General features: G+C 37.5%; 58 protein-coding genes (2 of these 58 cut by a window edge). 10 read left to right on the forward strand and 48 right to left on the reverse strand.

The window, feature by feature from the left end; genetic code table 11:
- Both aroE and BIV20_RS08645 read left to right on the forward strand, forming a co-directional pair.
- Positions 1-387, forward strand: the final stretch of a protein-coding gene (gene aroE / locus BIV20_RS08640) for a shikimate dehydrogenase (protein ID WP_330554279.1). Its footprint begins 483 nt before the window's first position; 387 of the gene's 870 nt are visible here — the last part of the coding sequence; the start codon falls outside the window, past its left edge; the stop codon is at positions 385-387.
- A 12-nt stretch (positions 388-399) separates the two neighbouring features.
- Entirely contained in the window at positions 400-1428 is a 1029-nt protein-coding gene (locus BIV20_RS08645; protein ID WP_330554280.1) for a 3-deoxy-7-phosphoheptulonate synthase, read from the forward strand.
- An 82-nt stretch (positions 1429-1510) separates the two neighbouring features.
- On the opposite strand, the gene xerD is transcribed toward BIV20_RS08645, so the two are convergent.
- The 7 genes from xerD to trxA form a co-directional block, all read right to left on the reverse strand.
- A complete protein-coding gene (gene xerD, locus BIV20_RS08650; RefSeq protein ID WP_075720558.1) occupies positions 1511-2395 on the reverse strand; it encodes a site-specific tyrosine recombinase XerD in 885 nt (294 codons plus the stop codon).
- A gap of 196 nt (positions 2396-2591) precedes the next feature.
- Positions 2592-3209 carry a stage II sporulation protein M gene (locus BIV20_RS08655; RefSeq protein WP_075720096.1) on the reverse strand — a complete coding sequence of 206 codons (618 nt, stop codon included), beginning with the start codon at positions 3207-3209 and terminating at the stop codon, positions 2592-2594.
- Between the two features lie 43 nt (positions 3210-3252).
- The gene (locus BIV20_RS08660; protein WP_330554283.1) at positions 3253-3786 is read right to left on the reverse strand and encodes an NUDIX hydrolase; all 534 of its coding nucleotides are present in this window, start codon (positions 3784-3786) and stop codon (positions 3253-3255) included.
- Between the two features lie 83 nt (positions 3787-3869).
- The gene (gene rny / locus BIV20_RS08665) at positions 3870-5417 is read right to left on the reverse strand and encodes a ribonuclease Y (protein WP_075720100.1); all 1548 of its coding nucleotides are present in this window, start codon (positions 5415-5417) and stop codon (positions 3870-3872) included.
- A 174-nt stretch (positions 5418-5591) separates the two neighbouring features.
- Positions 5592-6188 carry a regulatory protein RecX gene (locus BIV20_RS08670; protein ID WP_075720102.1) on the reverse strand — a complete coding sequence of 199 codons (597 nt, stop codon included), beginning with the start codon at positions 6186-6188 and terminating at the stop codon, positions 5592-5594.
- 3 nt (positions 6189-6191) lie between these two features.
- The gene (gene recA / locus BIV20_RS08675) at positions 6192-7244 is read right to left on the reverse strand and encodes a recombinase RecA (RefSeq protein WP_075720104.1); all 1053 of its coding nucleotides are present in this window, start codon (positions 7242-7244) and stop codon (positions 6192-6194) included.
- A gap of 209 nt (positions 7245-7453) precedes the next feature.
- On the reverse strand, positions 7454-7765 hold the full coding sequence (gene trxA / locus BIV20_RS08680) for a thioredoxin (RefSeq protein WP_075720106.1): 312 nt from the start codon (positions 7763-7765) through the stop codon (positions 7454-7456).
- Positions 7766-7961: 196 nt separating this feature from the next.
- Between trxA and BIV20_RS08685 the strand changes: the two genes are divergently transcribed.
- Both BIV20_RS08685 and BIV20_RS08690 read left to right on the forward strand, forming a co-directional pair.
- A complete protein-coding gene (locus BIV20_RS08685) occupies positions 7962-9035 on the forward strand; it encodes a sensor histidine kinase (protein WP_075720108.1) in 1074 nt (357 codons plus the stop codon).
- Positions 9028-9738 (forward strand): response regulator, encoded by a 711-nt coding sequence (locus BIV20_RS08690; RefSeq protein ID WP_075720110.1) that lies wholly within the window; start codon positions 9028-9030, stop codon positions 9736-9738. Before BIV20_RS08685 ends, BIV20_RS08690 begins: the two co-directional genes overlap by 8 nt.
- A 218-nt stretch (positions 9739-9956) precedes the next feature.
- On the opposite strand, the gene BIV20_RS08695 is transcribed toward BIV20_RS08690, so the two are convergent.
- The 7 genes from BIV20_RS08695 to BIV20_RS08725 all read right to left on the reverse strand — a co-directional run bounded on the left by BIV20_RS08695 (position 9957) and on the right by BIV20_RS08725 (position 19096).
- Positions 9957-10880 (reverse strand): helix-turn-helix domain-containing protein, encoded by a 924-nt coding sequence (locus BIV20_RS08695; RefSeq protein WP_075720112.1) that lies wholly within the window; start codon positions 10878-10880, stop codon positions 9957-9959.
- 121 nt (positions 10881-11001) lie between these two features.
- On the reverse strand, positions 11002-14376 hold the full coding sequence (locus tag BIV20_RS08700) for an ATP-binding protein (protein WP_075720116.1): 3375 nt from the start codon (positions 14374-14376) through the stop codon (positions 11002-11004).
- Positions 14363-15070: a DUF4194 domain-containing protein gene (locus BIV20_RS08705; protein WP_075720118.1), complete on the reverse strand. Its 708-nt coding sequence runs from the start codon at positions 15068-15070 to the stop codon at positions 14363-14365. Before BIV20_RS08705 ends, BIV20_RS08700 begins: the two co-directional genes overlap by 14 nt.
- The gene (locus tag BIV20_RS08710) at positions 15067-16431 is read right to left on the reverse strand and encodes a Wadjet anti-phage system protein JetA family protein (protein WP_075720121.1); all 1365 of its coding nucleotides are present in this window, start codon (positions 16429-16431) and stop codon (positions 15067-15069) included. Before BIV20_RS08710 ends, BIV20_RS08705 begins: the two co-directional genes overlap by 4 nt.
- A gap of 1 nt (position 16432) precedes the next feature.
- A complete protein-coding gene (locus BIV20_RS08715; protein WP_075720123.1) occupies positions 16433-17623 on the reverse strand; it encodes a sensor histidine kinase in 1191 nt (396 codons plus the stop codon).
- Positions 17620-18306 carry a response regulator transcription factor gene (locus BIV20_RS08720; RefSeq protein WP_075720125.1) on the reverse strand — a complete coding sequence of 229 codons (687 nt, stop codon included), beginning with the start codon at positions 18304-18306 and terminating at the stop codon, positions 17620-17622. Before BIV20_RS08720 ends, BIV20_RS08715 begins: the two co-directional genes overlap by 4 nt.
- Before the next feature lie 16 nt (positions 18307-18322).
- Positions 18323-19096 (reverse strand): DUF975 family protein, encoded by a 774-nt coding sequence (locus tag BIV20_RS08725; RefSeq protein ID WP_075720128.1) that lies wholly within the window; start codon positions 19094-19096, stop codon positions 18323-18325.
- Positions 19097-19268: 172 nt separating this feature from the next.
- Here BIV20_RS08725 and BIV20_RS08730 point away from each other — a divergent pair, with 172 nt between their 5' ends.
- Positions 19269-20528: a chloride channel protein gene (locus BIV20_RS08730; RefSeq protein ID WP_075720130.1), complete on the forward strand. Its 1260-nt coding sequence runs from the start codon at positions 19269-19271 to the stop codon at positions 20526-20528.
- Here the strand turns inward: BIV20_RS08730 and BIV20_RS08735 are convergent.
- A complete protein-coding gene (locus tag BIV20_RS08735) occupies positions 20525-21526 on the reverse strand; it encodes an asparaginase (RefSeq protein ID WP_075720132.1) in 1002 nt (333 codons plus the stop codon). The two genes, BIV20_RS08730 and BIV20_RS08735, sit on opposite strands and share 4 nt — an antisense overlap.
- Before the next feature lie 167 nt (positions 21527-21693).
- Between BIV20_RS08735 and BIV20_RS08740 the strand changes: the two genes are divergently transcribed.
- Positions 21694-22878, forward strand: coding sequence for a cation:proton antiporter (locus BIV20_RS08740; RefSeq protein ID WP_075720134.1), 1185 nt, complete (start codon positions 21694-21696; stop codon positions 22876-22878).
- 74 nt (positions 22879-22952) lie between these two features.
- Here the strand turns inward: BIV20_RS08740 and BIV20_RS08745 are convergent, their stop codons facing one another.
- The 8 genes from BIV20_RS08745 to BIV20_RS08780 form a co-directional block, all read right to left on the reverse strand.
- The gene (locus tag BIV20_RS08745; RefSeq protein ID WP_075720136.1) at positions 22953-24104 is read right to left on the reverse strand and encodes a GGDEF domain-containing protein; all 1152 of its coding nucleotides are present in this window, start codon (positions 24102-24104) and stop codon (positions 22953-22955) included.
- Between the two features lie 170 nt (positions 24105-24274).
- Positions 24275-25135, reverse strand: coding sequence for a methylenetetrahydrofolate reductase [NAD(P)H] (gene metF / locus BIV20_RS08750; protein WP_075720560.1), 861 nt, complete (start codon positions 25133-25135; stop codon positions 24275-24277).
- A 111-nt stretch (positions 25136-25246) separates the two neighbouring features.
- Positions 25247-26155, reverse strand: a complete 909-nt coding sequence (locus BIV20_RS08755) for a LysR family transcriptional regulator (protein WP_075720562.1) — start codon at positions 26153-26155, stop codon at positions 25247-25249.
- A gap of 230 nt (positions 26156-26385) precedes the next feature.
- On the reverse strand, positions 26386-27276 hold the full coding sequence (locus tag BIV20_RS08760) for a metallophosphoesterase (protein ID WP_075720138.1): 891 nt from the start codon (positions 27274-27276) through the stop codon (positions 26386-26388).
- On the reverse strand, positions 27273-28169 hold the full coding sequence (locus BIV20_RS08765; protein ID WP_075720140.1) for a DUF4474 domain-containing protein: 897 nt from the start codon (positions 28167-28169) through the stop codon (positions 27273-27275). The genes BIV20_RS08760 and BIV20_RS08765 overlap by 4 nt, the downstream gene beginning before the upstream one ends.
- A gap of 64 nt (positions 28170-28233) precedes the next feature.
- Positions 28234-30726 carry a cation-translocating P-type ATPase gene (locus BIV20_RS08770; RefSeq protein ID WP_075720142.1) on the reverse strand — a complete coding sequence of 831 codons (2493 nt, stop codon included), beginning with the start codon at positions 30724-30726 and terminating at the stop codon, positions 28234-28236.
- A gap of 213 nt (positions 30727-30939) precedes the next feature.
- Positions 30940-33321 (reverse strand): homocysteine S-methyltransferase family protein, encoded by a 2382-nt coding sequence (locus BIV20_RS08775; protein ID WP_075720144.1) that lies wholly within the window; start codon positions 33319-33321, stop codon positions 30940-30942.
- Positions 33322-33330: 9 nt separating this feature from the next.
- Entirely contained in the window at positions 33331-33975 is a 645-nt protein-coding gene (locus tag BIV20_RS08780; protein WP_075720146.1) for a vitamin B12 dependent-methionine synthase activation domain-containing protein, read from the reverse strand.
- A 129-nt stretch (positions 33976-34104) separates the two neighbouring features.
- Here BIV20_RS08780 and BIV20_RS08785 point away from each other — a divergent pair, with 129 nt between their 5' ends.
- Complete coding sequence (locus BIV20_RS08785; RefSeq protein ID WP_075720148.1) at positions 34105-34344, forward strand: hypothetical protein; 240 nt, start codon at positions 34105-34107, stop codon at positions 34342-34344.
- Between the two features lie 55 nt (positions 34345-34399).
- On the opposite strand, the gene BIV20_RS08790 is transcribed toward BIV20_RS08785, so the two are convergent.
- From BIV20_RS08790 to tgt, 3 genes are all read right to left on the reverse strand, one after another.
- Positions 34400-35662 (reverse strand): diguanylate cyclase, encoded by a 1263-nt coding sequence (locus BIV20_RS08790; RefSeq protein ID WP_075720150.1) that lies wholly within the window; start codon positions 35660-35662, stop codon positions 34400-34402.
- A gap of 142 nt (positions 35663-35804) precedes the next feature.
- A complete protein-coding gene (gene yajC / locus BIV20_RS08795) occupies positions 35805-36116 on the reverse strand; it encodes a preprotein translocase subunit YajC (protein ID WP_075720152.1) in 312 nt (103 codons plus the stop codon).
- Positions 36117-36202: 86 nt separating this feature from the next.
- Positions 36203-37342 carry a tRNA guanosine(34) transglycosylase Tgt gene (gene tgt, locus BIV20_RS08800; RefSeq protein ID WP_075720154.1) on the reverse strand — a complete coding sequence of 380 codons (1140 nt, stop codon included), beginning with the start codon at positions 37340-37342 and terminating at the stop codon, positions 36203-36205.
- A 151-nt stretch (positions 37343-37493) separates the two neighbouring features.
- Here tgt and aroC point away from each other — a divergent pair, with 151 nt between their 5' ends.
- Positions 37494-38612, forward strand: coding sequence for a chorismate synthase (aroC, locus tag BIV20_RS08805; protein ID WP_075720156.1), 1119 nt, complete (start codon positions 37494-37496; stop codon positions 38610-38612).
- Positions 38613-38675: 63 nt separating this feature from the next.
- On the opposite strand, the gene BIV20_RS08810 is transcribed toward aroC, so the two are convergent.
- The 18 genes from BIV20_RS08810 to mtaB form a co-directional block, all read right to left on the reverse strand.
- Entirely contained in the window at positions 38676-39764 is a 1089-nt protein-coding gene (locus BIV20_RS08810; RefSeq protein ID WP_075720158.1) for a hypothetical protein, read from the reverse strand.
- Positions 39765-39787: 23 nt separating this feature from the next.
- On the reverse strand, positions 39788-40414 hold the full coding sequence (locus tag BIV20_RS08815; RefSeq protein WP_075720160.1) for a hypothetical protein: 627 nt from the start codon (positions 40412-40414) through the stop codon (positions 39788-39790).
- Positions 40415-40559: 145 nt separating this feature from the next.
- Positions 40560-41159: a hypothetical protein gene (locus BIV20_RS08820; RefSeq protein ID WP_075720162.1), complete on the reverse strand. Its 600-nt coding sequence runs from the start codon at positions 41157-41159 to the stop codon at positions 40560-40562.
- Between the two features lie 22 nt (positions 41160-41181).
- Complete coding sequence (locus BIV20_RS08825) at positions 41182-42723, reverse strand: hypothetical protein (protein WP_075720164.1); 1542 nt, start codon at positions 42721-42723, stop codon at positions 41182-41184.
- A gap of 15 nt (positions 42724-42738) precedes the next feature.
- A complete protein-coding gene (locus BIV20_RS08830) occupies positions 42739-43011 on the reverse strand; it encodes a DUF5344 family protein (protein ID WP_075720166.1) in 273 nt (90 codons plus the stop codon).
- 17 nt (positions 43012-43028) lie between these two features.
- A complete protein-coding gene (locus tag BIV20_RS08835) occupies positions 43029-43316 on the reverse strand; it encodes a hypothetical protein (protein WP_075720168.1) in 288 nt (95 codons plus the stop codon).
- 248 nt (positions 43317-43564) lie between these two features.
- Positions 43565-43843 carry a hypothetical protein gene (locus BIV20_RS08840; protein ID WP_075720172.1) on the reverse strand — a complete coding sequence of 93 codons (279 nt, stop codon included), beginning with the start codon at positions 43841-43843 and terminating at the stop codon, positions 43565-43567.
- A gap of 33 nt (positions 43844-43876) precedes the next feature.
- A complete protein-coding gene (locus tag BIV20_RS08845) occupies positions 43877-44932 on the reverse strand; it encodes a lactonase family protein (RefSeq protein WP_075720174.1) in 1056 nt (351 codons plus the stop codon).
- A gap of 4 nt (positions 44933-44936) precedes the next feature.
- Positions 44937-46169, reverse strand: a complete 1233-nt coding sequence (locus BIV20_RS08850; protein WP_075720176.1) for a peptidase U32 family protein — start codon at positions 46167-46169, stop codon at positions 44937-44939.
- Complete coding sequence (locus tag BIV20_RS08855) at positions 46166-46822, reverse strand: O-methyltransferase (RefSeq protein ID WP_075720178.1); 657 nt, start codon at positions 46820-46822, stop codon at positions 46166-46168. Before BIV20_RS08855 ends, BIV20_RS08850 begins: the two co-directional genes overlap by 4 nt.
- The gene (locus tag BIV20_RS08860; RefSeq protein ID WP_075720180.1) at positions 46819-47202 is read right to left on the reverse strand and encodes an endolytic transglycosylase MltG; all 384 of its coding nucleotides are present in this window, start codon (positions 47200-47202) and stop codon (positions 46819-46821) included. Before BIV20_RS08860 ends, BIV20_RS08855 begins: the two co-directional genes overlap by 4 nt.
- A gap of 31 nt (positions 47203-47233) precedes the next feature.
- Entirely contained in the window at positions 47234-47566 is a 333-nt protein-coding gene (locus BIV20_RS08865; protein WP_083655155.1) for a YlbF family regulator, read from the reverse strand.
- A 2-nt stretch (positions 47567-47568) separates the two neighbouring features.
- Complete coding sequence (locus BIV20_RS08870; RefSeq protein ID WP_075720182.1) at positions 47569-49272, reverse strand: ribonuclease J; 1704 nt, start codon at positions 49270-49272, stop codon at positions 47569-47571.
- Position 49273: 1 nt separating this feature from the next.
- Positions 49274-49732: a Fur family transcriptional regulator gene (locus BIV20_RS08875; RefSeq protein WP_075720184.1), complete on the reverse strand. Its 459-nt coding sequence runs from the start codon at positions 49730-49732 to the stop codon at positions 49274-49276.
- Positions 49733-49760: 28 nt separating this feature from the next.
- On the reverse strand, positions 49761-50021 hold the full coding sequence (locus BIV20_RS08880) for a DUF1292 domain-containing protein (protein WP_075720186.1): 261 nt from the start codon (positions 50019-50021) through the stop codon (positions 49761-49763).
- An 18-nt stretch (positions 50022-50039) separates the two neighbouring features.
- Positions 50040-50471: a Holliday junction resolvase RuvX gene (gene ruvX / locus BIV20_RS08885; RefSeq protein WP_075720188.1), complete on the reverse strand. Its 432-nt coding sequence runs from the start codon at positions 50469-50471 to the stop codon at positions 50040-50042.
- Between the two features lie 10 nt (positions 50472-50481).
- Positions 50482-50745 carry an IreB family regulatory phosphoprotein gene (locus BIV20_RS08890; protein WP_075720190.1) on the reverse strand — a complete coding sequence of 88 codons (264 nt, stop codon included), beginning with the start codon at positions 50743-50745 and terminating at the stop codon, positions 50482-50484.
- A 91-nt stretch (positions 50746-50836) separates the two neighbouring features.
- Positions 50837-52138, reverse strand: a complete 1302-nt coding sequence (mtaB, locus tag BIV20_RS08895; RefSeq protein ID WP_075720192.1) for a tRNA (N(6)-L-threonylcarbamoyladenosine(37)-C(2))-methylthiotransferase MtaB — start codon at positions 52136-52138, stop codon at positions 50837-50839.
- Positions 52139-52308: 170 nt separating this feature from the next.
- Here mtaB and BIV20_RS08900 point away from each other — a divergent pair, with 170 nt between their 5' ends.
- A complete protein-coding gene (locus BIV20_RS08900) occupies positions 52309-52545 on the forward strand; it encodes an HPr family phosphocarrier protein (RefSeq protein ID WP_075720194.1) in 237 nt (78 codons plus the stop codon).
- 67 nt (positions 52546-52612) lie between these two features.
- Here the strand turns inward: BIV20_RS08900 and thiI are convergent, their stop codons facing one another.
- From thiI to prmA, 4 genes are read right to left on the reverse strand one after another with little or no spacing between them, the layout of a single operon-like run.
- On the reverse strand, positions 52613-53797 hold the full coding sequence (thiI, locus tag BIV20_RS08905; protein ID WP_075720197.1) for a tRNA uracil 4-sulfurtransferase ThiI: 1185 nt from the start codon (positions 53795-53797) through the stop codon (positions 52613-52615).
- A gap of 12 nt (positions 53798-53809) precedes the next feature.
- On the reverse strand, positions 53810-54964 hold the full coding sequence (locus BIV20_RS08910) for a cysteine desulfurase family protein (RefSeq protein ID WP_075720199.1): 1155 nt from the start codon (positions 54962-54964) through the stop codon (positions 53810-53812).
- Positions 54965-54978: 14 nt separating this feature from the next.
- Positions 54979-55710, reverse strand: a complete 732-nt coding sequence (locus BIV20_RS08915; RefSeq protein ID WP_075720201.1) for a 16S rRNA (uracil(1498)-N(3))-methyltransferase — start codon at positions 55708-55710, stop codon at positions 54979-54981.
- Positions 55711-55723: 13 nt separating this feature from the next.
- Complete coding sequence (gene prmA / locus BIV20_RS08920) at positions 55724-56677, reverse strand: 50S ribosomal protein L11 methyltransferase (RefSeq protein WP_075720203.1); 954 nt, start codon at positions 56675-56677, stop codon at positions 55724-55726.
- A 192-nt stretch (positions 56678-56869) separates the two neighbouring features.
- On the opposite strand from prmA, the gene BIV20_RS08925 reads away from it, so the two are divergent.
- On the forward strand, positions 56870-57671 hold the 5' portion of the coding sequence (locus BIV20_RS08925) for a methyl-accepting chemotaxis protein (protein WP_075720205.1). It continues 641 nt past the right edge of the window; only the first 802 of its 1443 coding nucleotides appear in the window; its start codon is at positions 56870-56872; its stop codon lies beyond the right edge, outside the window.

Below are 57671 nucleotides of genomic sequence, written 5' to 3' on the forward strand. Positions count from 1 at the left end.
TCTTGGAAAAAAACATTAGAATTTTGCCATAAAATTACAGAAGAAACCGGTTGTCCGATACGTCTTCGTGATATTTCTGACCAGACAGCTTTGGGAGAGAGTCTTTCTGATAGCGCAATCCTCACCAATGCAACCAACGTAGGAATGGCACCTGATACTGATAGTTCTCCGATTCCGGATACTTCTATGCTTCCCAAGGAGCTCATTGTATCAGACATTATATATAACCCGCGGGAAACTTTATTGCTAAAACAGGCGAAAGAAGCCGGATGTCCACATTTTAACGGTTTATACATGCTGCTTTACCAAGGTGCAGCCGCCTTTACCTGTTGGACTGGAAAAGAAATGCCCGTTACACTTATTAAAGAAAAATATTTTAAAAAATAAAGGAGAATTACCATGAGTTTTACATTTTTAAAACAGCTTCCCTCCCCGGGAGCAATCAAAGAACAATATCCACTTTCCGCAAAGGCAGTGGAAACAAAAAAAGAAAGAGACAAAATGATTAGCGACATTATCACCGGCGCTTCTGATAAATTTTTAGTTATCATCGGACCTTGTTCCGCTGACAATGAAGATGCTGTCTGCGATTATATCAACCGATTAAGCCGCGTGCAGGAAAAGGTTGCTGACCGTGTAGTTATTGTTCCACGTATTTATACCAACAAACCACGTACCACAGGTGAGGGCTATAAAGGAATTGCTCATCAGCCAGACCCTGAAAAGAAACCGGATATGGTAGCCGGCTTAATTGCAATGCGTAAAATGCACATTCGTGCTTTAGAAGAAAGTGGACTTTCTTCTGCAGACGAAATGTTGTATCCTGAAAACTTCAGTTACATGGAAGACTTGCTCTCCTACGTTGCCATTGGAGCTCGTTCTGTAGAAGACCAGCATCATCGTCTTACCGTCAGTGGATTCGACGTTCCTGCCGGAATGAAAAACCCAACCAGCGGAGACTTTTCTGTTATGTTAAACTCTGTATATGCAGCACAACATCCACATCACTTTGTATACCGCGGTTACGAAGTTCGCACCAGTGGAAATCCATTAACTCATGTTGTTTTACGTGGTTCTGTTAATAAACGTGGAGTTTCTCTCCCAAATTACCACTATGAAGACCTTGAATGTTTAATTCGTATGTATGATAAAATGGACTTGGTAAATCCTGCTGCTATTATTGATTCCAACCATGCAAATTCTAACAAACAGTATGAACAGCAGGTTCGTATTGTAAAAGAAGTAATGCACAACCGTCAAATTTCACCGGACATCAAAAAAATGGTAAAAGGTGTCATGATTGAAAGCTATATTGAGCCCGGATGCCAAAAAGTCGGTGATCACATTTATGGAAAGTCCATTACAGACCCATGTTTGGGCTGGAAAGAATCCGAAGAATTAATTTATCACATTGCTGAGATGGCATAATTTATATATTGCATTTTAAAAGGCGGCACAGAACTTCCGTGTCGCCCTTTCTATATACTTTTCTTATTATGTACCATCCCATTTATCCTCTAGGATGCGCTTTTGCATATACCTCACGTATTCTGTTTTGATTCATATTGGCATATATCTGCGTAGTAGAAATATCCGAATGTCCTAACATTTCCTGCACAGAATGTAAATCTGCTCCATTACTTACCAAATGCATTGCAAAAGAATGACGCAATGTATGCGGTGTCAACTCCGTTGTAATTCCGGCTTTTTTTCCATAATACTTTACCAGTTTCCAAAATCCCTGCCTGCTCATGGCATGACCTGAACAATTGGTAAAAAGATAATCACTCGACTCATCTGTCACTAGCTCCGCTCTTCCTTCTGAAAGATACATCTGAAGTTTCTCTTTTGCCACTTGTCCAAAAGGCACAATTCGCTCTTTATTTCCGTCGCGACAAGTAATATATTCCATCTTTAGATTGATATCCTCTAATTTCAATGAAATCAATTCTGACACTCTGATTCCGGTAGCATACAACAATTCCAACATAGCTCCGTCACGCAACTCTTTCGGAGATGTTCCGTTTGTTTCATTTAACAATCTTTCCGTCTCCTCTTTTGTCAAAACAGAAGGCATCTTCTTTTCTACCTTTGGTGCCTTCAAATCCTCGGCCACATCCTGTTTCACATAACCTTCCTTTTGCAAGAAATGAAAAAATGCCTTCAAGGATGCTATTCCCCGCGAAATAGTTGCTGGTTTCAGCCCCTGCTTTTCCAGATATAAAACATATGAATTCAATCCTGTTGCTGTAATCTGATTTACGCCTGAGATTCCTTGTTCTATACAATATTTATTAAATTTTTTCAAATCTCTTTCATAAGAAATCACCGTATTTTCAGAAGTTTTTTTCACTTCCTTTAAGTATACGATAAATTTTTGAATCTCGTCGTTCATAAATCCCATTGCCCCACTTGTCATATTTTTGTCTTATTTTTTACATAAATGTAAACTTTTTTCGATACAATCTATATTATAACGACATATTACTGGAAAAGCAAATAGTATTTTTGCCTACTTTTTAGGGATTTTACCATTCATACAACATATCGTTTACACATTTTTTTCAAACTTCTATATCTTGTAAATTTTGTCAAAAAAATTTTAAGATTTTTTTAAGAAATATTGGATTCATATAACTTTCCAGAAAAATTCCTGTAACAAATAACAACACTAATACACCCCCTACAAAAAGTCCCATACCATACATCCGCATCTGTTCCCTGCTAATATTTCCTGTTGGTACCACCTTATGCAATCCCCGTCCCAGAAAAACTGCCAAACCGCAATACCCTACATAAGTGACGAAATAGAAGATATATTGTGGAAACATTCCTCCTATAATCAACAATATCCCTCTTACTCCATATTTTGCTACTGCTGCTGATAACATAAATCCGAAAGAAAGTCCCAACCATCCAAGATTCAATATACCGATTATAATTCCAAAGGAACAGAAACAAAAGATTAACCCTAATATTACCATAGGCATCCTTTCCCCCATAATATAAAAAAATAGATTCTCCCGATTGATTTCTGTATATTTAAATTTTTCAACAAAATAATCGTTTAAGACTCCTGTGCCTGTTACTTTTTCCCTCCCCATAAAATTTGCCAATAATATACCAATGATAAAAGCAAGAAGTATTACTACTTTAGCGGTCTTTTTCCAATTCCATTCCTTTTTTCTAAAACGTAATAGTTCCCCCATTCGCCTTATTCCCGTTTTTTTTCTATTCTATGCACAGCTTTTATTATAAATGATACTTATTCTTGTACGCCATAATAGCAGCTATTGTCTTGCCATCCTGAATCTCTCCCTGATAAATTTTCTGACATAGTTCTTCCAATGTATACGCCTTTAATTCAATTTCCTCTCCTTCATCCAATCTCTGCTTTGATGAAATTAAATTTCTCGCTACATATACATCTATAAGTTCATTGCAAAATGCCACGGTAGTTTTTAGCGAAATTAAAAATTCCAAATTTTCACAACGATATCCCGTTTCCTCTTCTAATTCTCTTGCTGCACATTCTGAAGTCGGTTCTGTAACAGAATCTCTTGCTCCCGCTGGAATTTCCAATGTAAAACGCTCTAATGCATTTCGATACTGTCGTACCACCAGTAATCTTCCATCATCTAAAACTGCAACTACTGCAGCTGCTCCTTTTCTGTGTTCCACATAATCCCATTTTTCTATTTTTCCATCCGGTAATTCCATCGAATCACTATAAATATCTAAAATAGAACCTTGGTATATCAATTCTCTTTTTACACGTTTTATCACTTTTCTTTTCCTCCTATATGATAAAAAACCGTCATATATTCACATATATAACGGTTTTCTTCACTTTTCATTATTGTCCTAAATTATTTTGCATATTCTGTAACACGTGACTCGCGAATTACATTTACCTTAATCTGTCCAGGATATTCCAATTCACTCTCAATCTGTTTAGAAATATCACGCGCTAACAGTACCATATCTGCATCATTAATCTGTTCTGGAACTACCATGATACGAATCTCTCTACCTGCCTGAATTGCAAAGGACTTGTCAACACCCTTAAATCCATTAGCAATATCTTCTAACTGTTTCAATCTGTTAGAGTATGTTTCCAGTGTTTCTCTTCTTGCCCCCGGTCTTGCTGCTGAAATCGCATCAGCTGCCTGTACCAGACATGCAATCAAAGATTCTGGTTCCACATCTCCATGATGTGCTTCTACTGCATTAATTATAATTGGACTTTCTTTGTATTTTCTACACAAATCCACACCTATCTGAATGTGGGAACCTTCCACTTCATGGTCTACAGACTTTCCAATATCATGTAACAAACCAGCTCTCTTTGCTAGTCTTACATCAAGACCAATTTCTGCTGCTAAAAGTCCTGATAACTGTGCCACTTCAATGGAATGCTTTAATGCATTCTGTCCATAGCTTGTCCTAAATTTCATTTTACCAAGTAAACGAACAAGTTCTGGATGTATACCATGTACACCAACTTCTAACGTTGCTGCCTCTCCTTCTTCTCGAATCATGGTTTCTACTTCTTTCTGAGCCTTTTCTACCATTTCTTCGATTCTCGCCGGATGAATACGTCCATCCACAATCAATTTTTCCAAAGCAATACGTGCTACTTCTCTTCTTACCGGATCAAATCCAGAAAGAATCACTGCTTCTGGTGTATCATCAATAATCAAATCTACACCTGTCATAGTCTCAAGGGTACGAATATTTCTTCCTTCTCTACCGATGATTCTTCCTTTCATTTCATCATTAGGAAGTTGCACTACAGAAATTGTAGTTTCAGACACATGATCAGCCGCACATTTCTGAATAGCACTTACGACATACTCTTTTGCCTTCTTTCCAGCTTCTTCCTTTGCTTTGTTTTCCATTTCTTTAATTAATTTTGCAGTATCAAGCTTCACATCATCTTCAATTGTTTTTAAAAGATAATCCTTTGCTTGTTCAGAGGTTAATCCAGAGATTCTCTCTAGTTCCTGCACACGTTTCTCGTGTAGTCTTGCAACTTCTGCTTTTTGCTTGTTGATTTCTTCTTCCTTTGCTGCAAAACCTGCCTCTCGTTTCTCAATTGCTTCCAACTTCTTATCCACATTTTCTTCTTTCTGGATAATACGCCGTTCATTTCGTTGAATTTCATTTCTTCGCTCTTTGATTTCTTTGTCCAATTCATTCTTGTTCTTAATGGACTCTTCTTTAATCTCGAGCATAGCTTCACGCTTCTTCGTTTCAGCATTTTTAACAGCTTCATCTATTATTTCTCTTGCCTTTTCTTCTGCGCTTCCGATTTTAGATTCTACAACATGCTTACGGTAAGCCAGTGTCACAAGGTAAGTAATAGGTACTGCGACAATCAACGTGACCACTACAGCGATAATGATTCCTTGCACAGGAGCACCTCCTTATGAAATTTTCATTGTACATATAGTAAAACATTTTCGTTTTTAATATGTCATATACAATAAATTGCACTTATTCTATACAATCTATAGACATAAATAACAACATATTGATTTTATACTTTTTTCAATATTATGTCAAGTAGCACACACAGGAATTCTACATCATTCTAAAACCCGTAAAACATCCTCTGAACGAAACCCCTTGCGCATTAAAAACTGATACATTTTCTGTTTCTCCTTAATGTCATTACTTCCAATAACATAATGTCTCTTTTCTATCCACTTCATAATCAGTTCTTGTTCTGTTTCCGCTTCGTATTCAGCTTCTATTGCCATCTCAATAACCTCACGGTCAACTCCCTTTTGTATCAAGTCTACTCTTATCTGACGCTTGCTTTTTCGTTCTTTCTGACATCTAACATAAGTTCTTGCATAACGATTATCATCAATATAATGATAATGCTTCACATAAGAAATCGCATCTTCTATGATATCTTCCCCGTAAAAGCCCTGTCGCAGCTTATCTCTAAGCTGCGACTCTGTTCGGTCCATCTTTTCTAACAAAAACATGGCTCGCTTTCTGGCTCTTTTTATTAAAATCTCATTTCGAATTTCTTCATATACTTCGCTTGTAAGTTCCTGCTCTTCTTTCAAACCAAACTTACGAATCTCTCCTTTGTATAAGACAAAAGAAATTCCTTCTTCTGTCCGTATCATCATACGTTTCTTATCTAATTCAGAAATCTGTGTAATCAGCATTTCCTACTCCTTTGTTATATCCTGTTCTGCTTCCTTTTTTGCCTCAGGTTCTTCCTTATTTTCTTCCGGCTTAAAATGTTCTCTTACCTTTGCCTCTACTTCTGCACAAACTAATTCATTTTCCTTTAAATATTGTTTTGCATTTTCACGTCCTTGACCAATCTTCTCACCATTATAAGCATACCACGCACCGGATTTATTAATAATTCCAAGGTCTGCCGCAATATCCAGAATATCACCTTCTCTAGAGATTCCCTGACCAAACATGATATCAAATTCTGCTTCTTTAAATGGCGGTGCAACTTTATTCTTGACCACTTTTACTCTGACACGGTTTCCAATAAACTCTCCACCTTGTTTCAATGTCTCAATTCTTCTTACATCCATACGAACAGAAGAATAAAATTTGAGTGCACGTCCTCCGGTAGTAGTCTCAGGATTACCAAACATAACTCCTACTTTTTCACGAAGCTGATTGATAAAAATAACAATACAGTTAGACTTACTGATTACTGCCGTTAACTTACGCAATGCCTGTGACATTAGCCTTGCCTGAAGCCCCACATGAGAATCACCCATATCACCATCAATTTCCGCCTTTGGAACTAACGCTGCTACCGAGTCAACAATTACAATATCCACAGCTCCGGAACGAACCATAGTTTCTGTAATCTCCAATGCCTGCTCTCCGTTATCCGGCTGTGAAATATAAAGATTATCAATGTCTACCCCTATATTTTTAGCATATACAGGATCCAATGCATGTTCCGCATCAATAAAACCTGCAATTCCTCCCTGCTTCTGTACTGCTGCTACCATATGTAATGCTACTGTAGTCTTACCACTAGATTCCGGTCCATATATCTCAATGATACGTCCCTTCGGTACGCCACCTACTCCTAAAGCTAAATCCAGACTTAAACACCCAGTAGGTACTGTTTCTACATTCATATTCGCTACGGAATCTCCTAATTTCATAATGGAGCCCTTTCCGTAATCCTTTTCAATTTTCGCAATTGCCGCGTCTAATGCACTTAATCTATCATCCTTTGCCATGTCTATTCTCCTTCTTTCACGAACTTATGTTCGTTATCTGTTTATTATATTAGTATACTTTGTTTTTCTTGTCAACTGATTTTTGACGAAATGTCATAGAAATATGCGACCTTTACTCCACTTTAATTTCACTCTTAAGAAGTCCTTCCACGAAAAAGGACAGCTGCCTTTCGCAACTGTCCTCATTATAAATTGTCACCCAATCCACGTCAAGCCATTAATTTTTTAATCTGCTCCAATGTCTGGAATCCAACTGCTCGTCCTGCTTCTTTTCCATCTTTAAATACAATTAAAGTTGGGATACTCATAACACCAAACTGTTGTGCCAATGCTCCCTCTTCGTCTACATTAAGTTTTCCCACCTTAGCAATTCCTGCCATCTCGTCTGCCGCCTGCTCTACTACCGGTCCTTGCATCTGACACGGACCACACCATGTTGCCCAGAAATCTACTAATACCGGTACATCACTCTTTAATACCTCTGTTTCAAAATTGTCCATTGTAAACTTCATTGTTGCCATATGATTGCCTCCATTCCTATGTTACTTATTATTAACCATTTCTAAACTTCTTATATATTTTTATATATTTTACCACATATTTCAGTGACCTTGTCACATTTTGCTAAAATAGTGTTAAATTTTTCTTTCTTTCTTGAATCCCTACGGATGATACATTAAAATTGTATTATACTTAGGAATAAAGGGGTTATTATCTATGAAAAAATGCTTGCATTCACAAAAATTACACGACTTTTTAATTGCATCGTTTCTGCTGCTTTCCAGCACTATATTTTGTTTTATTCTGTTTTTCTGTATTTCAAAAAATTCCGCAAATATTGCACTTTTATATCTCTTAGGAATCATAGCCATTGCTTACTATACCAATGGTTATTTTTATGGTATTCTTGCTTGCTTAGTGGGCGTGGCTCTTATTAACTACTTTTTTACCGCACCATATTTCTCTATAAATTTCACTATTGCCGATTACCCTTTCAGTTTTTTATTCATGCTTGCTGCCTCTGTTATTACAAGTACTACTACCTCTCACTTAAAAAAACAAGCTGAAACACTGGCACTTCATGAAAAACAACTGGCAGAGGCTGACAAAGAAAAAATGCGTGCAAATCTTCTTAGAGCTATTTCACATGATTTACGCACTCCTGTGACCAGTATCCTCGGAGCTCTCTCTGCTTTAGAAGAAAATGACGATTATTCACCACAAGAGAAGAAAAAAATCATTCACAATATTTATGATGATGCCAGCTGGCTTCTAAATATGGGCGACAACCTTCTCTCCATTACACGCATTCAAGGACCCGATTCCAAATTAAAAACTTCGCCCGAACTGGTAGAAGAAATTATATCTGAGGCTGTTATTCGTTTCAAAAAGCGTTTTCCTTCTGCTGAAATTGAAGTCTCTATCCCTGATGAATTTTTGCTAATTCCTATGGATGCCACACTCATCGAACAAGTAATAATAAATCTTTTGGAAAATGCTCTGGTTCATTCCAAAAGTCAAAAACCAATAAAACTTTTAGTTGAAAATCAGCCTGATACGATTTGCTTTCATGTTATTGATTACGGAATTGGAATTGATCCTAAATGCTTAGATAGTATTTTTGACGGAACCTGTGGCTCTAGTCCTTCTGATGTCAGAAAAGGAATGGGAATTGGTCTTTCCATCTGCAAAACCATTATTTCTGCTCATAATGGTTCTCTTACTGCTCGTAACCACCAACATGGCGCAGAATTTTTATTTACATTACCAAAGGAGAATTCAAATGTCTAAATTTAATATATTAGTAATTGAAGACGAAAAAAATATCTGTGATTTTATTACGAAAGCCCTTTCTTCTCACGGATACCATGCCGTTTCCGTAGGAAGTGGTGCCACTGCCCTTTCTCTAATCACTTCTTTGTGTCCGGATGTTATCCTGCTTGATCTTGGCCTCCCGGATATGGATGGTATGGAAATTATCAAACAAGTTCGCACTTGGTCTGATACCCCTATTATTGTCGTCTCTGCCCGTACCCAAGAAGATGATAAAGTTCTGGCTCTAGATGCCGGTGCCGATGATTACCTTACCAAGCCATTTGGTACTTCGGAACTGCTGGCACGTATCCGCACTTCTCTACGCCATAGTAATAAGCTTCAGAATGGAACGGGATTTTCCCAAAAGCCCTACTGCGCGAAAGGGCTCAAAATTGACTTTTACAAACGTACTATTTCCATTAATGGAGAATTTATTCATTTAACTCCGGTGGAATATAAAATAGTTGCCTTTCTAGCTCAAAATTCCGGAAAAGTTATGACCTATTCCGCTGTCATGAGCAATGTTTGGGGACCTTACGCCGAATCGGATAATAAAATTCTCCGGGTAAACATGGCCAACATTCGCCGCAAACTGGAGAAAAACCCGGCAGAACCCATTTACATTTTCACAGAAGTGGGAGTTGGCTATCGTATGACAGATGATGAAGAATCTTGCTAGTCTTGAAACAAACACTAAAAAAGTGGACAGAAATATATCTATATCTCTGTCCACTTTTGCTATGTAGCCAATCTAAAATTCTATCACACACTCTTTTTCGTTTCCATAGCATTTCATGCAAATAAAAATGTTCCGCAAATATCATGGTTTCTTTTTGAATTAGCATTTAAAATATGACGAAAAGGTTTGAAAAATCTTTTTTATTTATCCCCTCTTCACTATAAATTCAATTTATAGTTTTTATTCGCGAACATGCGAATATCTTCCGCCTGCTGGTGCTGATTTATAGCATGAAATATAGCTATACTCTGAAAGAAGCATTCACGGGACTTGTCTACCTGCCCTGTCTCTGCCAACAGTGTTGCTTTTTGATATAATAGCATGGGAAATCCCCTCATTTTTCCATGTGCAATACAACACTCTAACCCCTTTTCACATAGAGGCAGGGCATCCTCATAGCTTCTTTCCCTTAAAAGCCAACTCACCATATTTTGAATAATTGCAGGATATTTATCGGCCCCTTTTTCATCCGGAATATGTTCTTCCATATATTTCTTTAACCCTATAAGAATTTGAAACGCTTCTATTTTCTTTCCCAACTCATAATACAGGCAACCAATATCATTTAAAATTGTTATCTCCTGAAAAGTCAAAAAATGATTCTTCATATGAATTCCATCAAAATCCGGTAACGTTAACCTCACAGCTTCCAGCATCATCTTCAAAATACTCTGTTCCCTAGCACCTTTCCGTTTTTGCAGAACTGCTTTTGCATACAAAATATGCTGTTCCTCCATGCATACGTTTACATTAACCTTTTTTAAAGATTCTACCTGTTGCTCCAGTCGGCGTATTAACTGTTTCGTTCTTTTTTCATCCGCATTTTCAAGGCTTATTGCTAACTTTTTCCCAGTTTCATAAATTATCAGTTCTTCTTTCCCCGCATAAGTAGGACACAGATAATCTGCAATCCCTAATCGCTGCGTTACTGCTTCCAATACTCTTTTACTGGGAATCTGTCTACCATTTTCAATTCTCGAAAGCGTAGAAACTGCACATATTCCATAACATACTTCTTCTTGAGAACACTTCTTTCGCTCTCTTATTTCCTTAAGAATCTCTCCAATTGCATAATTGGACATTAGGGCACTCTTCCTTTCCGCAAACCGCCCCTCAATGCTTGCGTAAAAGAATATATAGAAATACTTTTTCCGATTGCAACAGAAATTCAACTTTTGCGTTGCAGAAATGACATTTGCATATCTATAGAACCGCTTCTACATCCTCCAACTGCTCAAATTCTTTCTTTTCAAATTCCTGAATAGAAATGCTTTTTTTATTAGGGTTTGCAAATACGAAAGTCTTATCTACATTTTCCAGATAATTCTGTATTTTATCATTGGTAGCACTGATAATTACCTGGAATCCCAGACTTCGTATTAAGCTGATACAACTTGCCACCTTTTCTCCATCCATCTTAGAAAATGCCTCATCCAACACTACCAATCGAATGGTTGGTGTTCTCAAATACTTTGTATTCAATGTAATGCGATAGGCCTGTGCAAAACTTGCCAATAACGCCACATACAATGGGTTCTGACCTTCTCCACCGGAATTTTTTCGAAGCATTTTGCTAAGTTTTAATTTCATGTCAGTACCATCTTCTCCACGCACAATCTGTTGCATATCAAAGGACAAATAAGTACGATAATCCGCGTACTTATCCATATTTCTCTTTGCTTCCTCCTGCTCTTCCGGAGTGGCATCCACCGGTGGAATAAAAATAGACATCAATTCATTAATCAAATCACCATACTTGTCCTCATGCTTCATGGTAAACATGTTCATCTGGTTATCCATATTATCGTTTAACTGAGTCGGATTGATTTCCAAATCCTCATCCATAAACATATCATAATATTTTCCGTCTTCTCCTGTATTCTTCTTAAAGACAAACTGATATTTATCCTTACCGAAATCTAATCCGGCAATAATTTTATTCAACTCATCCTTTCTTGTCATGGCATCCTTGATAGCACTACGTATCTTGAACATAAAATCATCTTTAAAATGCTCAACTGCTGACTTTGCCTGTTCTTTTGCAAGCTTCTGGAATCGCTCCAAATCATTAAATTGTAATTCCTCTAACAGATTGTCGTACTGTGTATTCTCTTCGCTTGCTGCGCCAAATCCACGATTCGGGTACTTTCGCAAATACTCACTACGTATTTCTGTAAGTTGGCGGAATAGCTGTTCTTTCTGTTCTGCCCCTGTTTCCTGACGCGCCGCATACCGACGTCTTAACTGTTCCAAAGTAAGACGATGCTCCTGTTCAATTACAGTAGCAATTTCCTGTTCTAACTCTGCTTGCGGTGCAAAATCCTTTTCCAGCAATACCACTTCCTGATTAACCTGAATGTACTCTCGCTCCTCTTCGGCAATCTGGTCAGTCTGACGTACTTCTCCGGCTCTTGCCTCGCGTATATCTGCCTCTTTTTTCTGAAGTTTCTTTTCTACTTCCTCTTTCTGCAACTTCAGTCCTGCCACATCTTTCTGCTGTAATTCCATAATACGGCGTTCTAAGCGCGTCTTTTCCTTCTGTTGCGCAGGAATCCGTTCTATATCAGAAAGCCATTCGCAATAATGTTCCGTATTCTTCTCTAAGGCTTCCATCGCAAGCAAATTATCTAACTTCTGTAATTCCTCTTCTAATGGCAACTGTTTCTTTTCCAATTCATCCCGCTGTTTTTTCAACATAGCCATACGTCGTTTTAAGCTTTCTGCACCAATGTATGCAAACTTCGTATAATTATTAGGATTCATATGCTGCAACTTATACCCCTGATATAGCATACAGTCATCTGTTACCCCAATAGCATGCTCCCTCATTTCATCAATGGAATCACACTTAATCACGTTTCCAAGTAAAAAGTCAATGTAACTTCTTACATAATCTTCCTTTGTCTTTACTGCCTCTGCCAATGCCCCCTGCTTTACACGATGCTCTGTTTCCATTACTTTTTCAGTATCTAATATTGCTACTCTGGAAAACTTCTTCTTATCCATCTGTTGATACAATTCCATTGCCTGCTTGGCATATTTGGGTTCCACAATTAAGAGTAGCTTATTACTGCCCATATAACCTTCTACCGCATTCCGCCAACGCTCCTCTGCAATATCCAATAAATCTGCAAGTACACTTACCTTTACCGCTTTTCCATTCTTTTCGGAAAGGGTCTGATACAGGTATTGTCTTGCCTCTATGATTTCTCTTGGATATGCCTTACTTCCCTTATGCAATTCAGAAAGTTCTGCATTCACTTCCTTGGATTCTCTGCGAATTTCTTTTACCTGTGAAGCGATACTCTCTCTTTCCTCTATAACTTCTTCTCGTAATTCCTGAATGGAACGCTTTAGGGTCTCTAATTCCTCTTTTTCTATCTCGTATTTACAGAATTTTTCCACATCCCACAATATGGCATTACTTGCCATATCATTATCTGCCCATTCCTGTAATCCTGCTGCAGTTCTGTCCCACTCTGCCTTACTTCTTTCTAGTCGTTCCAGCAATTCATTTACACTTTTTAACTGGTCTTTCGCTTCTTCATATCCCGTTTCTGCAATAAGACGTATCAGTTCCTCCTTCTGCCGATTGATTTCCTGACGTTCCTGCTCCCAAACCTCAATCTGTTCCTTCAGCTTTTCCAAATCTTTTTTGTGGAACTGAATCTTTTCTTCTAATTCCCCTATTTCTTCTTTGCCCCGTAGAATCTCAAGTTTCTTCGTAAAATATTCGTACTTTTCAATCTCTTTTCGCTTCTCTTCTACCTTTTCATAAGCCTGCGAAATCTCCTGTAAACGATTGATTTCTTCTGCCGTATCCATAATCTTTTTCTGCATTCTTCCATACTGAATTACACTTTCCTGCATGTCCTCAATATGGATATCCTGCTCCATACAGATATATTCCTTTACAAAATCTTCCAATCGACTGTTCATCTTAAAAGGGATAGCTCGTTTAAAAAGCATAGGGAATTTCTCCATATCCAGTCCGCCCAGATAATCATCATAAAGCTTTCTGCGGAAAGTCTCATTTCTGGAAGTAACAAAATATTCACTTTTATCAAACTTGCGGGTGAGGTATTCCTTCACTTCTTCTGTAGACATGACACGCTTTTCCATACGATAATTATTTTCCAGCAATTCCCCTTTATGCCAGAAAAAGTATCTGGAAATCTCATTGGTTGCTGTTTCTACATCAAATACGATTCCCACACATTGCTTTTCACCTGTATCAGTACGTTCTAATTCCAACACAATCGTACTGGAAAAATCACGATTCCGAAGATATGCATTCTCATTGTTATCTTCGATATTTACCATTCCACGAAGATATTCAATGAGGCTTCGGTCCGAATCCTCTGCTGCCGCCTTGTTGAAAAATCCCCTTCCGTCCGTATTGGCATATAATACAATCTGCAACGCATCAATAATTGTAGACTTTCCACTTCCGGAATGTCCCGTAAAAAAGTTAATTTCTTTGTGAAAGGACAACACCTTTCGGTCTATATAATGCCAGTTATTCAGGCACATTCGTGACAAAGCCTCAAACCGGTCTTTATTTTTATTGGTCTCCATCTGTTGTTCCTTCCTCCTCTTGTTCCTTCGTTTCTGCCTCTTCTATTTCCGTCTCATCCACCTCATTCGCCACAAATACCTCTTCCTGTTCGTTTTCCAAAGCCGTATCCTCCTGGAAACTTTCTAAAAGATGTTTTACTTCCTCTCCTAAGAGCACCATATTGATACACGGATAAATAATAATTCTAGTCTCAGACTCCAGTTCCTCTAATGGGTCTAATACTTCCACTAATTGATATTTCTTTAACAAGACAAGGGTACGTTTAATTTCTGTAAGAGATGGTCTGTCTTTTAACAAATTAAAACTTCCTACCCGCTCGTTAATCTCTCCCAACGTAGTATAAATATTGATGCTGGTAGATGCTGATGCCATCTGTTCATCATAAATTAATTTCAAAATCAGTAAATAAATAGTCGCAAGCTTAGAAAGTCGTTCCGGTGCAATGCCCTCTCCACGAATATAAATCACACCACTCGGTATATTTTCTACAATTTCCATACCGGCAATCTTAAAATACTCTTTCAGAAATTCCAAATGTTTACTTAGAATCCGATATTCGCGATTAAAGATAAAACGTCCGGTACGCTTCTCATATTTTCGTTCTAACACAAAGGTCTGCTTTAATAATGTCTGTATTACCTCGGTCAACTGCTGCTGTTCCTCTTCCGGTAATAAATCAAAATATTCTATCATTCTGTTCCTCTCCTAATAAAAGTAAGTTTTGGATATACATAGTTTCCGTTATCCACAACTTCCTCTTCTTTTACATTTACCATATATCTACTGTTTTTCTTTCCTGCATAATCGTAAGCAAGAATCAATTTTTCAAAATCTTCATCGCTCTTTACAGTTTCTTCATTCACCTTTACATTGCCATCCATATCTACATGCATTTCTAAGAATTCTTCAATCTGACGTCTGCTATACCTTCGATGAATCTGATTCAACCGTAAAATATCTTCCTTCGAAAGTTCTTCATGTTCCTCCTCTGGCTGAAGATTTTCAATAAAGTTCTTTCGTGGTGCCCTTTTACGATATAAAGACTTCTCTGTTAACGTTTCAAAACTTGCCAAATTCATATGTTCTGCTGTTCGTGTAAGCATACTATCCTGCTGTTCATGGGAAGAAATTTCATTCAAAAGCTGAATAATCATCCCCTTCATACTTCCTTCTCCATCCAACAGATAATTCAATCTTACCACCGTTGCCTTAACATACTTCATATGTTCCTTGTCCATATTGGCAATTCTGCGTTCAATGTCATCAAAACCATGGTCAATACGCTCTAAGGTTTCAATAATCTCTTGTTCCGTTACATTTCCTTGCTCTCGGTTTTTGATTGCCATAATCCAATCATAATCACTCTGCATTTCCCGAAGCCACTGCTTAATATCTGTCTTATAAATGTAAAAGTTATCGCTCGTCTTTAAAATGTGATATTTTTTTCGAATAATCTCTTCCACATAGCCTTCCAGATGGTCTTTCAGTAAATCTCCATAAAAATCTTTTTCCAAGAGACTTGCAAAAAACTTGTCCATATTGTGAAGCATATCCTGCAATGATTTGTTCAATTTTCTCGTATTCACCAATGCTGTTTTTAATAATCCCATATTGGCTCTTCCATCATTTTTTAAAGAAAATAAGATTGCATAAACGTTTTGAATATAGACTTCCGTATCGTCCATATCCTCACTGGTAAGCTTTTCAAATGCTTCTATAAAAATTGCTGCATAGTCAGGAATAATAATATTGGTTACCTGCGCGTAATAATCTTCTAACTTTTTCAGCCACTGGCTTTTTAACAACCAGTTTAAAATACGATTAGCCGGGGTTTCCAAAATGTCCAACTCTGTTTCGTTTTCTTCCCGTTCCATTCGAATCTTTTTCTGGGAAAAATACTCACTCAGAATCCGCACACATGCTTCCCGGCTCAAAAAGTAACTCTGGTATTCATATTCTTCATTAATAATCAATAAAGCCTCTATATAAGTGTCCCGATTAGGCGATCGGAACAGACTATAGAAACTATCTGGTATGTCATATTGGTATTCCATTTTATTCCTCTTCTATCTTCATTTTTATAATAAATGCCTTTTTATAATCCCCCTCTAAATCCTGCCGGAGCTGAATCACTCCGCCATGCATAGAAATAATCTTCTGCACAATACTTAATCCCAGTCCACTACCCCCTTTATTTGTTCTGGACTCATCTCCCATAACAAATGGATCAAAAATATAATCCGCTGTTTCTTTCGAAATCAAAACACCATTATCGCAGATTCGTATCTCTACACAGTCCTCTTCTGCCTTCATAATAATACCTACCTCTGTTTCGAAAGGATTATGCTTTATGGCATTATTTAACAAATTATTAATTGCTCTTTGAAACTGCACTCTATCTACACAAGAATATATGGGTTCCTCCGGTAGAAACACCTCTACTTCCATGTTCTTTGCTTCGAAATCCGTATACAAAGCCGCTACGCTTTCACGCAAAATCTCTGTAATATTCTCTCGTTTCTTTTTCAGTGCAAATCCCTCGCTATCCAGTTTAACATATTCAAATAATAATGTAATCAATCCACTCATCTGCATGGATTTATTATAAATCATCTGAAGATATTCCTGTTGCTTCTCCGTCTCTGCCACCTGTCCTCCTGCCAATGCACTGGCATATCCTGTCACCGTAGTCATAGGAGTTTTTAAATCATGGGCTACATCTGACAACAGCAGATTTCTCCTTCTATCGTATTCCTCTCTTTTTAACTGTTCTTCTTGTTCCAGTTCTACCACTTTTCTTGTAACCATTCTGCTAAACCAAATGGCTGACAATACATAGGGAAGTAACAATCCTAACATTAATAAAAGTAATACTGCCACAACTCCTGCAAAATATATCTGTTGTTCTCTTCCATTCATCTGTGCTGTCTGGCTCATTAGCTGACTTACAATATGCTTTCCTGCCCAATCATCCACAAAACTCCCCAACTGCCTTCCTATTCCGAAAGGAATTGCTCCCGCTAATCCATGTCCAAGTATCCATAAAATTCCTTTGCAAAAAGTAGTTAAGGATTCCCCTGCATTGACCCTAGTCATGAAAATATTGATTTTCATCGTACCCGCAAGCCACGGATAAACGATTTGATTATAGAAAATATTAATCAATACTTCACTGCTTGCTACAAACACTAAAATCAACAGAAACCTTTTTATCAAAAATCCTTTTAACTTATCGTTCTCTTTCATTCCTTCTCCATACGATATCCCAGTCCGCGAATTGTCTTTATGTAAGCATCATTTTCTTCTGAAAGTTTTGCACGCAACTTACTGATGCATACCATAATACTATTATCTGCCACAATATATTCTTCCCCCCAGCCTTCCTCAAAAAGCTGCTGTTTCGTAAACACCTTTCCCGGATTCTCCATAAACATACGCATAATCCGATATTCAACGGAAGTCAAATCTATCAAGGTATCGTTTTTATATACTGCGCATGCTTCTGTATCCAAACGCAAATCCTTAACCTTAAGTTCTTTTATTTCTTTTCCCTTTGCTCCCAAAGAATAGAACCGGCGAATATTAGAATTAATTCTCGCCATTGCTTCTAACGGGTTAAAAGGCTTTGACAAATAATCGTCAGCTCCCAAATCCAACCCCAGAATCTTATCTACATCCTGATTCTTCGCCGACAATATCATTACCGGAATATTACTGTTTTCCCGAATCCTTTTCAATACCTGATAGCCATCCATTCCAGGCATCATAATATCCAGCAACGCTAAATCTATTTCTTTCTTTTCCAGTAACTTCACCGCTTGTATCCCATCTTCTGCCTCTACTACCTGATAGCCATCCTTTTCCAAATACAAACGTAAAAGTTCACGAATCTCCTTTTCATCATCTGCAATCAACACTGTATATGCCATACTTCTCCCCCTTTCCTTACTGATTCTTTATTGCTTCGTAAAGAGCTGCCTCTGTCTGACATTCATAAGGACTTACATAAAAGATTCCAAGAACGCCAAGGGTAAGAATATTTAAAATATTCCATCCCAGGAATGACAAGTCCAGAACAAAAGATTTCCACTTATTTCCATACATCATTTTCTTACTTAAAGCAAATGCTTCCTTTTTATCCATTCCTGGATTCTCTGCCAGTATATATGGAATCATCTGATATTCATATGCCTTTATAATTCCCGGTATTATCAAAAGCAGCATCCACAAAAATGTATACAAATCTCGGAAGAACATCGTCTTCACATTACTTTTATATCCATTATCAAAAGCATAACACATTTCCCGCGCCTGTGCATCTTCTTTTAGATTTTTTAGAAAAAATCGCTTGCAGCCAATTTCCAACGGATTAAACACAAATACTTGCAATGGAATTATAATAATACCTACTACAATAATTGCAATCACTAAGATAATAACAAAGACTGCCATAACCACTGCATCACCAACTACATCATTCTTCTCTGTCACTGCATCCCCCATACTATGTCCCATACTATATCCCATATCATACGCAATACTCTCTTCACTATCCTGTGTTTCAGAATTACCGTTTCCACTAAACTTTTCTGTCAAAACACTTCCTCCTCCTAATGTTCCTATCACAAGCATCAAAACCAATGCCACCAGAACTGATTTCCAATAATTTGCCTGAAATCTTATTTTAGATTTTGTTTTTAATTCTTTTCTTGTCCACATAAGAACCTCTCCTTTTCTTTATCGTTCTCTTTGTTGTCCTTATCATATCGCCCGTTCCTTAAATGCGTTACCGCTTTTCCTTAAGATAACCTTAAAATACTGCCTTGTCAATTTTTCTCCTGAATGATAATATGAAAATAGATTATATTACAAAGGATACAGGGAGTTTTTTATGAGAGAAAAATTTATATGTTATGTAAAACCGCTTGGCTCACAACTTTTCATTTTCCTGAAATGGCTACTTTTTTCCGTATTATCAGGTATCATTGTTGGGGGAATCGGAACACTATTCCATTTCTGTATGACTTATGCTACTGACACACGCGGGAATTATCCGTGGTTAATTTTTTTCCTGCCCGTTGCAGGCATTTTTATCGTGGGCGCTTATCATCTCATGCGCGATGAAAGGGACACGGGAACCAATCTGGTACTTTCTGCCATTCATTCCGGAGAAAGTATCCCTCTAAAAATGGCCCCTCTTATCTTTATCTCTACGGTCCTGACTCATCTTTTCGGCGGTTCCGCAGGAAGAGAAGGTGCTGCTCTGCAACTTGGAGGCAGTATTGGCAATTCCCTTGGAAGAGTCTTTCGTTTTGACGAAAAAGATCAACACATCATGATTATGTGTGGTATGAGTGCAGCCTTTTCTGCACTTTTTGGTACTCCTATGGCCGCTGCCATTTTCTCTATGGAAGTAGTAAGTGTCGGCATTATGCATTACTCTGCCCTAGTTCCCTGTGTAATCTCATCTCTGATTGCCCATGGAATTGCTTTGCACTTTGGAATTATGCCGGAACAATTCACCATTGCGCAGTTTCCTGCCTTTTCCATAAAAAATGCCATTATCGTTGCATTTCTTGCCATACTTTGTGCTGTGGTGAGTGCATTTTTCTGTATTGCACTACACACCTCTGAGAAACTGCAAAAATGCTTTTTTCCCAATGCATACCTTCGCATCTTCATTGGAGGCATTCTGATTATTTTATTCACTCTGCTTGTAGGAAATCAGGATTACAATGGTGCCGGTATGTTTGTTATTGAACGTTGCTTTGACGGAACATGTGTTCCGTATGCTTTTTTACTTAAAATTCTCTTCACTGCCATCACGCTAGGTGCAGGATATAAAGGCGGAGAAATTGTTCCTTCCTTTTTCATTGGTGCTACCTTTGGTTTCACCTTTGGAAACATTCTCGGATTTTCTCCGGAGCTCTGTACTGCTGTAGCAATGGGTGCTGTCTTTTGCGGTGTTACCAACTGCCCCATCAGTTCTTTACTCATCTGCTTCGAACTGTTTGGCTTTGATGCAATGCCCTACTTCCTTTTGTCAATTGCATTGAGCTATATGCTGTCCGGCTATTATGGCTTATACCATAGCCAGAAAATTGTATACTCTAAATATAAAACAGAATTTATCAACCGAAAAACCCATTAAGGCTCAAATACCATGTCATAATTGATTTTTTGGTAAAAAGCCTCTTCTACCTTTAAATTTCCGCGGTTATTGCCTGCCAACATCCACATGGTTTTGGCAATAACTGCTTCTAAGGTCATATCATAGGACTCCAGAATACGACAGTCCTTTTTGATTTTATTTCCTACCTCATATACCGTCATATCACTGCCTTCATGGGCTACTTGAGTTGCCATGATAATTACCTTTTCCGGATACTTCTCATCCAATTCATAAAATACATCTGCAATGGAAGCCGGAATTCCCCCTACACCAAAACTCTCTATAATAATAGCATCATACTGTTCAAAAAAGAACTGCAAGCCTTTCGGCGAAATTCCAGGTATTAATTTCATCAAAAAAATATTTTCATTCATTTCTTCATAGAACGTAACCGGTTTCTGAAAAGGTACCGGTTCAATATATCGCATAATTCTGGACTCTTGAATTGTGGCAAGTGCCGGATAGTCAATGCTTTCAAATGCATTATAACTCTTAGACCGGATTTTCTTAGCTCTCGTACCGGCAATCACTTTTCCACCAAACACCATCTGAACTCCTTGTGATTTATCATCACTGGCATAACGAAAACTATCTAAGAGATTTGTTTTTGCATCTGTAATCTCTAAATCAATGGACTTTTGTGCTCCTGTCAATACCACCGGCTTTCTGGAATTTTGAATCATGTAGGAAAGGGCTGCTGCCGTATATGCCATGGTGTCTGTTCCATGTGCAATTACAAATCCATCATATAATTCATAATTTTCCCTTATAGTCTGAACTATCAATTTCCAATGTTTTGGCTCCATATTGGTACTATCTATATTACAAATCTGAATTGCCGCCGGCTCACAAAATTCATATACCATTGGAATATAGGACAAAATCTCTTCGGCCCGAATCAACGGAGTTAGACCATTTTCCGCTTTTAAAGACGCAATGGTTCCACCTGTAGCAATTAGTAAAATTTTCTTTTTCATATCTTGTAGTCCCTCCTGAAATACTATTTAACATAATAGTAAAATTTTTTAAAAATAGCAACCGTTTTTATCTTTTCTTGTCGTATTTTCATCTTGTTTTTTTCTTCCCCTAGGAGTATAATTCGATAAGTATTAAAGGTATTTTAATCGGGTATGGAGGAAAATTTATGAATTATGATTATTTATTGTATCTGGCTATTATTCTGCTAAGTACAAAAGTGTTAGGACTTGCTACCAGCAAGGCTCATATGCCACAAGTCGTAGGTGCTCTACTTGCCGGTTTAATTCTTGGACCTGCCTGCCTCAATTTAATTCAGGGAACTGAATTTTTAAGTCAGGTATCCGAAATTGGTGTTATTGTTCTGATGTTTATGGCTGGTCTGGAAACGGATACAGAGGAATTGAAAAAATCTGGTCTGGCTTCCTTTATCATCGCTTTGTTTGGTGTCATCGTTCCTTTATTGGGAGGCCTTGGAGTTGCCTATGCATGTAATGTTGCGTCCACAGACCTTCCTACCAGTAAACTGTTACAATATATTTTTATTGGTATTATTTTAACCGCAACTTCAGTAAGTATTACAGTTGAAACGTTAAAAGAACTTGGAAAAGTCTCCACGAAAGCTGGTACTGCTATTTTAGGCGCTGCGTTAATCGATGATATTCTTGGTATCATTGCACTTACATTGGTTACCAGCCTTGCTGACCCAAGTACCAATATTGGACTTGTATTACTAAAAATTGTTGGTTTCTTCGTATTTGCAATTGTTTTTGGCATTGTTTATGGAATTTTCTTTAAGAAATGGAACGCTATACATCTGGGATTAAAAAGACGTTATGTCGTAATAAGCTTTGCATTTTGTTTAATTATGGCATTCTGTGCAGAAGCTTTCTTCGGTGTTGCAGATATCACTGGTGCTTATGTGGCCGGACTTGTTATTAGTTACAGTAGTAAACGCGAATTCATCTATCACGAATTCGATACGGTATCCTATATGTTAGTTGCTCCTGTTTTCTTTGCAAGTATTGGTCTTAAAGTAGTACTTAGTTCCATGACTACTGACATTATTATCTTTACGATACTATTAGTTATTGTTGCAATTCTCACAAAAATTGTGGGTTGTGGACTTGGCGCTAAATTTATGGGGTATACCACTCAAGAATCGTTACAAATTGGTGTCGGCATGATTTCCCGTGGTGAAGTTGCATTGATTGTGGCAAATAAAGGTGAATCTTTAGGACTTATCAGCGATGAATTATATGCCCCTATTGTTGTTACTGTCGTAATTACCACAATTATTACACCAATTCTGTTAAAAGTTGTTTTCAAAGACAAAAAGAAAGTTGCAAATTAAATTTAACGAAACAAAATTCACGAAAAATAGGTCGCCCATGAACCCATAGGCGACCTATTTTCCTTCCTATTCTTCTATTCACTCTCTAGCACTTTTTCCTTTTCTTTTGACTTCATGTCTAACTTATTTTCGTACATTTTGATATCTGCCTGCTGATAGGTCTGAGCCAATGTGGTATTGGGACTGGATATTGCATATCCAATAGCAATACTGATTCTATGCTTATTATCCATTTCACAAGCTATACGCACTGCTTCAATATCCTTTTCCATCATTTCCGCAGAACACTCCGTGTAAATTGCAACAAACTCATCTCCGCCTGTACGATAAACATCTCTTGCATTCTTTAATTGCATTTTTAGCACATGCGCTGCTGAACGTATCAATTTATCGCCCGCTGCATGCCCAGACTTGTCATTCACAGATTTTAATCCATTTAAATCACATACAATAATACCAACTGTCATTCGTCCATTGCCGATGCTCTGCAAACGCTTCCCATAACATTCCATATCTTCATCAAAACAGTTTCTGTTCCTTACACCTGTCTCTATATCAGTATATGCCTTTTCCATAAACATTCTGGCCGGATTTTCCAAAGTAAAGAAAATACCCATGATTACAAAAGTTAAGGCAGCCCCAGTAAATAGTATTTCCGGTACAATAATCTGAACCGTCATGCATCCAAGCATAATAACGGACATTGCCGCCATAATACATTGCGTACTGCTTCTTATCTTTTTAACACCGATAATCAAAAACATTACAGCTACTATCGAAAATGTAAACGCAATTATGTATCCACCCCTTATGCAAGCCCCTGCGCTATAATTTGTTCCGTTTCCCTTCACATATTCAATTTCTAAAAATGGGGCTACTATTATGTATCCACCTACAATTACCTGACCAATTCGCTTTATAATCCTCACTTGCTTTTCTGCTATCCGCTGTTCAATTGTATATGCAAACAATTCATATGAAAACAAGATAGCAAAATAAATAAACAAAAGATGACATGCCTTATTTAAAGTTGCAGGTATTACATTTACCGAATTAACAGTATATACCGTAATTATATCAAAAATCACATGTCCCAATGCGTAACAACACATTCGGATAAATTGTACTGAATTATTTCTTTTAAAATACACTATACTATATATAAGTAAGGTAAATAGAATGATAGCACATACAACTTCTGCTCTCTCAATCATAATAATATTCATTATGCTTCCTCCGATGTAACAAATAGCTTATTTGTTCCATTATACTATATTTTTATAAAAAAAGAATATCCATTTCCTTAATTTTACCTTATTTTTACGCATCAAAAAAACAGCCCCAAGGCTGTTTTTTTTGATACTTTCACCACTCTTGTCCCCTCAATAATCATTGCTTATATCAAATTCTCAATTCCCTTACAAATTCGTTCTGCTACTTTTGTATTATTCATGGTATAAATATGTATTCCGTCTACATCATGTGCCAGCAAATCCACAATCTGATTTACTGCATAAGCTATTCCCGCATCAAATAATGCATCTTTATCATTCTCATACTTATTCATCATACATTGAAATTTTTCCGGTAAAGACGCACCACACAAAGTTACCATACGCTCTATTTGCGCCTTATTGATTACCGGCATAATTCCTGCTTCAATCGGAACATTGATTCCTGCCAACTTCGTCTTTTCCTGAAAAGAATAAAATATATTGTTATCAAAAAATAACTGGGAGATTAAATGGGTAGCACCAGCATCCACCTTCTCTTTTAAATGCTGAATATCTGCTACAATACTTTCTGCCTCTGTATGGCCCTCCGGATAGCAGGCTCCACATACATCAAAATCTCCATGTGCCTTGATATATTTCACCAAATCAGTTGCATAATGAAATTCCTTCTTTGGTTCAATATCCGGATTGCGATCTCCACGTAATGCCAGAACATTCTCTATCTCATTTTCCTTTAACTCTGCTAAAAGTTCATCCATCTCATTTTTACTGTAATTAAGACATGTTAAATGGACGATAGGGGTAATTCCGTACTCCTGTTTAATCTTCTTCGCCAGTGCTATTGTTTTATTATTCGTAGCACTTCCTCCTGCTCCAAAAGTTACGCTAATAAAATCAGGATTCAATCTGCTCAAAATCTCTAAAGTTCCATCTATATTTTTTAATTCCGTATCACGCTTTGGCGGAAATATTTCAAATGATATTACCGGTCTTTTTTCCCGAAACAAATTTTCTACTTTCATATTCTTCTCCTTTGCTCTGTTTCTCTCATTAACAAACATTATATCATTCTCTATAGCAATAAGGAATATCATAATTTTTATATCTAGTTATAGTTTTTGTCTATATCAATATTATTCCATTGCAACAGCAGCTTTTAATTTTTCAATATACATCTCACCAAATCGACTAAGTGTGGCATTTTTATGAGTAACATACCCAATACACATCTGTTCTCCTTCCACGTCCAATGGCAACGCTATAATATCCTTTCCATTCAATTCCTCACTGATAACACCACTACAAAGAGTATAACCGTTTAATCCAATTAACAGATTAAACAATGTTGCTCTATCGCTAACCTTTATAGATTTCTTATGCGGCAGAGTACTTAGTATTTCTTCTGCAAAATAAAAAGAATTGTAATCTCCCTGTTCAAAAGATAAACAAGGATAGTCTTCTAAATCCTCCAGTGTAATTTTCTTTTTCGTAACTAATGGATTATTTCTCCCCACGAACACATGTGGTTCTGCTGTAAACAGCTCCTGAAACTCCAGATTATTCTCCTTTAACATTTTTAGAATCACTTTGCGATTAAATTCATTCAAATACAAAATTCCTACTTCACTCGTAAGATTTTTTACATCTTCAATAATCTCATAAGTTCTTGTTTCCCGCAACATAAAATCATAATGTTCTGCATCATAAGCAGAAATCAAATCTACAAAGGCATTTACTGCAAAAGAATAATGTTGGGTAGAAACACTAAACTTTATTTTTGCCGGACTTTTTCCTAAATATTTTTCTTCCAACAACGATGCCTGCTCCACTACCTGTCTTGCATATCCCAAAAATTCTGCTCCGTCTGAAGATATGGTAATTCCTTTATTACTTCTTGTAAAAATACTGATTCCAATTTCCTTTTCCAATTCTTTCATTGCATTAGACAAACTTGGCTGTGAAATAAACAATTCCTTAGCCGCTTCGTTCATCGACTGGTTATCTGCCACTGTAATGGCATATTTTAACTGCTGTAATGTCATAACCCTGCTGCCTTCCTTTCTTTCTTGAATGACTGCTTTTTCAATTATACACCATTCTTTGCTTGGTCGCAATTTTATATAAACAAAGGAACTGCTCTGATAAATTCTCATTGTTTATTCTCATATATCGCCCCCTGCTTTTCTCTCTTTTGATAGAGTCACCCTTGTTCTGATATCATTATGGCAGGAAAACCTTATTATTTCTTCTAAAATTTCTTAAGTTTTCCCTATTATTGATACTCCTTCATTGACACCGGTCCCTCCAGCACTTGTCTTCCAATATATATAAGATTATCCTTTCGTACCTCCATACTCCATTTTACCAATGATAGTTCTCCTCCTTCTAATTCTATCGCGGTAATGCATCTTGGATGAACACAGCTTCCATCATTAAAATAAAACCCTTCTCCAGGTTTCGGAAATACCGGTCGATGTGTATGCCCTGCAATCAAAATTTTCTGATGTTCTTTCGCCCAATATTCCAGTTTCTTTTCTGTTTTCTCTTTTTTTCGATAGTTCTTTGCGGTACTGGTAGGATCGTTGCATCCCGCCAGTTCCAATCTTCGCCAAACATATCGCACCAGAAAACGAGTTACCTTCCACAATGTATCATTCCAGAAGTCTCCCTGATGTCCATGAACCAAAAATATCTCCTGTCCATCACAATTATCCTTTAATCGAATCGCCTCTTGCACCTTCATTCCCGGAAATAAATTGCGTTCTATTCCTTCGCTTTCGCAATAATAAGTATTACAAATCTTTCCTATAAATTCTTCCTGTTCCTTCTTCCTATCATGATTTCCATATATCATATAAAAACGATTTTCCCGATAGAATTCTGACATCAGCCAGAACTGATTGCTATGTGTTCGTACAATTTCTCCTATTTTCCGATTTTCCCATAATTCATCGCCATCTCCCAGTTCAATATAGGTGAACTTGCGACGATAATAATACTGCAATGCTGCAAAAAACAAATTCTGATTAGGCTGAAAATTATCGCCCCAGTTTCCAATCCCTCTATGACAATCGCTCATAAAAACAAATCGACTGTTAGAATGAATCGGAAGACATGGGGCATTTTCATAAGCTTTCTCTAATTTTTCCCAAGTTCTGTTCATTTCCTGCCAGACCCGATTCTTCCCATTTTCAAAATCAATCGAAAAATTCCGGGGTATGCCTGCATCAGATAATCCAATTTATCTATAGTTCGTTCAAAACATCTGGTTACTCTACAATATAACCTGCAATCATAGCGGTTCTGCCATTGTGCCAGCTTTTTACGGCATTTTCGCTTGGACGGCTGTTTCGTCTTTGGTACTGCAAATCGAAATTCCACACGATTGCACCAGATATGAAGATTATCCGGCAAATATCCTGCACGGTAGCATCCTCGCACAAAGGCATCCAGCATATCTGAATCTGTAAAACTTATAGATACTTCCAACATTAATTCCCCCGGGTAAGAAAACTCGCCTAATCGAAATCCTGTAAGCCACCAATGAACTTTTCCCTGCCGAAACAATTTCTTTCCGTTTTTCCACAAAGTAATATTCATAAGCAGTTGGTCTTTCTCCGATGCAGCATGATAAAAGACCTGTTCCGGCTCTTTCTCTGAAAGTTCCGCTGTATAAATTCCAACCTCTGCACCTGTGGTAATACCATACTGCCCTTTCCACAGTTCAATCAAAAACAAACGGTTATCGTATTCAAAATAAATTGGCTCACAATCAATCACCATATTCATAGACGGAGCCATTTCATCATATATTTTCCCGTATCCCATTTTTCTTTGCCATGCATTCTCTAAGGAATAAAAAATGTCCTTTTGTAAATCATAGGCAAATCCAAATCCTTTTAATGCATCATTGATATCTCTTAATTTTTCCTCATCACTTCTACACTTTACACTGTGTTTTGCCTTTTTGTGACGATGGTATCGAAGACAACAAATAATAACCATCAACAAAATCACCAGTGCAATACATCCACAAATAATATATTCGATATTCATATCCTCTCCATCCCTTCTGTTCTATCACTATTAATATATTCAGAAGGGACTAGAGAGTTCGTTTTTAAGACTTCCTATGTAACTTTTCTCTTATCCATCGAATCAACTGATTTTCAAAAAAACTTAACAAACTGAATCCATAAATCATCAGGATTCCAACACCAGTAATTCCTGTAGTCTGAAAGAGACTTTCAAAAACCGGAATCAGAAGCACCAGATTCAGCAATACAAATCCAATCATAAATGCTCCATTCATATAGGTATTATTCCACATCTTTCCACTGCCTAATACCGGCTGTTTTCCTTTGCAGGTATATCCATGCAAAAGTCTGGAAAGACAGAGCACACCAAAAGCATAGACACTAGCTCCTCCTATGATAAACGCTGCCATAGTATTCACCGCAATGACAGTTCCTTCTATCAGAATATTTCTCATAAAAGCCTTTGTCATAATTCCTTCCTTAGCAGGTCTTGGTTTCTCCTTCATTACCTCTCTGGAATGAGGTTCCATTCCAAGAGCTACCGCTGGTAACGAGTCTGTTAATAAATTAATAAACAATAAATGTACCGGTGCAAACGGAAGCGACATTCCTGCCAGACAGGCAGCAAGCACGCTGAGAATTCCTGCCATATTTCCTGACAAAAGAAATCCAATAGACTTTTTGATATTTTCATAAATATTTCTTCCGCTCTCTACTGCCTTTACGATTGTTGCGAAGTTATCATCTGCTAAAATCATATCGGAAGCTTCCTTCGCTGCCTCTGTACCGGATTTTCCCATGGCTACTCCCACGTCTGCCTTTTTTAATGCCGGTGCATCATTGACACCGTCTCCGGTCATTGACGTAATCATGCCAAGCTTTTGCCACGCCCGTACAATGCGAATCTTATGTTCCGGGGAAACTCTGGCATATACCCTGGTGGTCTTTACCTTTTCCATCAGCTCCTCATCACTGATTTTCTCGAGTTCTGTTCCTGTCATTACCCCTTGTGGATCTCCATCACGCAAAATTCCAATTTCTTTTGCAATGGCTGCTGCAGTCTGCGGATGATCTCCGGTAATCATAACTGTTTTGATGCCTGCCTGTGTACAAAGAGTTACTGCCTCTTTTGATTCCTCTCTTGGTGGATCTGCCATAGCCATTATTCCTAAGAAGCATAAATTTTCCTCCTGCATTTTTCCATCCTTCGCTTTTCGCGCTGCAAAGGCAAGTACACGAAGTCCTTTTTCAGAAAATCCCTGATTGGTTTCCTGAATCTTTTCTATATCATGCTGCGTTATGCTTCTTACTTCTCCCTTTTCCAATACCAAGGTCAAACGACTCAACAGTACATCTGCCGCACCTTTCGTAATCGTAAAGTCCTCTGCGCCTTCCTGACTGCACAATACAGTCATCAATTTTCGTTCAGAATCAAAGGGAATAGATGATATTCTTGCAAATTGCTTTCGCACCTGTTCCACACTTCCTGCCTCTTTTTTCTCTGCAAAGCTTAACAAAGCGGTCTCCGTAGGGTCTCCTATCTGTTTTTCTCCTTCTATTACCGCATCATTACAAAGGATGCCTGCGTACATCAGAGTTTCCTTCTCTTGGCAGTCAAATGTAAATCTTCCGGTTACTGTCATCCTATTCTGTGTTAATGTTCCGGTCTTATCCGTACAAATCACCGATACACTCCCCAGACTTTCTACAGATGCCAATTTACGCACAATGGCATTCTCTTTTGCCATCTTTCTAGTGCAAAATGCCAGTACAATCGTAACAATAGAACTTAACGCCTCCGGAATCGCTGCTACGGCAAGAGCTACGGCAAATAAAAATGCATCCGGTAAGTTTTCCCCCTGCCATGCACTGACACCAAAGACCAACGCACAAATTCCCATTATAACAAAGGAAAGTTTTTTCCCAAAATCGTCCAGACTTATCTGCAAAGGTGTTTTCTTCTCTTCTGCTGTTTGAACCAGATTAGCAATTTTCCCCACCTCTGTATCCATTCCGGTTCGGATTACCTCATATTTTCCTCTTCCTGTATTTACAATACATCCAGAGTAAACCATAGATTTTTCTACGTCCTTCGCACTTTTTTCCACACCAATACTTTCTCCGGTAAGGGCACTTTCATTTACTGTAACTGCCTCTGCTTCTATCAAAATTCCATCGGCACACAATGCATCCCCTGCCTCAAATAAAACAATATCTCCCGGTACCAGTTCTCTTCCTTTTATTACAGTTACCGTTTCATCTCGCATTGCTTTTACACAAGGACTTGTAAGTTTTTTTAAGCCTTCCAGAGACTGCTCTGCCTTTTTCTGCTGCACCGTTCCCAAAACAGCATTCATAATAATTACCGACAATATTACCAATGCACTTTCTAAATCTCCTAACATCAAAGAAATAATAGATGCTACAATCAAAAGTCCTACCAAAAAATCTTTGAACTGTAACAAAAAAATTACCACGACACTTTGTTTTTTCTTTTCCGCCAACTCATTATAACCATATTCCTTTAGCCTTTCTTGAGCCTCCAACGTAGAAAGCCCTTTTCTTTTTTCTTTCATTCTGTTCCTCCTTCATAATTATGCACAAAAAAGCAGCGAGGCTTTTTTGTAACATGTTTTTTGTCACAAAAAAGTCTCGCTGCTTACGTTGTTTACCGGATTCCTCGAATCGTATTGACGATAAAACACAAGCCTTTGGCTCCAGCTACTCCCTTTTTCTGTTTTTATTATATCTGACTCAATCATCAGACACAAGTTAAGATACTGTAAAGATTATGCCTCAAATAATTCATTTGCATATCGTACAGAGCCCATAGCATCCTTAGAATAGAAGTCTGCGCCTATCATATCTGCATAAGTCTGAGTCAGAACAGCCCCTCCTACCATTACCTTACACTCCGGCACTTCTTCCTTTAACATCTTTATGGTCGTTTCCATATTCACTACCGTGGTAGTCATCAACGCACTTAATCCCACCAGCTTTACATTGTTTTCTTTTACAGCTTCTACTACTGTTTCCGGTGGAACATCCTTACCTAGGTCTATCACATTAAATCCATAATTTTCCAGTAATACCTTTACAATATTTTTTCCAATATCATGAATATCACCTTTTACAGTAGCAATAACAATAGTTCCCTTAGAAGCCGAAGCATCTCCCTTTGCCTGTAAAAATTCTTTGATTGCATCAAATCCTGCCTTTGCTGCATCAGCACTCATTAATAACTGTGGCAGGAATACAGTCTTTTTCTCAAATCCCTGACCCACTTTGTCTAATGCAGGTATCAGCTCTTCATCAATCACTGCCAAAGGTTCTCTGGTTTCTAATTCCTTCTTTGCCGCCTGATATGCACTGTCAATCAAACCTCTTACTACCGCATCGTAAAGAGTTACTTCCTTTTTATCTGCTGCCTTTTTGGGTGCATCTGCCTGCTGTGAATAAATATTGATATAATCCGTACACTGAGTATCACTGCCATTCAATGCACAATAGGAATGATATGCTGCCATCATTTTCTCACTGTTTGGATTGATAATTCCGGCACTTAATCCACGGGATAATGCAATGGTATAAAATGCTGTATTTACCAATTCACGCTGCGGCAATCCAAAGGATACATTAGATACTCCAAGTGTCGTATGCACTCCCAAAGTATTCCGCACATAGTCCAAAGCATCTAACGTTATCTTGGCATTCTCCTGTCCGGTACTAATGGTCATACACAAGGTATCCATCAACAAATCCTTTTTCTGGATACCATAGCGCTCTGCTTCCGCAATGATGCGCTTTGCAATCTCAATTCTTCCCTCAGCAGTCTCCGGAATTCCGTTCTCATCCAGAGTAAGACATACTACCATTCCGCCATACTTTGCCACCAATGGGAAAACTGCATCCATAGACTCCTGTTTTCCGTTGACTGAGTTAATAAGTGGTTTTCCATTATACAGGCGCATTCCCTGTTCCATAGCCTCCATATCTGAGGTGTCTATCTGCAACGGCAAATCTGTAATTCCCTGAAGTCCTGTCAATACTGACTTCATCATAGCTACCTCATCGATTTCCGGCAATCCCACATTAACATCCAAAATATGTGCTCCCATATCCTGCTGTGCCAGTGCCTCTTTATAAATGTATTCTAAATCATTTTCCCGCAACGCTTGTTTTAATCTAGACTTTCCGGTTGGGTTAATACGCTCGCCAATAATCTTTGGTCTGCTATCTAATACAACTGCATGGGTATAGGATGATACTACAGAACGTCCCTTATCTGTAATCTCTAATGGTTTCTTTCCCTTACATTTTTCTACCAGTGCCTTAATATGTGCCGGTGTGGTTCCACAACATCCACCCATCACAGAAATTCCCTCATCTGCAATTTCAGTCATAATACTTGCAAATTCCTCTGGTCCTACATGGAAACAAGTCTTTCCATCTACCACTACCGGAAGTCCTGCATTGGGATTTACCACAATTGGAAGAGAACATACTTCCCGTAACTTTGGAAGAAATTCCTTCATAACATCAGGACCAAATCCACAGTTCAGACCTATGGCATCTACACGAAGTCCCTCTAACATGGCCACAGCGGCTTCCATATCTGCTCCGGTCAAAAGTTTCCCACCTTCATCAAATACCATAGTAACAACGATAGGTAGATTTGTATTTTCCTTTGCTGCCAACACTGCTGCCTTAATCTCGTAAGTATCATTCATCGTCTCAATAAGACACAGATCGGCGCCTGCCTGTTCGCCGGCAATACATACCGGCTTAAATGCTTCATATGCCTCTTCAAAAGGCAAATCTCCTAATGGTTCTAACAGCTTTCCCAGAGAGCCAATATCCAATGCCGTATATGCCTTTTTACCGGTTTCCTGAATTGCTCTTTTTACCAATTCAATTCCTTTTTTCGTCAGTTCCTCACAAGTAAACCCGGTGCCTTCCATTTTAAACGGATTAATGCCAAAGGTATTTGCCTTTACAATATCACATCCAGCCTCCAAATATTGCTTATGCACATCTAATATTACCTCCTCATGAGTCATATTCCAAAGTTCCGGTATCTCTCCTGTTTGTAATCCTCGTGCCTGAAGCATGGTTCCCATTGCTCCATCAAAAAATAAAATTTCTTTTCCTAAACGTTCTTTCAATTCCATATGCTTCCTCTATTCCTCCCTAAACTCACAATCGGTCTTCTCACATCTACTACAATTTTTTTGATGGCAGGACTGATACTTTTCTGTGGTAAGACCTATCACTGCTGTTACTGATTTGGTGGGCATCATAAGATTCCCTTCTGTCAATGTAATTCCAATTCGCTTGCTACATTCCAACATCTGAAATATATCTTTCTGACATTCCAAAGGAAAATCTCCGTATCCCGGACTAAATCGTGGGCGCAAATACAATCCACGACTTTCTGCACTTTTTCGTATCTCATCCTCTACTTCATCTACATAATTTTCTATCGCAGAAGCCCCTGCTGCCTGAACTACCGTAGCCTTTGCCATATTAACGACAGAATATTTTTTAATCATCAAATCGGCTGCTCGTCCAATGGTTGCTGCTAAAATAACTGCTCTTTCACAACCCTGAAGATTCTTAGCAAGGTGATTGCTGACTACTGTATATTGCCCTATTCTCACCTGATTTTCAACTACTTTGCAATCATATTCGCGATACACGCTCTTAGGAAGGCTGTCTCGCTCTAGTTCCGCTGTTACTTCCTCTATCATTTTCTCTGTCTGCTCATCCAGCTGACTGCCCCGATATCCCAGATAACGCAGTGTTTCTTTTCTATCTACCTTCATTATTCTTTCCTGTCTTTTATTACACATTTCTCATAATTATAACGATTCATAGCATAAAAGTCAAACCTTCCATCCATACTATTCTCGTACATTTCAAATTGATTCTAACAAAAAAAGAGGTTATTTTATATGAATGAAAAAGATAATATCTCACCAAAACACCCTGTACCGGAATCCCCCCGGAATTATGACTATACCAAAGCATCTTCTGTTACCGATTGTACCGGAGTTGTTCCTAGCCCTCCCCAAACCAGCGCAGAGTTAGATTCTTATTTGGATACCTATGATTTTCTTCCACACAGTACACTGACGCAGCCTAATGATGTAGAAATTGATATGTTGACTGCTGAAAAGGAAAAAAATTCCTAAACCAAAAATTCCTGTGGAAAAAGACTCTTTTCCCACAGGAATTTTCTATATCATCTTATTCTTTATCTTGAAATACTACCTGATTCTTACCATGTGTCTTTCCATAATATAATCTGTCATCTGCCTGCTTAATCAGTATTTCTGCTGTATCCTCTCCTTGGCACACACTAACACCAAAGGACATTGTTACCTGTATCATCTGCTCTTCGTAATGAATAGAAGTCCCCCGTATCTCTTCTAACAATTCTTCTAACATGCCTACCGCATTTTCTTCCTTATAGACTAATAAAAATTCCTCGCCTCCCCAACGGAACGCACTTCCCTTTCCTTTCATATGTTTTTGCAAAATGCGAGAAACCTCTATTAACACCTGATCTCCTGTCAAATGTCCATAAGTATCATTGAGATTTTTAAAATTATCAATATCGCCAATAACTACTGAAAACTGCTTTCCATACTCCCTGTACTCGCGTATTGCCGTTTCCAACACCTCATTACAACTACGCCTGTTATATAAACCGGTCAAGGGATCTGTTCCAATCAGACTCACAATAGAATTTTGCAACATCTGAGCAAATTTCCCCATTTCTCCAATTTCATCCTGTCGCTTCAAAAGCGCTGAATCTATTTGACATTCCAAATCGCCCCGAGCCACTTTTTCTAAAAATTCTCTGGTTTTACTTAAGGAATTCACCATTCCCTTGGTATAACGAAGTGTAATTGCTACCGTCGCTATTGTTACAATAAAAACTCCCAAAATTACAGTGCAGACCACATGAAAAATTGTATCAAAGACTCTCTCTCTGCTCTTTCCTACAAATACCATACCTATTACTGTATCATCTGTATTTTTCAACGGAACATAATATCCATAATAATACGCATCATTCACCCAGGCATAAGAAGAAAAGTACTCTTCCCCTTTCAATACCTTCTCTGCAACTCCTTCTGTTGCCTTAGTACCAAGCGCCCTCTCTCCATCCTCTGACCGTATTGTGGTAAGCATTCTGGTATCTTCCCAGAAAATAGTTGCATCTATTCCGGAAACTTCTTTTACATTATCTACAATACAATTATCTTCTCCGAAAGCAACTCCACCCTTACACAATACATCTCCTTCTATACTATAATCTCCTTCGCCGGTGACATTACACTGTTCTAACAACGCATGTGCCAAATTCTTAAGTCCCTCTTCTGTCTCAGAAACAATTGCTCTATAAATAATTGGAATGGATACTGTAAGTATCACAATTCCAAGAGATACTATCGATAATATCACCAGCCGATTCAATGAAAATCGTATACTTTTCTTCTTCATAGCTCTACCTTCTCTTATGTATTTGACACTTTTATCCTATCACTTTTCATATTCAGATGCAAGATTGGGGATTGCAACGCAATTAACGCAATTTCCTATATAAAAAGAGTCCGCATTTTGCGGACTCTCTAAATTTCACTTCTTATTCAGTTGCATCTTCCGGCTTCTCAACCATGGAGATTGCTGCCTTCTGCATTGGAATACGGCAATTCTTGTTGTTACCAAATTCTACAATAACTGTATCATCATTGATATCAATCACCATTCCATAAAATCCACTGGTAGTCAATACAGTATCACCTACTGCCAAATCCGCTAACATAGCATTCTTTTTCTTTGTTTCCTTCTGCTGTGGACGAATCATCATAAAATACAATGCCACAAACATAATTACAATCCATAAAATGGACATTCCAATACCTGCTGTACTACTTGCTGTTGCTAAAATAGACATTTTTCTTCCTCCTGTATCTATCATAAACTTATTTCATTTTACACAAAATGTAATATTAGGGCAAGTCATTTTCTAATATTTTATACTTATTTTATATTTTCGCCCTGTTTCATCTGGTAAAGTTTCTCTTCTTTATAGGAATGGAATCTTCCTTCATCCAATGCATCTCGTATTTCTTCCATCATATTATTATAAAAATACAGATTATGAAGCACACATAAACGCATTCCAAGCATTTCTTTTGCCTTTAGCAAATGACGGATATATGCTCTGCTGTAATGCTGACATGTAGGACACTGGCATCCTTCTTCAATCGGTCTTGTGTCCAACTCATACTTCTGATTGAACAGATTCAACTTTCCATGATTGGTATACACATGACCATGACGTCCATTTCTGCTTGGATATACGCAATCGAAGAAATCCACTCCACGTTCTACCGCCTCTAAAATATTCGCCGGTGTACCAACTCCCATGAGATAAGTCGGCTTATCTACCGGCAAATAAGGAACCGTTACATCCAAAACATGATACATTTCTTCATGGGATTCTCCTACTGCTAATCCACCTAATGCATATCCATCTAAATCCAATTCAGAAATACGCTTTGCATGATCAATACGAATATCATCAAAAATAGCTCCTTGATTGATACCAAACAGCATCTGTTTCTTATTAATTGTGTCTTCCAGACTATTCAATCTTGCCATCTCTTTTTTGCATCGTTCCAGCCAACGTGTGGTCCGTGCTACAGATGCCTCTACATAAGAACGCTCTGCCACACTGGATGGACATTCATCAAACGCCATTGCTATGGTAGATGCAAGATTGGACTGAATCTGCATACTTTCTTCCGGTCCCATAAATATCTTACGTCCATCAATATGAGAATTAAAATACACGCCTTCTTCCTTAATTTTTCGAAGTCCTGCCAAGGAAAATACCTGAAATCCGCCGGAATCCGTTAAAATAGGCTTGTCCCATACCATGAACTTATGGAGACCACCCATTGCCTTGATTTTCTCATCTCCCGGTCTTACATGAAGATGATAGGTATTTGATAATTCTACCTGCGTCTTTATCTGTTGCAAATCCTGCGTGGATACTGCTCCCTTTATAGCCGCTACGGTTCCCACATTCATAAATACCGGAGTCTGAATCACACCATGCACTGTATGAAATTCACCGCGCTTTGCTCTTCCTTCCTGTTTTAATAATTTATACATATTGGTTCCTTTCTCACAATTTATTACTCACTGCAACTGATTATATCAAAATTCTCCCCGTTTCTCAACAAAATACTTTTCTTTTTCCTCCATGTTTATTATAATGAGATAAGTATGTATTTTTATGAATCCAATTATACAGGAGGTTTCTATGGCAGGTTCAACATTTGGAACACAATTTAAAATCACCACATGGGGAGAATCCCACGGGAAAGGCATCGGTGTTGTCATCGACGGATGCCCTGCCGGACTTTCTCTTTGTGAAGACGATATACAAAAATTTTTAAATCGCAGAAAACCGGGACAGTCCAGATTTTCTACTCCAAGAAAAGAGGATGACGCGGTACAGATTCTTTCCGGAGTATTTGAAGGAAAAACAACCGGTACCCCTATCAGTCTTGTAGTCTTTAATGAAAATCAGCGTTCTAAGGATTATGGAGATATTGCTACCTATTATCGTCCGGGACATGCAGACTATACCTTTGATATGAAGTACGGTTTTCGAGATTACCGCGGTGGCGGACGTTCTTCCGGGCGTGAAACCATTGGACGTGTAGCTGCCGGAGCTGTTGCTGCTAAGATTTTAGAACAGCTTGGTATTTCCTTTATTACCTACTCACGCTCTATCGGACCGGTATCGATTTCTAAGACTGCGAACGAATTGCTTAATAATATTAAGGCAACTCAGCAAATGATTCTCTCTAATCCACTCTATATGCCAGAATCAGAGGCTTCTGAAAAAGCACAGAACTTTTTAGAGGAATGTATGATACAGCACAATTCTGCCGGAGGTATCATTGAATGTATCATTACCGGAGTTCCTGCCGGACTAGGTGATCCTGTTTTTGAAAAACTAGATGCAAACCTTGCAAAAGCTATTTTCTCTATTGGTGCAGTCAAAGGCTTTGAAATCGGAGATGGTTTTGCTGTTGCTGCTTCTACCGGACTGGAAAATAATGATGCATTTTGTATGCAGGATGGAAAGGTTGCTACTGCCACCAACCATGCCGGTGGAATCCTTGGGGGAATGAGCAATGGAGCTCCTGTAATTTTCCGGGCAGCTATAAAGCCTACTCCTTCCATTGCCGCTACACAGAAAACCGTAAATAAATCCGGGGAAGAAATTGATATTTCCATTCATGGCAGACACGACCCAATTATCGTCCCCCGAGCTGTGGTTGTCGTAGAAGCTATGGCAGCATTGACCATTGTAGATGCATTACTCTGCAATATGGGAAGTAAGATAGAATCGTTGGAGAAATTGTATTAAATAAGACTAAACGGGAATGGCTATACTTAATGTGCATTCCCGTTTCTTTTTTGCTTCTAACTCTTACTTAGAATTAATATTCACTTTTTCCTCATTGATATAAAATTCTTCTAGATATGGCAATTTCTGTAATCCACTGTAATCCTGAATCTCACACTCTCCCTCCAATGATATACTTTTTATATTTGATAATTGACTCAGCATATCTGCCTCTTGCTGACCTATCGTTTTGGAAGAAAGACAAATTTTTTCCAACTGTTGTAATGCAGAAATATCTACATACTCCCTTCCATATTTATAAATCAAACTCTTTAGGCATTCGATTTTCTTGGCAAATTCAAAACTTTCTAACTTCATACTATTTATAGATAATTCCTTTATTTTAGCCATTTCCAGACTCTCCCAAGCCATCTGGCTAATATTGCCGCCCTCCATATAAAGTTCAAACTCATTTGGTATATTAGCAATTCCTATAAAATCTTCTCCTTCCACAGAAAACATACTGATTTTGGTAATAAGATTCAATCCAAAACAATCTCCGAATCCTTCAATTGTAGTCTCTGCCAAATATATCCACTCCAGACTTTTCATTGTATCAATGCCACTTTCTTCCGTGATTTTTCCTCGTGTCACACGCAATTTTTTCACATTCGCCAAGTAATTACAAGCAATCGTACTGTTCCCATCTACATATATATCTAACTGTTCTATTTCTTTTATATTAGCAAGATTCTGAAGACTTCTGCCATCATACCCTAGAATATTTACACTTATCTTTCTCTTTTCCAGCCCCAATTCCGAAATATATTCCATATCTATAGTATATTCCTCACAAAATTCCAATTCAATTACTTTTAAATTATCCATCTTTTTTATTAATTCTGCAATTTCTTTATAATTACTTTCATCTAGACTTTTGATACAGATGGTCTGAACTTTTTCAAGATACTTCTTTTCTAACCGCTCTTCTGTATATGCTACCTCCATCCATCCTACACATGCTTCATCCAAGTCTATTCCAGTTCCTTCTGGTAGTCTAACTGTATTCTTTTCTATATTTTTTTTCTCTATTTTGTAATGAGTATATAATATTGTACTAGTAATTCCAATAATTATCAGTAATGCTATTAGTATCCATTTTTTACGCTTCATTTATTTGCGCTCTCCTTATTTTTCTAATTTTCTTTCTTTGACTCATGCCACCTTAAAATATTGGGATATTTCTCTGCATCTGAATTTTCCAATATCCATTTTTCCAATCCTATATAATCCTCAGCTGTCAATTCATAGCTTTCTTTCCCATTATACTTCTCACCGTATTTTTCAAAATAAGTATCATATGCCGCATTTATTTCATCTATATAATCCTGTGTACACTCTGTTCCTCCCTCTTTATAATATTTTTTCAAACATTCAAACTTTTCGCGTATTTCAGGACTTTCTTTCTCATATAAACTATAAATTTCCTCTACTGTAACTTCATCTTCCGAATACCCAACCAAATACATTGTTCTTAAAAATACTTTTAAATACCCTTCGCGAATATAGTAATCATCTACTTTTTGAGCTTTATCCAAAATATATACTCCTGAATGTCTTCCCGATTTCGTATATACACCAAACTTTTTTAATAAATTAATATACTCCTGTTTCCTCTCCTCCTCTCTTTCTATCTGCTCTTCTTGTTCTTTTTTTTCTCTATAATTTTTGTATTTTGGGTAAATGCATCCTACTAATATTAAAATTACAATCATTCCCAAAATTATTTGTATAAAATATCTTGACTTATTTTTCGATTTCATGCAAATATACTCTCCTTATTTTTCTCTTTATATAGTGGCTCAGTTGCCAAGGCAAAAATCTTAGATTTTTATCTTGACAACTGAGCCACTATAATATCTTATTCGTTTAAAATGCTACAACTATATTATATCGCAACATACTGCATTATTGTTCCTCTCTCAGTTCATACCATTTTAATAAACTTGGATACTTTCCTGAATCTGGATTTTCTAATATCCACCCCTCTAAGCTTATACAATCCTCAATAGTTAATTGATTACTTTCTTTAGCATTATATTTTTCGCCATTCATCTCTAAATAAGCATTATAAGCATTGTTAATCTCTTTAATATAATCTCCAACATACTCTGAGGCCCCATCATAAAAATATTCCATAAGAAGATCAAATTTCTTTTGAATCTCTTGATTTTCTTGCTCATACAAACTATATATATCGTCTATTGTCAGATCAACATCCTTTATCAAATACAGTGTTCTTAACCATACTTGCAAATGTCCTTCTCGTACATACATTCCATTTACTTCTTTTGCTTGAAATAACACATTATCAATACCTAAATTACTTCCATCTTCACTATATACTCCGAGTTTTTTTAGGCATTTAATATACTCTATTTTTCTCTTCTCCTCACTTTCTGTCTCTCTTTCTTGCTTACAATTATTATAAATATATCCCCCGCCTAATAACAAAATCATCCCAACAATTATTATTAATACAATCCTCATTTTCCTTATAATTTTCATATATCAAATTCTCCTCAAACAATTAATTGTAATTTTTGGCCGCACTTGCTTCATCTCCACACCATTCTACAAATGCATTAAAGTCATCTCCTAAAATTTCAAAATTTTTATTTTCAAATGCTTTATAAAGCTCTTCATAAGAAATTTCAAAATTTTCATGTTTCTGATTATATGCATTCAGATTACTTCTCAATATTTCTGGATCAATCATTAACGATGTTATCTGGTAATTTCCTTCTGAATCCATATACATAGTTCCACCCGCACCTATTACAGATAGAATATTTCCAATTGAAAGCGTTTCTTGCATTCCTTCAACTTTAGAATTCATTTTTACTACTTCCACATACGATTGAATTCCATCCATAAATCCCTGTGAAATTGTCAACGCAGTTCCTCCAGTTTTTCCAATATCAACAAATCCTAAAACTACACCAGTCACACCATCAAATGCACTTGAAGCAATATTCTCACCTATATCACTTTTCATTGTTTCTAATGTTCTGATAACGCTTTCATCAAGTAAACGTTCCAAATTAGAACGATATTCGTAAACGTTTACAACTGTTTCTCCTGTACTAGACATCGGTATTGCCATCTCACTATATGGACTGTTCGAACCACCAACTGTTATTTTATAATCCGTTCTTACTGGATCTGTTTGTACTGTCTCAATCTTAATATCCAAATCTGTTATATTATCAGAATTGAATATCGCATTCATACCTGGCACATATATAGATTGATAATCTATAGCAAAAACACACAATGTATTATAGGCTAATAAATTTTCTATCGCAATTTCATAATTAGGATTGCTTTTATCATATAAAATGTTTGATGTAATATTTGCTTCCAAAGCACTACCATACCATCCTACCATTTGCTGAAACACATCACTAATCCGATATTCAAATGTTCCTGTACCATTTCCACTTGGATCAGCCCAAAACTCCTCTGTACAAAAATAAGAATTTTCTACAAATTTTGCTTTCTGTTCATCATCCATTTCCTTAAATACAATAATTAGTGCTGCATACATATAATCCGAAACCTCATCCGGGTCCATCTCCATGATTTCTCGTATGTAATCATAGTCATAATCTCCGTCCCCATTTCCATTTCGAATCCGTTCAACGTAACTATAAATCAAATTGAGGTTAGGTTCTTCAGCTAAATTAGATAAATTTATTAATGCCACATTAGCAGAAGCAATACCTTTTGATGGATTAATTGCTTCTGCTAAACTGTCAATAAATACTTTCTGTCCATTTACAGTTTCTACCAATTGCTCAAATGTAGTTTTGTAAGATATATCAACATTTTCAACGTCCGTGTATATTTTATCTATCTCACTTTTTGATGTGTTATTTTTATCTACAATAATCCCATGATATTTATCTACATTACTACCATACTCTTCTATTCCAAGTACTCCTATCCATTCTTGGAATGTACTCCATCTATCGCCCATCCAATCTGTAAATCCACACCACTGCTTGTCATTTATATCATCAATAATAGCATATAATTTATCTCTTGCTTCATCTGAAAATTCTCTCATAGATTCCCTTCCCCTTTACTGTAACCTCTCCACCATAGTAGAATTTTTATTATCTGTCTGCTGAAATGAATTAATAACATTTTCAAAATAACTTACTGTATTTTCTACAAGTACAATCATAGAATCATATAGTTCTTCATAAGCACCCGCCAATAATTCCATTTCTTCAACAGTTCTTCCTGCTCCCTCCGCAGAAGGTCTTGCTTTTTTACTCCAACATGATTTCATTAAATTAATGCTAGAAATGTAACTCTCCATTTTTTTAATATTTACATTTATCTCTGCCATACCATACCCCTTTCCATCTAAAACAAAAAATTATCTTTTTCATCGATTTGGTCTAAATATTCCAAAGATGCATTCTTCGCTAATTCACCAGTTTCCTGAAATGCTTGCTGCATTTTCTCGGCACACCCAATAAATGCCCCAATTGCTAATGAAGTTCTTCCTGAACATATACCATCTTCAATAATTTCCCTCATTATACCAAGATAGGCTCCATACATTTTCTCTAGTTCTTCTGACATCCCATCAAAATATTTTGACATTTCAACAATATAATTATCATCAATTGCAATCTTCTTATATCCCATCCTATTACCCCCTCACATTTCTGTGTTCCTCTCTATCTAATTTTCTTAGTTCTTCTCTTAAAGAACAAATTCTGTTATTAGCGGAAACAATTTTCCCCTTGTTCGTTTCAATATAATTATCTAGCTCTAGTATTTTATTCCATATAGCAGTTTTAGCTCTGTCAAGTCCATCATATGCGTTTCCTAAATCTATTCCCTGTAAAAGCTGACTCATTCCACTATAATATCTATTTGCAATCTTGGCAGATTCAGAATGTAATGTTTTCTAATCTTGCCTTTCTCCTTTGAATACTTTCGAAAAAATTTGATTGAAAAGATGTGTATTTGCCTCTTAACATTTCTAATTCTTCAATTTTTTTCTCGCATTTATTTATCTCTGCGTAATAAAACTCAATATCATTTTCCTGTTCATGAATTTTATTTATTATTTTCTGTCGCGACATAACAAATTTATGCTCCCTTCCTTCAAAAAAAGCTATGAACACCCCACCATCATGTACACTCTTGTTGTCTTCTGTAATGTTCATAGCTCTTTATGATTTTTATTTTCTCTAATAATTTTACCCTAATTTATGAACACGAATACAATTCGGCTGATCAATAGAAATCGGCTTTTCTGACATCAAAAAGCATTTCTTCTTATAATCTACCCCAAAAGTTGTAATCGTATTGGTATCATGATTTAGACTTACAAAATGCTTGTTATCCGGCAACACCGCAATCGTCTTCGGATAACTTCCACTAATCATAGAATCACAGACCTCTTCTAACATTCCTGTCTTTTCATCAATACTGTAAATAATAACTGTATTTACTCCTGCATTAGAGCAGAACAAATACTTTCCATCTTCTGTTATTTCAATATCTGATGCTCCACAATTTGCCTTTTCCTTCGCATCTACCGTAGGAATTGACTGAATCTCTTCAAACTGAGGGCCAGCCTCTGTACATTCATAACGATATACATCTACTGCATTGCTTTCTTCACATAATACATAAGCAAACTTTCCATCTTTTGCAAAACGAATCATTCTTGGAGCAGAGTCCATATGTTCACGTAAAATATCCGCTATTTTCATTTTTCCACTCTGACTGTCAATCTTGTAAATCTTCACCTGATCTAAACCGCCATCTACGGCACACAAATACTTTTCATCGGGGGTAAGCTTTACACAATTTACATGAGGACTATAATTGCGCTCTGCTATGCTTCTTCCCATTCCGGTATGGAAGATACCGTCTGCAATCTCACCGATGCTTCCGTCTTCCTCAAGATTCATCATTGTAACACGACCATCGTGATAACCACCAACAAATAGATAACGATTTTCTTTATCTACCTCTACATAACATCCACGCATACCGCCAATCCATTTATCGTTAATTGGTTCTAAATCTCCATCCGGTAAAATCTTAAATGATGCTACACCTTCGTCCGCAATCGAATATAAAAACTTTCCATCTGCCGATACTGTCAAATGGGATGGATTGTTAATTGGTACTACCTTTCTTTCTTCCATCTTCCCTTTTTCCACATCTACATCATAGATATGAATCCCAACACTGTTTCCATGCGTATAAGTTCCCACATAAGCTACATACTTCTCCTTACTCATCCTACTATTCCTCCTTCTCCTGTCTGCGTAAGATATCAAACTTTTCTAAGCTTTGACCTAGGTCAATATACAACACCTGCTTTGGATGAGGTGCTGATTCCATTGGGTTTCCATCTTCGTCCTGTATTGCTTTTACAGTAACAAGGATATTATCCCCATTTGGCTTCATTACTTCAATTTCTTCCCCCACAGAGAATTTATTTCTCTGCTCAATTCTGTAAAATCCCTGAGCATTCTGCTCTCCCACAATTCCAAGATAAGTATATTCTTTCACATAAGTGTTACTATCATATATCTGTGACTCTTCACTTGGCTTTCCAAAAAAGAATCCGGTTGTAAACTGCCGATACGTACAGTTAGAAATCTGGTCTAAATACCATGGCATATTCTGACGGTATTTTTCTTCTGATTCCAAATAATCATCAATTGCCTTTCGATAAGTTCTCGCTACTGTCGCAACATAAAGTGCAGTCTTCATTCTACCTTCTATTTTAAAACTATCAATCCCTGCGTCTATCATTTCCGGAATATGCTCAATCATGCACAAGTCCTTGGAGTTAAAAATGTAAGTTCCCCGTTCATTTTCATACACCGGTAAATATTCTCCCGGTCTTTTCTCTTCTACGACTGCATATTTCCAGCGACACGGATGGGTACATGCTCCCTGATTCGCATCTCTTCCGGTAAAATAATTGCTGAGTAAGCATCTTCCGGAATAAGAAATACACATTGCTCCATGAATAAATGTCTCTATTTCCATATCCTCCGGAATATTCTGCCGGATTTCTTTGATTTCTGCCAAAGACAATTCTCTTGCAGAAACCACACGCTTTGCACCTTGTCCATACCAAAACTGATAGGTTCCATAATTGGTATTATTCGCTTGAGTAGAAATATGTATTTCTATCTCAGGACAGATTTCCTTTGCTATCGTAAAGATTCCCGGATCAGAAATAATCAATGCATCCGGTCCAATCTCTTTTAACTCTTTAAAATATTCTCTTACACCATCCAAATCATAATTATGTGCAAGAATATTTGCAGTCACATAAACTTTCACACCATGTTCATGAGCAAATGCAATTCCTTCTGCCATATCTTCTTTTGAAAAGTTCTTTGCCTTGGCACGAAGCCCAAAAACTTCTCCGCCGATATAAACAGCATCTGCTCCAAAAACAACTGCAATTTTTAATACTTCAAGACTGCTTGCCGGAACAAGCAATTCTGGCTTTCTCATACTTCATTTCCTTCCTTTTTCACACTAATAGTCACTCCATCACCGACCGGCAATACAGAAGTAACCAGTTCTTTCATATGGGTAATCTCATAAAGATAATCCCGCATTCTTTTATGAATAGTACGGTCTCTTCTGGTAACTGCAAATCTGGACTCTATGATATCCCCATCTTGCAATACATTATCAGACACCAAAATTCCGCCTTTATTTAACAACCGCATCACTTCCGGCAAAAAATTGATGTATTGTCCTTTTGCTGCATCCATAAAAATAAAATCATAAGGCTCCTGCAGTGTTTTCAAAATCTCTGCAGCATCCCCTTCTAATAATTCTATCACATTCTGCTTTCCTGCGTGCAAAAAGTTTTCCTTTGCTATTGGAATTCTTTTTTCATAATTTTCAATGGTAGTAATCCGACACTCCACCGGATTGTATTCCTCCATCAACAATGCAGAAAATCCTACTGCCGTTCCCACCTCTAAGATACGTTTCGGGCAGTTCATGGCAAGCAGGAGTTTCAATAAATTCTGTGTTTCCTTGCGTATGATGGGCACATAATTTTTGCGTGCCTCATTTTCTATTTTGTCTAAAATTTCTGTATTCCCATTATCCAGAGAATTGATATAGGTAATCAGACGTTCTTCTACTATCATTCGTCAGTTTCCTCGATTTCTTCCTTCGCCATCACTTGCATCATCTCTTTTGCAGTCATAGACGTATTTAAGGTGTATAATCCCGATTTAATCTCCTTCGCATAAGAAGATAACTTAAGCTGTATTGTAAAAAGCATATGGTTATCAACCAGTCCCTTTTCTTCCATCTCAATTCCTAAGTCCCAGGCAGACATATTCTGTTCTACTTCTACCATAACATCTCTTCCCGGAGCACTTTCCATCGCCGGTTCTGTAAATACCCGATAGCCAAGATCATATGCTACTGTTGCCAGCTGAATCACTACAAATATAACCAAAACCATCAGCAACGTGCTTAAAATAATTCCCAGCAACTGTAATGCTGTTCTACCACTTTTCATAATATCTCGCCCTCCCGGATCATTCTTTTCCTTAGTCGAAATCAATTTCCTGCATCAAACGGTAATTAATATGCTGGAACATACGGCATAGTGCTAATTCCGCTGCAAGATATTCACTCACATCAGGCTGTGCCCGCAAAGGTGCAGATTCTTCCTGTAAACGGTCAATTTCCGTAAACAGGTCAATCTGCTCTCTGCTATTTTGTAATAAATAAGTTCTTTTACGAAACTCATTCACCTGACGTTCCTTTTCCGGATCCATATGAATCCTGGCGCGCATTTCTTGATATTTCTGATACTCCGGGCTTTCTTTCAGCGCATCCACCAAAAGTCCGATACATTCATCTACCCGATACATACACATCCCTACACTTCCATAATAATCGGCATAATCATTGGTCTTCTTTTTGTCTTCTTCCAGACAAACTCACCTAAATCATCTTTGATTGAAGTCTTAATTTTTCCCCAATCTGTAATATTTTTTTCCATGCAGTATTCCATGGTATCTTCTAATACCTGTTTTGCCTCATCCATAAGGCTTTCCGATCCTCTTACATAGACAAAACCACGACTTACAATATCCGGTCCTGCCAATACTTGACCGCTTCCTGATTCCAATGTCATAACTACAATAATGATTCCATCCTCTGCCAGATGCTGACGATCTCGTAATACGATATTTCCTACATCGCCAACACCAAGTCCATCTACCAAAATATCTCCTACCGGAACCTGACCGGTAATAGCAGCTCCCTCTTCATCTAACTCCAGCACATCTCCGGAAGAAAGAATAAAAATATTATCCTTGTTGATTCCCAATTCTTCTGCAACCTTTGCCTGTGCTGTTAAATGCTTATATTCTCCATGAACCGGAATGGCATATTTCGGTTTTACCAGAGAATAAATCAACTTGATTTCCTCTTGGCAGGCATGTCCGGATACATGTGCATCCTGAAAGATTACTTCTGCACCTTTCATAAATAATTCATTGATTACATTAGATACTGCCTTTTCATTTCCCGGAATTGGATTAGAACTAAAAATAATAGTATCTCCCGGCTTAATCGTTACCTTTTTATGAAGATTGGATGCCATACGTGACAATGCTGCCATAGACTCTCCCTGACTTCCTGTCGTGATGAGTACCGTCTGTTCATCCGGATAATCTTTTAACTGTTCGATATCAATTAGTGTATTTTCCGGTATCTGTAAATATCCCAACTCTGTTGCCGTATTGATGATATTTACCATACTGCGTCCTTCAACGACTACCTTTCTGCCATATTTGTATGCAGAGTTGATAATCTGCTGTACACGATCCACATTAGAAGCAAAGGTTGCGATAATAATTCTGGTATGTGGATGATCCGCAAAAATATTATCAAAGGTCTTTCCTACCGTACGTTCGGAATTTGTAAATCCCGGACGCTCTGCATTGGTACTGTCACACATCAATGCAAGTACACCCTTCTTTCCAATTTCACCAAATCTCTGCAAATCAATGGAATCACCAAATACCGGTGTATAATCTACTTTAAAGTCTCCGGTATGAACAACAATTCCTGCCGGTGAATAAATTGCAAGTGCTGCAGCATCCTGAATACTGTGATTTGTCTTAATAAATTCTACTCGGAAACATCCCAAATTAATGTGCTGTCCGTATTTTACTACTTTGCGCTTTACCTTTGTCAACATATTATGCTCACGCAGTTTGTTTTCAATAATACCAATAGTAAGCTTTGTTGCATAAATCGGTACGTTAATATCTTTTAGTACATAAGGAATTGCTCCAATATGGTCTTCATGACCATGGGTAATAAAAAATCCCTTTACTTTATCAATATTATTTTTCAAATAAGTTACATCCGGAATAACTAAGTCAATTCCTAACATATCGTCTTCCGGGAATGACAGACCGCAATCTACCACAATAATACTGTCCTCATATTCAAAGGCAGTAATATTCATTCCAATCTGTTCTAATCCACCTAAAGGAATGATTTTTAATTTTGAATTGTTTGTTTGTTGTTTCTTCAAATTGCACCTCCACAAGTTGCCAACACCCTGCATCTTATGACTGGCTCTCCTGTCTCTTCCTCAGACATTCTTTACAATAGCCGTAAAGCTTTACTTCATGGTTGGTGACCTGAAAAGAGGCTGATTCCATTATCCGCGCCTCTAATTCATCTAACAGGTCATCCCGAAAAGAGATAATCTTCCCACACTCTAAGCATATTAAATGATGGTGGTGATGTGCCTCTTCTCCATTCAACTTTCCAATTTCATAACGCACATAACCATCACCTAATTGAATACTTTCCACCAAGTCAAGTTCTACTAACAACTGTATGGTTCTGTAAACAGTCGCCAATCCGATTTCCGGGAAATCGGCTTTTACTATTTCATATATTTCTTCCGCAGTCAGATGTTTATCCTCACAAGACGCAAGAGCTTCTAATACTAGTATTCTCTGTTTCGTAATTTTCAGCCCTTTTTCCTTTAATATCTGTTTAAAATCATCCTGAAGCATTCTTAAAACACCTTCCTGTAAAATTCGCCTATAATGTTATATCTACATCTTCTAGAATTTCTGCAAAAATCTTGGACATATATTCCAATTCTTCCTCAGATTCTACCATTTCATACACGGATTCTTCTTCATTTTCCTGTGATACATCCTTCAAAATAAACGCATCAGAATCCCCATCCTCTTCTACCGATACCAACAGATAATCCATTCCATTGATTTTCGTCTGCTCTACTACATAAAATTCTACGCTCTCCTCACTATCGGGAGCGCGAAATGTCACTTTTTCCATATTTTCATTCCTTCCAGATTATTCCTTTTGAAATGCCAGTGAATCCAGATACCCCTGTAAAATAAATACAGCCGCCAACTTATCTACATACTGTTTCCTGTTTTCTCGGCGTATTCCGCCTTCCATCATGGCACGATCCGCTGCAACAGTAGTAAGACGTTCATCCCATAAAATGACCTCCAAACCACAGCGCTTCTCTAACATTTCTTTAAATTCAAGGGTCTTTTCACAACGTTCCCCTTCCGTATTGTTCATGTTTTTGGGAAATCCAAGTACAATTTTGTCCACCTGATACTCATCCACCAACTCCTGTATTCTTGCAAGAGTTTGACGTAGTTTTCCCGGTGACTTTCGACCAATAATCTCCACTCCCTGGGCAGTTACCAATAAGGCATCGCTTACTGCGACCCCTACTGTCTTGGAACCAAAGTCCAGTCCCATAATTCGCATATGTTTCCTCCTATTCCCAGGAATTACTCTTAATATATCGCCGCAGAATCTCTTCTACCAATTCGTCTCTTTCCACTTTCATAATAAGACTTCTGGCATTCTTGTGGCTGGTAATGTACGTTGGATCACCGGACATAATATATCCAACAATCTGATTCACGGGATTATATCCCTTTTCCTTTAACGCACTATATACGATTTCCAGCACATCATCAACCTTTATCTGCTGCTCTTTTTCCACTTTAAAATATTGTGTATTATTCTTATCCTGCATAATTTCACGCCCTTATTTGTTGCTCTTTCGTTCTAAAAAACATTCCTTTTATCTATTTTAATATAAATACTCTGGAAATTCAATCTGTTTTTTATTCCATCAATAATATATGCTCTTTCAGCATACCTTTTACCTTTCCTGTTACCAGCTTATTTTCTAGGTTTTCTGTGTATGGTACTGCTATTTTTACATACTCTTTTGTATGTCCCAAAAAATATTCTTTTCCACTGAAGGTCACTTTTTCTTCCATTAACACTTCTGCTTCTTTTCCAATATGCCACTCCAGAAATTCACGATTCATAGGTTCCAAATCTTCAAATAAAATATCACTTCTTCTGGTCTTTATTTCTTCCGGAACCTGGTCTTTCATTTCTGCCGCTTTTGTTCCCTTACGCACAGAATATTTAAAGATATGAATTTCAAAAAATTCAATTTCTTTTAAAAATTTTCTGGTAGTTTCAAATTCCGCTTCTGTCTCTCCCGGAAATCCTACTATCACATCTGTGGTAATTGCCGGATGCTCAAAATACTTACGCAAAAGGGCACAGCCCTGTGCATATTCTTCACAAGTATACTTACGGTTCATACGTTTTAAAGTAGCATCACAGCCGCTTTGCAAAGACAGATGAAAATGTGGACATACTTTTGGTAGTTCTGATAAGCTTTTTGCAAATTCTTCCGTTACAATTTTTGGTTCCAGAGACCCTAACCGAATTCTTTCTATTCCCTCTATCTCATGAACCTCCTGTATCAAATGCAGAAGATTTTCATTGATATCAACACCATAGGAACTTAAATGAATTCCTGTCAGCACCACTTCCCGATATCCATTCTTTGCTAACGTTTCTACTTCCTTTAAAACATCCGTTAATTCCCGGCTTCTAACTCTACCTCTTGCATAAGGAATAATACAATAGCTGCAAAACTGATTACATCCATCCTGCACCTTAATAAAAGCTCTGGTATGCTCTGCTGTCCTGCTTAAACTTAATGTTTCATAGGTCTTATCCTTTGCAATATCCTCGACTTCTGTTCTTTTTCCCTGTTTCTCCCTGAAAAACTGCTCTAGTAATTCCGGTAATTCATGTTTTTTATTATTTCCAATCAAAATATCGATGGCTTCATCCGCTTCTGCCTGTTCTCTTGAAGTCTGAACATAGCATCCTGCTGCCACCACCACACTATCCGGATTCAACTTTTTTGCCCGATGAAGCATCTGTCTGGACTTACGATCCGCAATATTAGTTACCGAACAAGTATTAATCACATATACATCTGCCTTCTGGTCAAAAGGTACAATCTCGTATCCCGCTGCCTCCAGCAATTGTTGCATACTTTCTGTTTCATACGCATTTACCTTACATCCAAGGTTGTGTAATGCTGCTTTTCTCATATTTCTCAATTCCTTTTCTTTTTAAGGTCAATCTGCCGAAAAAATTGCCTGTTTTCTCTCCTCAAATTGGTTATGGTGCTATTGACTTTTCACTCAAAAGACGATACTATAAAGAAAATATTTGATATTTTTTCAAATATAAATACAATTATAATGAAGGAGGCTTTTACATGAAAACAGTACAGATTTCTTTAAACTCCATTGACAAGGTAAAATCTTTCGTAAACGCAATCACTCAGTTTGAAACTGATTTTGATTTAATTTCCGGAAGATATGTCATTGATGCAAAATCCATTATGGGTATCTTCAGTTTAGATTTATCCAAGCCAATCGATTTAGCAATTCATGCTGATTCTCAGGCAAACATGGATGAAATTTTAGAGATTTTAAAACCTTACATGGTTTAAATTTCATGTTCGATTAGGGTTATCACCTAAGGCAGATATCTGCTTAGCGTGATGACCCTTTTCTTAATTACTCTGCTTCTACCACAATGGTCTCTGCCGTTTCTATCGCTTCTTTCATCATCTCATCAATTTTCTCTGAAAGTTTCGTTTCAGAACGTTTGATAATATTAATATTTGGCTTTGTTACCGGATGCTTTGCTACAAAAATCGTACAGCAATCTTCAAAAGGTAAAATAGATGTCTCATAGGTTCCTATCTTTTCGGATACCTCTATAATTTCCTGCTTATCAAATCCAATTAGTGGACGATATACCGGCATGGTGCATACTTCATTCGTTGCAGCTAAAGATTGCATGGTCTGACTTGCCACCTGACCGATACTCTCTCCTGTAATCAATCCCAAGGAACCTGTTTCTCGTGCAAAATGCTCTGCAATTTTCATCATATATCGACGCATAATAATCGTCAATTCATCGTGCGGACATTTCTCATAAATATAGAGCTGAATGTCTGTGAAGTTTACTACTTTCAAATGAATTGGACCTGTATATCTTGCTACAATTTTTGCCAAATCTACAACCTTTTGTTTTGCACGTTCACTGGTATATGGCGGTGCATGGAAATATACGGCATCAATCTTTACTCCACGTTTTGCAATCATATAACCAGCTACCGGACTGTCTATTCCTCCGGACAATAATAACATTCCCTTTCCGTTGGTACCTACCGGCATTCCACCAGGTCCCGGAATAATTTCGGAATAAATGTTAATCTGTTTACGAATCTCAATATTTAACATAATATCCGGATTGTGTACATCTACTGTCATTTCAGGAAATGCTTCTAAAATCTTCTCTCCCAATGCTGCATTCAGTTCCATAGAAGTCATCGGATAATTTTTTCTGGCTCTTCTGGCATTCACCTTAAATGTCTTCTTTTTATCCGGATAACGTTTATTCAGATAATCAATTACATCTTGTGTTAACTTCTCAAATCCTTCATCTTCTACCTGAACCACCGGACAGATTCCTACAATACCAAATACCCGCTGTAAGCTCTCCATGGTCTCCTCGTAGTCATAATCACTCAAGGTCTCAATATAAATACGCCCCTGCTCTTTTGTAATCAAAAACTCGCCCTCTACCGGCTTCAAGGCATATTTTATCTGATGTACCAATGCATCTTCGAAAAGATGACGGTTCTTCCCTTTAATTCCAATTTCTCCGTACTTAATTAAAAACGCTTTAAACATACTTTTTCCTTTCTAATGACGTGTGTATCTTCGCAGTACCGGTACGATTTCCTCCAATACCGCCAGACAGTAATTGATCTCTTCCAATGTATTTTCCGAACAAAAACTAAACCGCACTGTAGAATCTAAATATTCCTTTTTCACTTTAATTGCCTGCAAAGTCGCACTGACTGCCGGCTTATTAGAAGAACATGCACTTCCCGCAGAAACAAAAATATTTCTATCTTCCAATGCATGAAGCAACACTTCGCTACGAACATTATCAAAACTTACACTCACAATATGCGGTGCACTGTCTCTTCCAGTCTTTCCGTTCACATGTGCCCATTCAAAATTTTGGATTCCCTCTAAAAAAGCTTCTTTTAACTTGTAGAGGTGTTCCCGTTTCTCTTCAAACTTCTCATATGCCTCGGCTACTGCCTGTCCCATTCCTGCTACCCCAGGTACATTCTCTGTTCCGGAACGCATTCCTTTTTGATGTCCGCCTCCGTAAATAATTGGTTTAATTTTTGTTTTTTCCTTCACATACAAAAAGCCAACACCTTTCGGACCATGAATCTTATGACTGCTGACTGACATCATATCAATTTCCATTCGTTTGGGATAAATCTGATATTTTCCATATGCCTGTATTGCATCTACATGAAATAACGTATTTGGATTCTTTGCTTTTATAATCTTTGCTGCTTCTTCAATTGGCTCTACCGCTCCGATCTCGTTATTCACATACATAATAGATACCAATATAGTTTCCGGTGTAATTGCCTGTTCTAACTCCTCAAGGGAAATCAATCCATTTTCATCTACATCCAGATACGTCACAGAAAATCCCTGTTCTTCTAAGAACTTCATAGGACTTCCCACTGCCGCATGTTCTATTTTCGTAGTAATCAGATGCATTCCATTACGTTTGTTTGCCATAGCAGCTCCGATAATTGCCATATTATCAGACTCTGTCCCACCAGAAGTAAAAATCAACTCAGAATCATTGATTTTCATGGTTTTACATATCCGGCTTCGTGCCTCTTTGATATAATCCTCTGCTTCCACTCCCTTTAAATGTAGCGAAGAAGGATTCCCATAATCCTCTGTCAGCACCTTCATCATAAGTTCTGCTGCTTTTGCAGAACATTTCGTCGTTGCCGAATTATCAAAATATGCTTCCATTCTATTCACTCTTTCTAATCTTCTATTGCCAAAATTATCATAGCAAGCGCTGCAAGTCCTGCTGTTTCTGTTCGCAAAATGCGGTTTCCTAATGAAATCAGTTCCATATCATCCTTTACCAGTTCGATTTCAGAAGATGAAAATCCACCCTCAGGTCCAATAAAAATCGCAACCTCTGATCCCTTTTCTATTTTTCCCAGAATTTCTCTGGTATGTGCCATTCCACGCTCATTTTCATATGGTACTAATCTTACTTCCATATTCTTTGCACTTGCCACTGCCTGTGAAAAGCTTATCACTTCACCAATTTGAGGTATGATACTTCGTTTTGACTGTTTTGCCGCACTTTCTGCAATTGCCTGCCAGCGATTCTGTTTTGCCTTTGCTTTCTTTTCATCCAACTTTACCACACAGTTTTTCATGGCAACCGGTACAATTTCACTAACTCCAAGTTCTACTGCCTTTTGAATAATCAGCTCCATCTTATCACTTTTGGGCAATCCTTGAAACAGTGTAATCTTCACCGGAAGCTCCGTATTATCACACTTTTCCAGTATGTGCAATTCTACTTGTTCTGATGCTACCTCATTAATCTCGCAAAGATAATCTCCCCCACAATTATCACTGATGCGTACCTGCTCCCCAGCCTTCATGCGCAGGACATTTTTGATATGATTCACATCACTGCCTGTAATAATTACATTCTCTGCTTGTATCTGCTCTGGCTCTACAAAAAACTGAAACATACCTCTCTCCTAATTAATTCTTTCTTGCAGTGATATTTACCCATTCGCCTTGATGATTAATCTCTAAAATCTCAAGTCCCTGGGCTTCTATCGCTTCTTTTACCTGCTGTTCCTTAAAATCAATAATACCGGAAGTTATAAAAATTCCACCTTTTTTCAATCTCATTGGAATCACCGGTGCCATAGGGATAATAACTTCTGCTAAAATATTCGCAACTACAATATCATAGCATTCTGTTCCTACCTTTTCCTGTAATTCCTTGTCATCAATCAAATTTCCATAATAAAAATCTGACAACTCCTCACCTAAATGGTTCACATTCATATTCTCTCTTGCAGAATCCATGCAAATCGGGTCAATATCTGTTCCAGACACATGACCGGCTCCGAGTTTCAGACAAACGATAGACAAAATACCGCTTCCGCATCCTACATCTAATACCTTGTCTCCATCCTTCATATATTTCCGCAATTGACGAATACAAAGTTGGGTAGTTTCATGCTTTCCGGTTCCAAAAGATGCTCCCGGATCAATCTCAATCACGCATTCATACTGATTGTCTTCCGGCATTTCTTCCCATGTCGGTTTAATAAAAATATCCTCAATGGCAAAGGATTTAAAATACTGTTTCCAGTTATTAATCCAGTCCTTATCCTCTGTTTCACTCTCGGTAATCGTTCCTTCTCCAACCTCTACAAATACCCGAAGGTTATCCAATTCCTCTTTCACCTGAGCAAGCAATGCTTCATTATCTCCATCAGAATCCAGGAAAAAACTGACATAACCGATTCCTTCATCCGGTGGAAGTTCCGGAAGGATATCAATAAACATTTCTCCCTTGTCCTCTAAAGACAACGGCACATTATCTTCAATTTCCACACCTTCCACGCCTAAATCTGCCAGCATACTGCTCACAAAATCTTCTGCTTCTGTGGTGGTTTTAATCGTATATTTACTCCACTTCATTTTCTTTTCCTCTTACTTCCTTAACTTTTGATTATTGGACAAAACTATTCATAATAATACCATAACCCCTTATAAAAAGCAAGAAATCAGAAGAAATAGCTTGTTTTCCGTTAACAATGTGGTTATAATTAGGAAAAAGATCCTATTTTCAGTTCTATACAAATTTTTTCGTTTTTATAAAGGAGATTATTTATGAAAAAATTGCATAGAAACAATCTAATTATCATCTGGTGCTCTGTTATCGCACTGGCTATTCTTTCTTTTATCGGTTTTGGATTTTCAACCAGAGGCATTATGGGCGTCCTTACTGTAATAATTGCCGGTATTATCTCTACAATTGGTTACTTTTCTCCATTAAGTGACACCAAGAAAGCATTATTACTTATTTTTCCAGCTGCAATTGCCACTTTGATTTTTGCTTCCATCGTCGGTGGAAACTCTATTGCTTATATCACAAATTATGTATTGCTTGCTATGACAACTTCTTACTTTATTCAGAATGTTATTATTTATTTTGCTATTCCATTCTCTGCCATTTCCATTCTATGTCTCATATTTGACCCAAAAGTCATTGATGGAGGGGATTATACCATCGCAGGAGCTGCTACTAAAGTAGTTTTATTCATTGTTACTTCCATTCTACTCTACCTTGCTATCAAACGCGGTTCCAGAGTTGTTCAAAAAACAGAAGATGCGCTGAAAGTCGTGCAGGAAAATTCTAAAGTTGCTAACGGTATTTCCTCAAATCTAAACACTTCCATTCATCAAAGTATGAATGCTGTACATGAACTTGCAGACGGAAGTTCCAACGTACAGTCTGCTGCACAGCAGATGGGACAAGTAGTAGAAGACACTGCAAATGCAACGGTAACTGTTATGGATAAAATCAATGCTGCTACAACTGAAATCAACCACAACCATGAATTAGCTTCACAACTTGATAATGGCTTTAAAAAAGTTCAGGATGCAGTTTCGAACGGTAACATAGCTGTTG

The sequence above is a fragment of the Roseburia sp. 499 genome, assembly GCF_001940225.2.
GTDB lineage: Bacteria > Bacillota > Clostridia > Lachnospirales > Lachnospiraceae > Petralouisia.

Bases quoted from the DNA above. Each gene is read 5' to 3' on its own strand.
- BIV20_RS08855 (WP_075720178.1), bottom strand. From the start codon at position 46,822: ATGATAGTAGAAGAACGTCTGATTACCTATATCAATTCTCTGGATAAT.
- BIV20_RS08685 (WP_075720108.1), top strand. From the start codon at position 7,962: ATGAAAAAATGCTTGCATTCACAAAAATTACACGACTTTTTAATTGCA.
- BIV20_RS08720 (WP_075720125.1), bottom strand. From the start codon at position 18,306: ATGGCATATACAGTGTTGATTGCAGATGATGAAAAGGAGATTCGTGAA.
- xerD (WP_075720558.1), bottom strand. From the start codon at position 2,395: ATGAACGACGAGATTCAAAAATTTATCGTATACTTAAAGGAAGTGAAA.
- BIV20_RS08710 (WP_075720121.1), bottom strand. From the start codon at position 16,431: ATGGAATACCAATATGACATACCAGATAGTTTCTATAGTCTGTTCCGA.
- BIV20_RS08730 (WP_075720130.1), top strand. From the start codon at position 19,269: ATGAGAGAAAAATTTATATGTTATGTAAAACCGCTTGGCTCACAACTT.
- BIV20_RS08785 (WP_075720148.1), top strand. From the start codon at position 34,105: ATGAATGAAAAAGATAATATCTCACCAAAACACCCTGTACCGGAATCC.
- BIV20_RS08705 (WP_075720118.1), bottom strand. From the start codon at position 15,070: ATGATAGAATATTTTGATTTATTACCGGAAGAGGAACAGCAGCAGTTG.
- BIV20_RS08845 (WP_075720174.1), bottom strand. From the start codon at position 44,932: ATGAGTAAGGAGAAGTATGTAGCTTATGTGGGAACTTATACGCATGGA.
- BIV20_RS08725 (WP_075720128.1), bottom strand. From the start codon at position 19,096: ATGTGGACAAGAAAAGAATTAAAAACAAAATCTAAAATAAGATTTCAG.
- BIV20_RS08765 (WP_075720140.1), bottom strand. From the start codon at position 28,169: ATGAATATCGAATATATTATTTGTGGATGTATTGCACTGGTGATTTTG.
- BIV20_RS08890 (WP_075720190.1), bottom strand. From the start codon at position 50,745: ATGCAGGATAAGAATAATACACAATATTTTAAAGTGGAAAAAGAGCAG.
- BIV20_RS08780 (WP_075720146.1), bottom strand. From the start codon at position 33,975: ATGAAGGTAGATAGAAAAGAAACACTGCGTTATCTGGGATATCGGGGC.
- BIV20_RS08875 (WP_075720184.1), bottom strand. From the start codon at position 49,732: ATGCTTCAGGATGATTTTAAACAGATATTAAAGGAAAAAGGGCTGAAA.
- aroC (WP_075720156.1), top strand. From the start codon at position 37,494: ATGGCAGGTTCAACATTTGGAACACAATTTAAAATCACCACATGGGGA.
- BIV20_RS08735 (WP_075720132.1), bottom strand. From the start codon at position 21,526: ATGAAAAAGAAAATTTTACTAATTGCTACAGGTGGAACCATTGCGTCT.
- BIV20_RS08760 (WP_075720138.1), bottom strand. From the start codon at position 27,276: ATGAACAGAACTTGGGAAAAATTAGAGAAAGCTTATGAAAATGCCCCA.
- BIV20_RS08870 (WP_075720182.1), bottom strand. From the start codon at position 49,272: ATGCAGGGTGTTGGCAACTTGTGGAGGTGCAATTTGAAGAAACAACAA.
- BIV20_RS08835 (WP_075720168.1), bottom strand. From the start codon at position 43,316: ATGGGATATAAGAAGATTGCAATTGATGATAATTATATTGTTGAAATG.
- yajC (WP_075720152.1), bottom strand. From the start codon at position 36,116: ATGTCTATTTTAGCAACAGCAAGTAGTACAGCAGGTATTGGAATGTCC.
- BIV20_RS08670 (WP_075720102.1), bottom strand. From the start codon at position 6,188: ATGCTGATTACACAGATTTCTGAATTAGATAAGAAACGTATGATGATA.
- BIV20_RS08715 (WP_075720123.1), bottom strand. From the start codon at position 17,623: ATGAAAGAGAACGATAAGTTAAAAGGATTTTTGATAAAAAGGTTTCTG.
- BIV20_RS08775 (WP_075720144.1), bottom strand. From the start codon at position 33,321: ATGGAATTGAAAGAACGTTTAGGAAAAGAAATTTTATTTTTTGATGGA.
- BIV20_RS08860 (WP_075720180.1), bottom strand. From the start codon at position 47,202: ATGAAAAGTGGTAGAACAGCATTACAGTTGCTGGGAATTATTTTAAGC.
- BIV20_RS08830 (WP_075720166.1), bottom strand. From the start codon at position 43,011: ATGGCAGAGATAAATGTAAATATTAAAAAAATGGAGAGTTACATTTCT.
- BIV20_RS08770 (WP_075720142.1), bottom strand. From the start codon at position 30,726: ATGAAAGAAAAAAGAAAAGGGCTTTCTACGTTGGAGGCTCAAGAAAGG.
- BIV20_RS08755 (WP_075720562.1), bottom strand. From the start codon at position 26,155: ATGACATTACAGCAGTTAAAATATGCCATTACAGTGGCAGATAACCAG.
- BIV20_RS08865 (WP_083655155.1), bottom strand. From the start codon at position 47,566: ATGTGTATGTATCGGGTAGATGAATGTATCGGACTTTTGGTGGATGCG.
- BIV20_RS08790 (WP_075720150.1), bottom strand. From the start codon at position 35,662: ATGAAGAAGAAAAGTATACGATTTTCATTGAATCGGCTGGTGATATTA.
- BIV20_RS08850 (WP_075720176.1), bottom strand. From the start codon at position 46,169: ATGAGAAAGCCAGAATTGCTTGTTCCGGCAAGCAGTCTTGAAGTATTA.
- metF (WP_075720560.1), bottom strand. From the start codon at position 25,135: ATGAAAGTAGAAAATTTGTTTCGGGAAAAAAGACCGGTAATATCATTT.
- BIV20_RS08655 (WP_075720096.1), bottom strand. From the start codon at position 3,209: ATGGGGGAACTATTACGTTTTAGAAAAAAGGAATGGAATTGGAAAAAG.
- BIV20_RS08825 (WP_075720164.1), bottom strand. From the start codon at position 42,723: ATGAGAGAATTTTCAGATGAAGCAAGAGATAAATTATATGCTATTATT.
- BIV20_RS08810 (WP_075720158.1), bottom strand. From the start codon at position 39,764: ATGAAGCGTAAAAAATGGATACTAATAGCATTACTGATAATTATTGGA.
- BIV20_RS08815 (WP_075720160.1), bottom strand. From the start codon at position 40,414: ATGAAATCGAAAAATAAGTCAAGATATTTTATACAAATAATTTTGGGA.
- prmA (WP_075720203.1), bottom strand. From the start codon at position 56,677: ATGAAGTGGAGTAAATATACGATTAAAACCACCACAGAAGCAGAAGAT.
- recA (WP_075720104.1), bottom strand. From the start codon at position 7,244: ATGGCAAAGGATGATAGATTAAGTGCATTAGACGCGGCAATTGCGAAA.
- BIV20_RS08840 (WP_075720172.1), bottom strand. From the start codon at position 43,843: ATGAACATTACAGAAGACAACAAGAGTGTACATGATGGTGGGGTGTTC.
- BIV20_RS08690 (WP_075720110.1), top strand. From the start codon at position 9,028: ATGTCTAAATTTAATATATTAGTAATTGAAGACGAAAAAAATATCTGT.
- thiI (WP_075720197.1), bottom strand. From the start codon at position 53,797: ATGTTTAAAGCGTTTTTAATTAAGTACGGAGAAATTGGAATTAAAGGG.
- mtaB (WP_075720192.1), bottom strand. From the start codon at position 52,138: ATGAGAAAAGCAGCATTACACAACCTTGGATGTAAGGTAAATGCGTAT.
- trxA (WP_075720106.1), bottom strand. From the start codon at position 7,765: ATGGCAACAATGAAGTTTACAATGGACAATTTTGAAACAGAGGTATTA.
- BIV20_RS08915 (WP_075720201.1), bottom strand. From the start codon at position 55,710: ATGTTTCAGTTTTTTGTAGAGCCAGAGCAGATACAAGCAGAGAATGTA.
- BIV20_RS08880 (WP_075720186.1), bottom strand. From the start codon at position 50,021: ATGGAAAAAGTGACATTTCGCGCTCCCGATAGTGAGGAGAGCGTAGAA.
- tgt (WP_075720154.1), bottom strand. From the start codon at position 37,342: ATGTATAAATTATTAAAACAGGAAGGAAGAGCAAAGCGCGGTGAATTT.
- BIV20_RS08910 (WP_075720199.1), bottom strand. From the start codon at position 54,964: ATGGAAGCATATTTTGATAATTCGGCAACGACGAAATGTTCTGCAAAA.
- ruvX (WP_075720188.1), bottom strand. From the start codon at position 50,471: ATGCGAATTATGGGACTGGACTTTGGTTCCAAGACAGTAGGGGTCGCA.
- BIV20_RS08820 (WP_075720162.1), bottom strand. From the start codon at position 41,159: ATGAAAATTATAAGGAAAATGAGGATTGTATTAATAATAATTGTTGGG.
- BIV20_RS08900 (WP_075720194.1), top strand. From the start codon at position 52,309: ATGAAAACAGTACAGATTTCTTTAAACTCCATTGACAAGGTAAAATCT.
- BIV20_RS08740 (WP_075720134.1), top strand. From the start codon at position 21,694: ATGAATTATGATTATTTATTGTATCTGGCTATTATTCTGCTAAGTACA.
- BIV20_RS08700 (WP_075720116.1), bottom strand. From the start codon at position 14,376: ATGGAGACCAATAAAAATAAAGACCGGTTTGAGGCTTTGTCACGAATG.
- BIV20_RS08745 (WP_075720136.1), bottom strand. From the start codon at position 24,104: ATGAATATTATTATGATTGAGAGAGCAGAAGTTGTATGTGCTATCATT.
- BIV20_RS08645 (WP_330554280.1), top strand. From the start codon at position 400: ATGAGTTTTACATTTTTAAAACAGCTTCCCTCCCCGGGAGCAATCAAA.
- BIV20_RS08695 (WP_075720112.1), bottom strand. From the start codon at position 10,880: ATGTCCAATTATGCAATTGGAGAGATTCTTAAGGAAATAAGAGAGCGA.